Origin of the sequence: Scandinavium sp. M-37 (assembly GCF_043558715.1) — a bacterium.
Classification (GTDB): domain Bacteria; phylum Pseudomonadota; class Gammaproteobacteria; order Enterobacterales; family Enterobacteriaceae; genus Scandinavium; species Scandinavium vulneris_A.
Window position 1 is genome coordinate 1 of record NZ_JBIGIN010000035.1, and the last position, 42,777, is coordinate 42,777.

General features: G+C 53.8%; 36 protein-coding genes and 1 pseudogene. 20 read left to right on the forward strand and 17 right to left on the reverse strand.

Features of this window, described 5'->3' with window-relative positions; translation table 11 throughout:
* Positions 1–73 precede the first annotated feature (73 nt).
* Together ACG0Z5_RS19750 and fdhD are read right to left on the reverse strand one after the other, a co-directional pair.
* Positions 74–547, reverse strand: coding sequence for a DUF6973 domain-containing protein (locus ACG0Z5_RS19750; RefSeq protein ID WP_394450423.1), 474 nt, complete (start codon positions 545–547; stop codon positions 74–76).
* A 199-nt stretch (positions 548–746) separates the two neighbouring features.
* Positions 747–1,577, reverse strand: a complete 831-nt coding sequence (gene fdhD / locus ACG0Z5_RS19755) for a formate dehydrogenase accessory sulfurtransferase FdhD (protein WP_394450426.1) — start codon at positions 1,575–1,577, stop codon at positions 747–749.
* A gap of 194 nt (positions 1,578–1,771) precedes the next feature.
* On the opposite strand from fdhD, the gene fdnG reads away from it, so the two are divergent.
* Genes fdnG through fdhE form a run of 4 tightly spaced genes read left to right on the forward strand, consistent with a single transcriptional unit; the run spans position 1,772 to position 7,295 of the window.
* Positions 1,772–4,822, forward strand: a complete 3,051-nt coding sequence (gene fdnG, locus ACG0Z5_RS19760; protein ID WP_394450428.1) for a formate dehydrogenase-N subunit alpha — start codon at positions 1,772–1,774, stop codon at positions 4,820–4,822.
* 12 nt (positions 4,823–4,834) lie between these two features.
* A complete protein-coding gene (gene fdxH / locus ACG0Z5_RS19765; RefSeq protein ID WP_394450430.1) occupies positions 4,835–5,737 on the forward strand; it encodes a formate dehydrogenase subunit beta in 903 nt (300 codons plus the stop codon).
* On the forward strand, positions 5,734–6,369 hold the full coding sequence (fdoI, locus tag ACG0Z5_RS19770) for a formate dehydrogenase cytochrome b556 subunit (RefSeq protein ID WP_394450432.1): 636 nt from the start codon (positions 5,734–5,736) through the stop codon (positions 6,367–6,369). Before fdxH ends, fdoI begins: the two co-directional genes overlap by 4 nt.
* Positions 6,366–7,295: a formate dehydrogenase accessory protein FdhE gene (fdhE, locus tag ACG0Z5_RS19775; protein ID WP_394450434.1), complete on the forward strand. Its 930-nt coding sequence runs from the start codon at positions 6,366–6,368 to the stop codon at positions 7,293–7,295. Before fdoI ends, fdhE begins: the two co-directional genes overlap by 4 nt.
* Positions 7,296–7,331: 36 nt before the next feature.
* Here fdhE and nadS read toward each other — a convergent pair whose 3' ends face one another.
* The 7 genes from nadS to ACG0Z5_RS19810 all read right to left on the reverse strand — a co-directional run bounded on the left by nadS (position 7,332) and on the right by ACG0Z5_RS19810 (position 12,489).
* Entirely contained in the window at positions 7,332–7,622 is a 291-nt protein-coding gene (gene nadS / locus ACG0Z5_RS19780; protein WP_394450494.1) for a NadS family protein, read from the reverse strand.
* 169 nt (positions 7,623–7,791) lie between these two features.
* Complete coding sequence (fabY, locus tag ACG0Z5_RS19785) at positions 7,792–8,733, reverse strand: fatty acid biosynthesis protein FabY (RefSeq protein ID WP_394450436.1); 942 nt, start codon at positions 8,731–8,733, stop codon at positions 7,792–7,794.
* A gap of 44 nt (positions 8,734–8,777) precedes the next feature.
* The gene (gene dtd, locus ACG0Z5_RS19790; protein WP_394450438.1) at positions 8,778–9,215 is read right to left on the reverse strand and encodes a D-aminoacyl-tRNA deacylase; all 438 of its coding nucleotides are present in this window, start codon (positions 9,213–9,215) and stop codon (positions 8,778–8,780) included.
* A complete protein-coding gene (locus tag ACG0Z5_RS19795) occupies positions 9,212–10,084 on the reverse strand; it encodes a virulence factor BrkB family protein (protein ID WP_394450440.1) in 873 nt (290 codons plus the stop codon). The genes dtd and ACG0Z5_RS19795 overlap by 4 nt, the downstream gene beginning before the upstream one ends.
* Before the next feature lie 2 nt (positions 10,085–10,086).
* Complete coding sequence (yihX, locus tag ACG0Z5_RS19800; RefSeq protein ID WP_394450442.1) at positions 10,087–10,677, reverse strand: glucose-1-phosphatase; 591 nt, start codon at positions 10,675–10,677, stop codon at positions 10,087–10,089.
* Positions 10,678–10,761: 84 nt separating this feature from the next.
* On the reverse strand, positions 10,762–11,559 hold the full coding sequence (locus tag ACG0Z5_RS19805; protein WP_319629617.1) for a DeoR/GlpR family DNA-binding transcription regulator: 798 nt from the start codon (positions 11,557–11,559) through the stop codon (positions 10,762–10,764).
* A 33-nt stretch (positions 11,560–11,592) separates the two neighbouring features.
* Positions 11,593–12,489, reverse strand: coding sequence for a sugar kinase (locus ACG0Z5_RS19810; RefSeq protein WP_394450444.1), 897 nt, complete (start codon positions 12,487–12,489; stop codon positions 11,593–11,595).
* A gap of 164 nt (positions 12,490–12,653) precedes the next feature.
* Between ACG0Z5_RS19810 and yihU the strand changes: the two genes are divergently transcribed.
* From yihU to ACG0Z5_RS19855, 9 genes are all read left to right on the forward strand, one after another.
* On the forward strand, positions 12,654–13,562 hold the full coding sequence (yihU, locus tag ACG0Z5_RS19815; protein WP_394450446.1) for a sulfolactaldehyde 3-reductase: 909 nt from the start codon (positions 12,654–12,656) through the stop codon (positions 13,560–13,562).
* 4 nt (positions 13,563–13,566) lie between these two features.
* A complete protein-coding gene (gene yihT, locus ACG0Z5_RS19820) occupies positions 13,567–14,442 on the forward strand; it encodes a sulfofructosephosphate aldolase (RefSeq protein WP_394450448.1) in 876 nt (291 codons plus the stop codon).
* Between the two features lie 15 nt (positions 14,443–14,457).
* Positions 14,458–15,699, forward strand: a complete 1,242-nt coding sequence (yihS, locus tag ACG0Z5_RS19825; protein WP_394450451.1) for a sulfoquinovose isomerase — start codon at positions 14,458–14,460, stop codon at positions 15,697–15,699.
* 29 nt (positions 15,700–15,728) lie between these two features.
* Positions 15,729–16,598: an aldose-1-epimerase gene (locus ACG0Z5_RS19830; RefSeq protein ID WP_394450453.1), complete on the forward strand. Its 870-nt coding sequence runs from the start codon at positions 15,729–15,731 to the stop codon at positions 16,596–16,598.
* 43 nt (positions 16,599–16,641) lie between these two features.
* Positions 16,642–18,681: an alpha-glucosidase gene (locus tag ACG0Z5_RS19835; protein ID WP_394450455.1), complete on the forward strand. Its 2,040-nt coding sequence runs from the start codon at positions 16,642–16,644 to the stop codon at positions 18,679–18,681.
* A 14-nt stretch (positions 18,682–18,695) separates the two neighbouring features.
* The gene (locus ACG0Z5_RS19840) at positions 18,696–19,568 is read left to right on the forward strand and encodes a sulfite exporter TauE/SafE family protein (RefSeq protein WP_394450457.1); all 873 of its coding nucleotides are present in this window, start codon (positions 18,696–18,698) and stop codon (positions 19,566–19,568) included.
* A 13-nt stretch (positions 19,569–19,581) separates the two neighbouring features.
* Positions 19,582–20,982 (forward strand): MFS transporter, encoded by a 1,401-nt coding sequence (locus tag ACG0Z5_RS19845; protein WP_394450459.1) that lies wholly within the window; start codon positions 19,582–19,584, stop codon positions 20,980–20,982.
* A complete protein-coding gene (locus ACG0Z5_RS19850; RefSeq protein WP_394450461.1) occupies positions 20,979–22,376 on the forward strand; it encodes an MFS transporter in 1,398 nt (465 codons plus the stop codon). The genes ACG0Z5_RS19845 and ACG0Z5_RS19850 overlap by 4 nt, the downstream gene beginning before the upstream one ends.
* Positions 22,377–22,639: 263 nt before the next feature.
* Complete coding sequence (locus tag ACG0Z5_RS19855) at positions 22,640–25,207, forward strand: PKD domain-containing protein (RefSeq protein WP_394450464.1); 2,568 nt, start codon at positions 22,640–22,642, stop codon at positions 25,205–25,207.
* Positions 25,208–25,282: 75 nt separating this feature from the next.
* Here the strand turns inward: ACG0Z5_RS19855 and typA are convergent, their stop codons facing one another.
* Positions 25,283–27,109 (reverse strand): ribosome-dependent GTPase TypA, encoded by a 1,827-nt coding sequence (typA, locus tag ACG0Z5_RS19860; protein WP_394450466.1) that lies wholly within the window; start codon positions 27,107–27,109, stop codon positions 25,283–25,285.
* A gap of 380 nt (positions 27,110–27,489) precedes the next feature.
* Here typA and glnA point away from each other — a divergent pair, with 380 nt between their 5' ends.
* The 3 genes from glnA to glnG all read left to right on the forward strand — a co-directional run bounded on the left by glnA (position 27,490) and on the right by glnG (position 31,636).
* Positions 27,490–28,899, forward strand: coding sequence for a glutamate--ammonia ligase (glnA, locus tag ACG0Z5_RS19865; RefSeq protein ID WP_319629629.1), 1,410 nt, complete (start codon positions 27,490–27,492; stop codon positions 28,897–28,899).
* A gap of 266 nt (positions 28,900–29,165) precedes the next feature.
* The gene (glnL, locus tag ACG0Z5_RS19870; protein ID WP_394450469.1) at positions 29,166–30,215 is read left to right on the forward strand and encodes a nitrogen regulation protein NR(II); all 1,050 of its coding nucleotides are present in this window, start codon (positions 29,166–29,168) and stop codon (positions 30,213–30,215) included.
* An 11-nt stretch (positions 30,216–30,226) separates the two neighbouring features.
* Positions 30,227–31,636, forward strand: coding sequence for a nitrogen regulation protein NR(I) (gene glnG / locus ACG0Z5_RS19875; RefSeq protein WP_394450471.1), 1,410 nt, complete (start codon positions 30,227–30,229; stop codon positions 31,634–31,636).
* A gap of 43 nt (positions 31,637–31,679) precedes the next feature.
* On the opposite strand, the gene hemN is transcribed toward glnG, so the two are convergent.
* From hemN to ACG0Z5_RS19890, 3 genes and pseudogenes are all read right to left on the reverse strand, one after another.
* Positions 31,680–33,053: an oxygen-independent coproporphyrinogen III oxidase gene (gene hemN / locus ACG0Z5_RS19880; RefSeq protein WP_394450473.1), complete on the reverse strand. Its 1,374-nt coding sequence runs from the start codon at positions 33,051–33,053 to the stop codon at positions 31,680–31,682.
* A 188-nt stretch (positions 33,054–33,241) separates the two neighbouring features.
* Entirely contained in the window at positions 33,242–33,757 is a 516-nt protein-coding gene (yihI, locus tag ACG0Z5_RS19885; RefSeq protein ID WP_394450475.1) for a Der GTPase-activating protein YihI, read from the reverse strand.
* A gap of 111 nt (positions 33,758–33,868) precedes the next feature.
* Positions 33,869–34,096, reverse strand: a pseudogene (locus tag ACG0Z5_RS19890) (hypothetical protein).
* A gap of 246 nt (positions 34,097–34,342) precedes the next feature.
* On the opposite strand from ACG0Z5_RS19890, the gene yihA reads away from it, so the two are divergent.
* A complete protein-coding gene (gene yihA, locus ACG0Z5_RS19895) occupies positions 34,343–34,975 on the forward strand; it encodes a ribosome biogenesis GTP-binding protein YihA/YsxC (protein WP_394450477.1) in 633 nt (210 codons plus the stop codon).
* 349 nt (positions 34,976–35,324) lie between these two features.
* Here yihA and polA read toward each other — a convergent pair whose 3' ends face one another.
* Positions 35,325–38,117, reverse strand: a complete 2,793-nt coding sequence (gene polA / locus ACG0Z5_RS19900) for a DNA polymerase I (protein ID WP_394450479.1) — start codon at positions 38,115–38,117, stop codon at positions 35,325–35,327.
* 396 nt (positions 38,118–38,513) lie between these two features.
* On the opposite strand from polA, the gene ACG0Z5_RS19905 reads away from it, so the two are divergent.
* Positions 38,514–39,425, forward strand: a complete 912-nt coding sequence (locus ACG0Z5_RS19905; protein WP_394450482.1) for an acyltransferase — start codon at positions 38,514–38,516, stop codon at positions 39,423–39,425.
* A 48-nt stretch (positions 39,426–39,473) separates the two neighbouring features.
* Here the strand turns inward: ACG0Z5_RS19905 and dsbA are convergent, their stop codons facing one another.
* From dsbA to ACG0Z5_RS19920, 3 genes are all read right to left on the reverse strand, one after another.
* Entirely contained in the window at positions 39,474–40,097 is a 624-nt protein-coding gene (gene dsbA, locus ACG0Z5_RS19910; RefSeq protein WP_394450484.1) for a thiol:disulfide interchange protein DsbA, read from the reverse strand.
* 26 nt (positions 40,098–40,123) lie between these two features.
* Complete coding sequence (locus tag ACG0Z5_RS19915) at positions 40,124–41,110, reverse strand: serine/threonine protein kinase (RefSeq protein ID WP_394450486.1); 987 nt, start codon at positions 41,108–41,110, stop codon at positions 40,124–40,126.
* An 84-nt stretch (positions 41,111–41,194) separates the two neighbouring features.
* A complete protein-coding gene (locus ACG0Z5_RS19920) occupies positions 41,195–41,464 on the reverse strand; it encodes a YihD family protein (protein WP_319629639.1) in 270 nt (89 codons plus the stop codon).
* Positions 41,465–41,533: 69 nt separating this feature from the next.
* Here ACG0Z5_RS19920 and mobA point away from each other — a divergent pair, with 69 nt between their 5' ends.
* Both mobA and mobB read left to right on the forward strand, forming a co-directional pair.
* Positions 41,534–42,118, forward strand: coding sequence for a molybdenum cofactor guanylyltransferase MobA (gene mobA / locus ACG0Z5_RS19925; protein ID WP_394450489.1), 585 nt, complete (start codon positions 41,534–41,536; stop codon positions 42,116–42,118).
* A complete protein-coding gene (gene mobB / locus ACG0Z5_RS19930; protein WP_394450492.1) occupies positions 42,115–42,630 on the forward strand; it encodes a molybdopterin-guanine dinucleotide biosynthesis protein MobB in 516 nt (171 codons plus the stop codon). The genes mobA and mobB overlap by 4 nt, the downstream gene beginning before the upstream one ends.
* Positions 42,631–42,777 lie beyond the last annotated feature (147 nt).

Below are 42,777 nucleotides of genomic sequence, written 5' to 3' on the forward strand. Positions count from 1 at the left end.
AAGTTCGTCATTTTATGGAAACCGCCAGCCCGTTCCCCGGAAGAAAGCATGGGCTGGCAAAAGTGTAGCGGTATTAGGCGCAGCTATTTAGCGTATAAAGTCCGTCTCTATAGAAAGCTCTCAGCAAAAGCTTAGCTAACTCACTATTACTTTTCCCGGGGTTATTTAAACCAACATATCGACCAATGATATTGTTCTTCAAATCTATAATTTCGTCTGCTTCATCCGTCGTTAATAATCTGCAAACCACCAGACCTCCCTTTTGGCATGCTTCAATCTGTCTAAGCAGGAGCGGGCTCTCTTCATGCGCACTTCCAACTTGGGTAGCAGAATCGTTACCATACTCATTACTGATCATAGCCTGCCAAATGGTATGCCGAAACGCATTGGTTAATGTACCTCCGGTGAGTTTATCCTGTTTCCAGCCCATTCCATTGGCAAATAAAACCGCAATGGTAGATAGGTTGTTACTCCCTGGTGAGTGTGCCCCAATATTCCATGCCACTATCGGATGTCGCACAGCAAAACCTACCTCATATTGCGTCATCTACTACATATTCTTTAAAAGGTCCATGTGACATGTCAGTTCCTTGACAAGGAAAGATCCCACACTAGCCTGGATTTTAATTAGAAATGGTGAGATAAGGTCCATAATTTAACCTGCCGGTAAAAAATTACGTGGATATAACTATCATCAATATTTCCACGTAATACATATTATAATTTGTCTCATTATTGGGAAAAAACTAAACAAGCCTCTGCGGATGCGTATAAATCGTCGCTCTGCCTGGTTTGCAAAAACCCACCAGCGTCAGATTGCAGCGTTCAGCCACTTCCACGGCCAGCGTGGTGGCGGCCGAGACGGCAAACAGAATTTCGACGCCGCACATTGCGGCTTTTTGCACCATTTCATAGCTTGCCCGGCTGGAAACCAGCACCGCGCCCTGATGCCACGCTCTGCTTTCACCTGCGCGGTGCCCCAGCAGTTTGTCGAGCGCCACATGGCGGCCAACGTCTTCATGTCCACCCGCCAGACGACCGTCCGGCATGACCCAGGCCGCCGCGTGCGTACAGCCTGTCAGGCGACCCACCGGTTGCACATCGTTCAGGTGTTCGAGAGCGAGATCGAGATATTTCAGGCTGAATGTTTGGCTGAACGGCAGGGGCGAGATCGGTTTGCCGACATCGTTTAACTGCTCCACCCCGCAAACGCCGCACCCGGTGCGTCCGGCCAGCGCCCGACGCCGCGCTTTCAGGGCCATAAAACGGCGACTGGAAAGCTCAATCTGCACTTCAAGACCATTACAGACGGACACCACATCCATGCCGTAGATTTCTCCCGGGTTTTCAATAATCCCTTCGGACAGGGAAAAACCAATGGCAAACAGGCGCAAATCTTTGGGGGATGCCATCATCACCACGTGGGATATGCCGTTGTATACCAGCGCCACGGGCACTTCTTCAGCCAGGTCATCCTGCTGGGCATGCTGCAAGTCCTGGCGTTTCCAAAGACTCACCTGACGCATTCCAGTGATATCACTCACATTACCAATCTGTTCTGATGTTTTTTCGTTCACTTTGCATTAACCGTATTGGAACAAACGTACACACAATGTGGTATTCTGAAGGCATATCCCTCCGGGAAAGAGGGAGATTACCCTAATTCTGAACCTTTGCGGCATTGACCGCAAAGTTAAATAACAATCCATTCCCTGAGCGGTTTAGGTATTGAATGGCGACGGGAAAGCAATGTCGAAACAAGGAGTGACCCATGCAGGTCAGCAGAAGGCAGTTCTTTAAGATCTGCGCTGGCGGTATGGCAGGCACTACGGCAGCGGCGTTGGGGTTTGCCCCAAGCGTAGCGCTGGCGGAAACACGGCAGTACAAACTGCTGCGTACCCGCGAAACCCGTAACACCTGCACATATTGTTCTGTCGGTTGTGGGCTGTTGATGTACAGCCTCGGTGACGGCGCAAAGAACGCCAAAGCATCCATCTTCCATATCGAAGGGGACCCGGATCATCCGGTAAACCGCGGTGCATTGTGCCCGAAAGGCGCCGGTCTGGTGGATTTCATCCACTCCGAAAGCCGCCTGAAATACCCTGAATACCGCGCGCCAGGCTCCGATAAATGGCAGCAAATCAGCTGGGATGAGGCATTCGACCGCATTGCCAGGCTGATGAAAGCTGACCGTGACGCCAACTTCATCGCGCAAAATGCTGAAGGCACCACCGTTAACCGCTGGCTCTCCACCGGTATGCTGTGTGCGTCCGCTTCCAGTAACGAAACCGGCTATTTAACGCAGAAATTCACCCGTGCGCTCGGTATGCTCGCGGTAGACAACCAGGCACGCGTCTGACACGGACCAACGGTAGCAAGTCTTGCTCCAACATTTGGTCGCGGTGCGATGACCAACCACTGGGTGGATATTAAGAACGCCAACCTGGTCGTGGTGATGGGCGGTAACGCCGCTGAAGCGCATCCGGTAGGGTTCCGCTGGGCGATGGAAGCCAAAATCCACAACGGCGCCAAACTTATCGTTATCGATCCGCGCTTTACGCGTACGGCATCGGTCGCGGATTTCTATACCCCGATTCGTTCCGGCACGGACATTACCTTCCTGTCCGGGGTTATCCTGTACCTGCTGAACAACGAAAAAATTAACCGCGAATATACCGAGGCGTATACCAACGCCAGCCTTATCGTACGTGAAGATTACGCGTTCGATGACGGCCTGTTCTCGGGCTATGACGCGGATAAGCGCAAGTACGATAAAACCAGCTGGAACTACGAGCTGGACGAAAACGGTCACGCCAAACGCGATACGACCCTGACCCATCCGCGCTGCGTGTGGAACCTGCTGAAAGAGCACGTTTCCCGCTATACGCCGGAGATGGTCGAAAATATCTGTGGTACGCCAAAAGCCGACTTCCTGAAAGTCTGCGAGTACATCGCAGAAACCAGCGCGCACGATAAAACCGCCTCGTTCCTGTATGCCCTGGGCTGGACCCAGCACTCGGTTGGCGCGCAGAACATTCGTACCATGGCGATGATCCAGCTGCTGCTCGGCAACATGGGCATGGCGGGTGGCGGCGTGAACGCCCTGCGCGGACACTCCAACATTCAGGGTCTGACCGATCTCGGCCTGCTGTCACAGAGCCTGCCAGGCTATATGACGCTGCCAAGCGAGAAACAAACCGACCTGCAAACCTATCTGACCGCCAACACGCCAAAACCGCTGCTGGAAGGCCAGGTGAACTACTGGGGCAACTATCCGAAGTTCTTCGTCTCGATGATGAAGTCCTTCTATGGCGACAAAGCCACAGCGGAAAACAGCTGGGGCTTTGACTGGCTGCCGAAGTGGGACAAAGGTTACGACGTTCTGCAGTATTTCGAGATGATGTCCAAAGGCCAGGTGAACGGCTATCTCTGCCAGGGCTTTAACCCGGTGGCGTCGTTCCCGAACAAAAATAAAATTGTGGCCTCGCTGTCGAAGCTGAAGTTCCTCGTCACCATCGACCCGTTGAATACCGAAACCTCGACTTTCTGGCAGAACCACGGCGAACAGAACGACGTTGACCCGTCAAAAATTCAGACCGAAGTGTTCCGTCTGCCGTCGACCTGCTTTGCCGAAGAGAACGGTTCTATCGTTAACTCCGGTCGCTGGTTGCAGTGGCACTGGAAAGGCGCAGACGCCCCTGGGATCGCCAAAACGGACGGGGAAATTCTCGCCGGTATTTTCATGCGGATGCGTGAAATGTACGCCAAAGACGGCGGCCCAGTACCGGAGCCGGTGTTGAACATGACGTGGAACTACTCCACGCCGGACGAGCCTGCTTCGGAAGAAGTGGCAATGGAAAGCAACGGCAAAGCGCTGGCAGACATAACCGACCCGGCAACCGGCGCGGTTATCGTCAAGAAAGGCCAACAGCTCACCTCGTTTGCCCAACTGCGCGATGACGGCACCACCGCCAGCGGCTGCTGGATTTTCGCCGGGAGCTGGACGCCGGATGGCAACCAGATGGCGCGACGTGATAACGCTGACCCGTCAGGCCTGGGCAATACGCTCGGCTGGGCGTGGGCGTGGCCGCTTAACCGCCGCATTCTGTATAACCGTGCATCCGCAGACCCGCAGGGCAAACCATGGGATCCGAAGCGTCAGCTGTTGAAGTGGGACGGCGCGAAATGGGGCGGCGTGGATATTCCGGATTACAGCACGGCTGCACCGGGCACCGACGTTGGCCCATTCATCATGCAGCCGGAAGGGATGGGACGCCTGTTTGCCCTCGATAAGATGGCAGAAGGGCCGTTCCCGGAACACTACGAGCCGTTTGAGACGCCGCTCGGCACCAACCCATTGCACCCGAACGTTATTTCGAATCCGGCCGCACGCGTGTTCAAAGACGATATGGCCGCGATGGGTAAAGCCGATAAGTTCCCGTACGTCGGGACCACGTATCGTCTTACCGAGCACTTCCACTACTGGACTAAGCACGCGCTGCTGAACGCTATCGCGCAGCCGGAACAGTTCATTGAAATCGGTGAGAAGCTGGCGGGTAAACTCGGTATCGGCCATGGCGACACGGTAAAAGTCTCCTCCAATCGCGGCTACATCAAAGCCAAGGCGGTGGTGACCAAACGTATTCGCACGCTGAAAGTGGACGGTAAAGAGGTAGACACCATCGGTATTCCGATTCACTGGGGCTTCCAGGGCGTGGCGAAGAAAGGCTTTATCGCCAATACCCTGACGCCATACGTTGGCGATGCCAACACCCAGACGCCGGAGTTCAAATCCTTCCTTGTGAACGTGGAAAAGGTATAGCGGAGACGACTTATGGCTTATCAATCGCAAGATATTATCCGTCGTTCCGCGACTAACGGTTTCACTCCCGCGCCTCAGGCGCGGGATCACCAACAGGAAGTGGCGAAGCTCATCGACGTGACCACCTGTATCGGCTGTAAAGCCTGTCAGGTGGCGTGTTCTGAGTGGAACGACATCCGTGATGAAATCGGTCACAACGTCGGGGTGTACGACAACCCGGCCGATTTGACCGCCAAATCATGGACGGTGATGCGTTTTTCGGAAGTGGAACAGAACGACAAACTGGAGTGGCTGATCCGTAAGGACGGCTGTATGCACTGCGCCGATCCGGGCTGCCTGAAAGCATGTCCTGCAGAAGGGGCTATCATTCAGTATGCCAACGGCATAGTCGACTTCCAGTCTGAGCAGTGCATCGGCTGCGGTTACTGCATCGCGGGCTGCCCGTTCGATGTACCGCGCATGAACCCGGAAGACAACCGCGTCTACAAATGTACGCTGTGCGTCGACCGTGTCACCGTGGGTCAGGAACCGGCCTGTGTGAAAACGTGCCCAACCGGTGCTATCCACTTTGGCTCTAAAGAGGATATGAAAGTGCTGGCGGGCGAGCGTGTCACCGAGCTGAAAACACGCGGCTATGACAATGCGGGTCTGTACGATCCGGCAGGTGTCGGCGGGACGCACGTGATGTACGTCCTGCACCATGCCGACAAGCCGAATCTGTATCACGGCCTGCCAGAGAATCCGGAAATCAGTCAGACCGTTAAGTTCTGGAAAGGCATCTGGAAACCGCTCGCGGCGGTCGGCTTTGCGGCAACCTTCGCGGCCAGTATCTTCCACTATGTGGGCGTCGGTCCAAACCGCGCTGACGAGGAAGAGGACAATCTGCATGAAGAGAAAGACGAGGTGCGCAAATGAAACGTCGTGACACCATCGTGCGCTACACCGCACCGGAACGCATCAACCACTGGGTCACCGCCTTCTGCTTCATTCTGGCGGCGGTGAGCGGGCTGGGCTTTTTCTTCCCGTCCTTTAACTGGCTGATGCACATCCTCGGCACGCCGCAGCTGGCGCGCATTCTGCATCCGTTCGTCGGGGTGGTGATGTTCGCGTCGTTCATCATCATGTTCTTCCGCTACTGGCACCATAACCTCATCAATCGGGACGATATCTTCTGGGCGAAGAATATTCGTAAGATTGTCGTTAACGAGGAAGTGGGCGATACCGGGCGCTATAATTTCGGGCAGAAGTGCGTGTTCTGGGCGGCAATTATCTTCCTGGTACTGCTGCTCGTGAGCGGGGTCATCATCTGGCGGCCATACTTTGCCCCCGCTTTCCCAATCCCGATTATCCGCATCGCGCTGATGCTGCATTCATTTGCCGCAGTGGCGTTAATTGTGGTTATTATGGTGCATATCTACGCCGCCCTTTGGGTTAAAGGCACCATTACCGCGATGGTGGAAGGCTGGGTCACCAGCGCATGGGCGAAAAAACATCACCCGCGCTGGTACCGAGAAGTCCGCCAGAAACAGGAAAAATCGACTGAATGAGTATTCGCATAATCCCACAAGATGAACTGGGGAGTAGCGAGAAACGCACGGCGGAAAGCATTCCGCCGTTATTATTCCCGCGACTGAAAAACCTCTATCACCGCAGAGCGGAACGCCTGCTACAACTGGCGCAGGAAAACCCGCTCGGCGATTACCTGCGCTTTGCGGCGCTGATAGCCCATGCGCAGGAAGTGGTGCTGTACGACCATCCGCTGCAAATGGACCTCACCGCGCGCATTAAAGAAGCCGCAGAGCAGGGCAAACCGCCGCTGGATATCCACGCCCTGCCGCGCGATAAACACTGGCAGACGCTGCTGCAATCGATGATTGCCGAGTTGAAACCGGAAATGAGCGGCCCGGCGCTGGCCGTTATTGAGAATCTCGAAAAGGCTTCCGATCTGGAGCTGGAAGAGATGGCCAGCGCGCTGTTCGCGTCAGATTTTGCCTCCGTCAGCAGCGATAAAGCCCCGTTCATCTGGGCCGCGTTGTCGCTGTACTGGGCGCAAATGGCTAACCTGATCCCCGGCAAAGCGCGGGCGGAATACGGCGAGCATCGCCAGTTCTGCCCGGTGTGCGGTTCGATGCCGGTATCCAGCGTGGTACAGATTGGCACCACGCAAGGGCTGCGTTATCTGCACTGCAATCTGTGTGAATCCGAGTGGCACGTGGTGCGCGTGAAGTGCAGCAACTGCGAGCAGAGTCGTGATTTGCACTACTGGTCGCTGGATAACGAGCAGGCCTCAGTGAAAGCCGAAAGCTGTGGCGACTGCGGGACCTACCTCAAAATCCTGTATCAGGAAAAGGACCCGAACGTCGAGCCGGTGGCCGATGACCTCGCCTCGCTGGTGCTGGATGCACGCATGGAACAAGAGGGCTTTGCCCGCAGCTCCATCAATCCGTTCCTGTTCCCGGGCGAAGGGGAGTAATCCCTGTTCTGATGACCGGGTGCGAGAGCGCCCGGTTTATTGCGCCAGCGCCGAAATGACGTTGAGCGGATCGTTGGCTATTGCGCGTAGCAGCGCCTTTGCCGGGCCTGTTGGCGAACGCTGCCCTTGCTCCCAGTTACGCAGCGTATCCACGCTGACAGAAATCAAATTCGCAAACCGCCTCTGAGAGAGTCCAGACGACTGGCGTATTTCTTTGATTTTCATTGTGTCTATTTCAAAGACGCGGGAAGGTTCCCGTTCACCTTTCGCTATCTCATTCATCTCTGACATGCGTTGCGTTAAGCGTTCAAAGAGAGCCTTGTCCAAAGGAAACATTTTACATCAACGGCTTACCAGACAAGGCGCCCAGTCGACCTGTACCTGTTATCCAGGGACAATTCACGGTTTCTTTCAGTTAAGCGGTGTAAGCCAATCGGCAAGGGACGTCATACAGGATGTGGCCCGACGTATAAGCAAGCCGGGCCAGAAGTGAGGACTACTCCTCCTCGTTACCGCCCTCTTCCAGCGCTCCGAAGGGTTTAGCGGGGAGAACAATGTAGATACCTTCAAAAATCGCGCCGGAGGTGTCGTCGCCGAACAGTTCAACCTGCATCTGCACACGGGCTTTACGTCCGCGCGCCAGACGGTCGAGATCGCCGCTGAGAGAACCCAGGTCAGCAATCGCGCTCGGTTTGCCGCTGATGGGCTTGCTGTAACGAATATGGGCATCGGCCAGAATGATGGTGCCGCCAAGATGGCGTTCGCGCAGCATCAGCCAGATCAGGCCCCAGCCGGTCAAGGTGGCGAGAGAAAACAGACTCCCGGCAAATAACGTATTGTGCGGATTCTGGTTGCCGATTTCCGGCATGGTAGTGATGAATTTCTGCCCAGTATACTGCTGAATGCGCACCCCCATTTTCTCGCTCAGCGGGATGTGCTCGTACCATGCCCGCTGTAGCTGTCCGCACCAGTCGCCGCGATGCAGAATATCATCCAGCGTCGCCACCGGTTTAATCATCAGGAAATGCCGCACCGGCGTGGTCTGCGGGGTGGTGATTTCGCCCTGGTTCACAAAGCCGAGCTTGGCAAAGAACTCGACGGCATCTTCCCGGGCGCTACAGGTGACGCGCTTGACGCCTTCCTGACGGGCCACGGATTCCAGCGTCATTGCCATCAGCGTGCCGAGTCCTTTGTCCTGTACCGCAGGGTCAACCGCCATGAAGCGAATCGACGCTTCGTAATCGCCGTTAATATACAGGCGCCCCACGGCCACCAGATTACCCGCTTCATCGACGACCATCTGATGATGCGCCATCGCATCCCAGGCGTCTCGCTCAGAGCCTTGTGGCTGATGCAGCGGTTTACGCAGCATCTCCCAGCGAAACTGGTAATAACGCGCTAATTCTTCTTCCGTTTGCGGTACTCGAAGGTGATACATAGAGGAGCTCTCTTTTGTAGACCGTGCCAAACCCGCTTGCAGACTCATACCTGCAACCAGAATGTCACGGGACCGTCATTGACCAATGAAACCTGCATATCGGCGGCAAAACGCCCGGTCTGGGTGTTGATTTCCTGCTGGCGGCAGCGCTCAACAAAATACTCGTATAATGCTTCTGCCCGGTCGGGAGCCGCGCCTCGGGAGAATCCCGGACGCATGCCGCGCTCGGTATCGGCCGCCAGCGTAAACTGCGACACCACCAGCAGGCTGCCACCGGCCTGCTGAACGTTGAGGTTCATTTTGCCATCGGCATCGCTAAAAATTCGGTAACCCAAAACGCGTTCGCACAGGCGATTCGCTTTCTGCTCGTCATCTTCCTTTTCGACACCTAATAAAACCAAAAGTCCCGGACCAATTTCACCCGTCACTTCGCTCTCCACGGTGACGCTGGCACGGGTTACGCGCTGAATTAATGCAATCATGGTTGTTCGTCTTCTTCCTGGCTTGCCGCGATTTTGAGTTTTCGGTATTCCCCGAGAGTGACAGTTATTTCCGCGCCAAGCAAGACGATGCACCAGGTCCAGTAGACCCAGACAAACAGAATCGGGATAACTGAAAGTACACCATAAATCAGCTGATAAGACGGGAAGGTGGTGATGTAGAGCGCAAACGCTTTTTTGCCAAGCTCATACAGCAGCGCCGCCACCAGCGCGCCAACAATCGCATCACGATTCATCACCCGGGTAGTGGGCACGATGCTGTAGAGCATCCAGAAGGAGATCCAGGAAAGCAGCAACGGAAAGAGGCGCAACCCGTTATCTATCACGCCGTTAAGTTCACTCGCCCAGCGCAGCGAAAGCAGGTAGGAACTGATGACCAGACTCGCCCCGGCCAGCAGCGGCCCGAGGGTCAATATCATCCAGTACACTGCGAATGAGTAGATTTTTGGCCTAACGCGCTTGCTGCGCCAGATGGTATTCAGCGCACTGTCGATGGCATACATCAGTAGCAGCGCGGTCACGATAAGCCCGCAGGCACCGACCGCCGTCATTTTGCTGGAGTTCGCGACAAACTGCTCGATATAACGCTGGATAACATCTCCCGTTGCCGGCAGGAAATTGGCAAAGACAAATTGTCGCAGCGTGACGCTGACGTCGGAAAACATCGGGAAAGCGGCGAAAAGAGCAAAAATGACCGCAACCAGCGGCACCAGGGAGAGCAACGACACATAGGCCAGGTTCCCGGCCAGTGTCGTCATATTGTCTTCATCAATACGTCGCCAGAGTAACTTAAGCCAGGCCACCAGCGACCGGCTGTGATGGGAGACTTTTTGATGAACGTTTTTTAGCATAGTTATTTCGCAAAATACTCAGGGATGGTCTCTTTGCCGGTCACCAGAATACTGGTGATCCCCAGCCGATGGGCACCCTCTATATTATCGACGTTATCGTCGAAAAAGACGGTATCTGCGGCGGAAAAACCTTCCGCTTCGAGTACCCGCTGGTAGATACGCGCTTCGGGTTTACGCATCCCCATCTCCTGAGAGAGATAGATGTTGTCCGCCGCGTCACGGACTTCAGGATATTCATCCGGCCAGAAGGTGGTGTGCAGCCGGTTGGTATTTGACAGGACCACCACCCGATGACCTTGCTCGCGCAACTGACGCATGATGGCAATCAATTCCGGGCGCAGGCCAACGAATATCGCCTGCCAACCGTGGGAAAACTGCTCATAGCTTAGGGACAAATCCATTTCATGGCATAGCGCCTCAGCAAAAGCTTCATCGCTGATTTCGCCGCGCTCATGCTGATGGAATGCTTCCCCCATGACGAATTTTTGCTTCAGCGTAGCCAGCGGGACACGGCTGAAATCACTCCACGCGCCGAACACCCGGTTGAAGTCAATGTCGACAATCACATTACCTAAATCAAAGATATAGAGCATGATCCTCTCCTTTTGCGTCATGGAAAAATAACTGTAGCGGGAAAGGAGGGGTTTGACTATAGCGCTCACGGGCAGGACGAGAAATCAGGGGCTATCATTTCCACCCGCACAGGCTTTAACCACTTCGACCTGATGGGTTTTGAGGATTTGACGCAGTGAGGCACCCGGTTCTTCGTCGGTGAACAGCGCCGTCATCTGAGCAAGATTGCCTATCTCAACGGCAGCGGAGGCATGGTATTTCGTGTGGTCAGCGGCCAGAAGTAGATGACGGGCGTGAGCCATCATCGTCTGCGCGATACTGGCTTCGTTGACGTCGAACTCCAATAGCGTGCCATCATTTTCAATAGCGCCGACGCTTGTCACCAGATAATCGGCACGGAATCCAGAGACAAACGCATTGGCGGCCGGGCCGATTATCCCACCATTATGTGCCCGCAACGTGCCGCCGGGCACCATCACTTCAAAGCGTGGATTTTTGTAGAGAATGTGCGCCACCCGCAGACTGTTAGTGATAATCCGCAAATGGTTGTGATTCAGCAGCGCCCTGGCGACCTGTTCGACCGTGGTGCCGATGGTGATAAACACCGTTGAACCATCCGGGATATAGTCGGCAATCGCTTCAGCGATCGCCTTTTTCTCTTCGGTCCATGAGACTTCACGTTGCTCAAAGGCGGTATTCACCACGCTTGACGCGCGTCCGGCACCACCGTGATGGCGGGTGATCAGCCCTTGCTCACTCAGCTTGCGGATATCACGACGAACCGTTTGGGTTGAGACATCCAGCAGCTGCGCCAACTCATCAATGTTCATGTAGCCGCGATCGGCAATCAATGTCAGTAACTGGTCGTGGCGTGGGTTACCGGTAAGTTCAGTCAGGCTCATGGGCTGTCCTCTTAATCCCTTCTTTCCGACATTTTAACCATAAAGCGACAGAAAAGAGCAGGTTTGATCACGATCGGGGATTCCCGCCCGACCACCTGGTCGGGTGCACTTCAATGCGGCAACCGCACTGGCAAAACGTATACCTTCTCTGCCTGCCTCGCCATGCCCCAGACTGAAGGCATAAGCGCCATGGAAAACATCTCCCGCACCGGTTGTGTCGACAACGTTCACCGTAAATCCAGGCTGATGCATCAGGTTTTGATTTTCCAGCCAAAAGCAGCCTTCCGAGCCGTCGGTGACGTATACCTGTCCGTTTGTGAGCATTTTTGATTTTTCTAAGGCAAGCGGGAGACTCTGTTCGCCCGTCATACGTCGTAATCCTGGAGCCGAAAAGACAGCGTGATCGCTCAACGTCACCAGCTCAGCAATGTCCTGAGGCGTGATATCACCATCCAATATTGTCGTCACGCCAGCCTGACGCGCGAGGGTAAACGCCTTTTTCGTCCCCTCATGCCAGCGAACATCAGCCAGAACAACATCCCATTGGCTGAAGTCGATGGCATCCAGCCAGCTGGCATCGGCCATCAGGTCCGGACTCGGATAGTTCACAATAATGCGCTCACCCTGTGCATCCACCACGATGGCAGACTGCGACGAGCGGGCCTGAGTAAAACGTTGGGTATAACGCGTACTTACGCCAAATGACTCCAGTTCGTGCAGCAGGCTGATACCGATGTCATCATCCCCTACCCGACCAATAAAATCGACCTGCGCACCTAGCCTCGCCGCAGCCACTGCCGCTGTAGCCGCAGGCCCACCACCCACTTCACGGTAATTATTCGCCACATATTTTCCCCCTTCGGTGGGTAAATCGCCCACGTAGTAGATCCTGTCCATCACGGTTATTCCGACACAAGCAATGCGAATCATGGTTATTCCTCAGCGTTAAAAACCTGCCGCCATTTTAATTTCACCAATTGTTTAAAAAGTGACGGCTGTCAATTTTTTGACCATAAATTACAAATACGATCAAAAACAGACAACACAAACGCGCAAACTTTGACAAAAAATGACACCAGCAGCAGGAGAACAGTATGTCGGTCATCGCATTTATCGGGTTGGGACAAATGGGCGCGCCAATGGCGAGCAATCTGCTTAAACAGGGACATTCGCTACGTATTTACGATCTGGATCCGCAAGCCGTAAACGCGCTGGAGAAGAAAGGCGCCGTCGCGACATCATCGCCTGCACACGCCGCTACGGATGCCGAATTTGTCATCACCATGCTGCCAAACGGCGAGGTGGTTAACGCCGTGCTATTCGGCAGCAACGGCGTTTGTGAAACGCTCTCGTCGGATGCGCTGGTCATTGATATGTCCACCATCCATCCACTGCAAACGGACCGCCTGATAACTCAAATGCACGAACGCGGTTTTAGCATGATGGATGTGCCGGTCGGCCGCACCTCCGATAACGCCATTTCCGGCACGCTGCTTTTGCTGGCGGGGGGAAGCGAACTACAGGTGAAACGCGCCACGCCAGTACTCATGGCGATGGGCAGCGAGCTGATTAACGCTGGCGGTCCCGGGATGGGCATCCGCGTGAAGCTGATTAACAACTACATGAGCATCGCGCTCAATGCGCTATCCGCCGAGGCCGCAACGCTGTGCGAAGCCCTTGGGCTTGACCTCCAGGTGGCGTTGAACGTGATGAGCGGCACCGCAGCCGGTAAAGGCCATTTCACTACCACCTGGCCCAACAAGGTGCTGAAAGGCGACCTTTCTCCTGCCTTCATGATCGATCTTGCCCACAAAGACCTGGGTATCGCCCTCGATGTTGCCAGCCAGCTGCATGTTCCGATGCCGCTCGGGGCCGCTTCACGAGAAGTCTATAGCCAGGCCCGCGCCGCCGGACGCGGACGCGAAGACTGGTCAGCCATTCTCGAGCAGGTGCGCACCAGCGCCGGGCTTCGCAAAACACTTTCACGTATCAACAAGGAATGACGCTATGACGCAGTACACCCTGAAAGATCTCACCCGACCTTCCGGCGGCTTTGCCATGCTGGCGGTCGATCAACGTGAAGCCATGCGCTTTATGTTCTCTGCCGCAGGCGTTGAAGGGCCAGTGACCGACCAACAGCTTACGGATTTCAAAGTAAGCGCCGCTAAAACGCTGTCGCCGTTTGCCTCTGCAATTCTGGTCGATCAGCAATTTTGCTATCGCCAGGTTGTCGAGCAGCAAGCCGTGGATAAACGCTGCGCGATGATCGTCGCCGCCGACAAGTTTATCCCCGGGAACGGTATTCCCGTCGATAGCGTGATTATCGATAAAAGCATCGACCCCCAGGCCGTCAAACGAGACGGCGCGAAAGCCCTGAAATTGTTGGTGCTGTGGCGCAGCGATGAAGACCCGCAGCAGCGCCTGCAAATGGTCGATGAGTTTAACCGGCTCTGCCATCAAAACGGTCTGCTGAGCATTATCGAACCGGTGGTTCGTCCGCCACGCTGCGGCGATAAATTCGACCGTGAACAGGCCATTCTTGATGCCGCCAAAGAGCTCGGTAACAGCGGGGCAGACCTCTACAAAGTGGAGATGCCGCTGTACGGCAAAGGTTCGCAGCAGGCGTTGCTGGTAGCCGCCCAGAAGCTGAATGAGCAGATACATATGCCGTGGGTGATCCTCTCTTCCGGCGTTGATGAAAAACTGTTCCCGCGCGCCGTGCGCATTGCCATGCAGGCTGGCGCGTCTGGCTTCCTGGCAGGCCGCGCGGTCTGGGCCTCGGTAGTGGGTTTGCCAGATACCGGCCTGATGCTGAGCGATGTCTGCGCCCCGAAACTGCAACGTTTAGGCGAAATCGTCGATGAGATGATGGCTCGCCGCTAATAAAAGGACTCTCCGATGAAATGGTTTAACACCCTGAGCCACAACCGGTGGCTTGAGCAGGAAACGGATCGCATTTTTGATTTTGGCAAGAACGCCGCGGTGCCTACGGGTTTTGGCTGGTTGGGCAATAACGGCCAGGTCAGAACGGATATGGGCACCCATCTGTGGATTACCGCCCGGATGCTGCACACCTATTCTGTTGCCGCAGGTATGGGCCGACCGGGGGCGTACGCGTTGGTCGAGCACGGTATTAACGCCCTGAACGGTGCTTTGCGGGATAAAAAATACGGTGGCTGGTATGCCTGCGTGAACGACGAAGGCGTGGTTGATGCATCCAAACAAGGTTATCAGCATTTCTTCGTACTGTTAGGTGCAGCCAGCGCGGTCACCACCGGCCACCCTGCCGCTCGCCCGCTACTTGATGAAGCTATCGACGTCATTGAGAAATATTTCTGGAGCGAAGAAGAACAGATGTGTCTGGAATCCTGGGACGAAGCCTTCAGCCAAACCGAGGATTACCGTGGCGGCAATGCCAATATGCATGCGGTTGAAGCCTTCCTGATTGTTTATGACGTGACCCACGACCGCAAATGGCTCGACCGCGCGCTGCGTGTGGCGTCGGTGATCATTCACGACGTCGCGCGCAAAGGCGAGTACCGCGTCAATGAACACTTCGACGCCAACTGGAACCCTATCCGCGATTACAACCAGGACAACCCGGCGCACCGCTTCCGCGCTTACGGCGGAACACCAGGACACTGGATTGAGTGGGGTCGCCTGATGCTGCATCTGCGTGCAGCGCTGGAAGCGCGTTTTGAAACCCCGCCAACGTGGTTGCTGGAAGATGCAAAAGGATTATTCCACGCCACTATTCGCGACGCCTGGGCACCGGATGGCGCTGACGGCATTGTTTACACCGTCGACTGGAACGGTAATCCGATCGTACGGGAACGCGTGCGCTGGCCGATCGTGGAAGCCATGGGCACTGCGTATGCGCTTTATACCGTCACTGGCGATCCGCAATACGAAGCCTGGTATCAGACCTGGTGGGAGTACTGCATTAAATACCTGATGGATTACGAAAACGGTTCCTGGTGGCAAGAGCTGGATACCAACAATGAAGTCACCACCAAAGTCTGGGACGGTAAGCAGGATATCTATCATCTGCTGCACTGCCTGGTAATCCCGCGCCTGCCGCTGGCTCCGGGACTTGCGCCTGCGGTCGCGGCCGGGTTGCTCGACAGCCTCGCGAAATAACCCCCTACACACTGCGCGAGGGAAAAAGCATGCATAAAAGCGGCAGTACCATAGAGCTGAAGGCCGGTGATTACCGGGCGCAAATCGTCACCGTGGGGGCAGGACTTGCCTCCCTGACGCACCGCGGTCGTCACATTGTGATTCCTCATCCTCCGGAAGAGATGCCTCTGGCGCATCTGGGGAAAGTGCTTATCCCCTGGCCGAATCGTATCGCGAACGGCCGCTATCGATTCAACGGGGAAATGTTCAGCCCCGCCGTGAACGATAGCGTCGGGAACGCGGCTATTCATGGGCTACTGGCATGGCAAAACTGGCAAATAGTCGAACAGTCCGACATCCAGGTTACGCTGTCGGCTTTTTTACCACCGACCTATGGTTACCCTTTTATGCTTGCCGCCGAGATGACGTATCGGCTGGACGACGTTAGTGGCCTGAGCGCCTGTATCCTCAGTGAAAATATCGGTGACGTTACTGCGCCATATGGCGCGGGCGTTCACCCTTACCTGACCTGCAATCTGCAACGGATCGATGAGTGCGAACTGGAATTGCCAACCAATACGATTTTTAGCGTTGCGGAATTAACACAAGGTGTAGATCCACACCTCGATTTTCTGACCCGGCGGTCAATCGGCACCACGCAAATCGACCACACTTTTCGCCTGCCTGAACACGATGCCCCGTGGACAGTCAGATTAACCCATTCCCCATCGGCAATGTCCGTCTGGCTCTGCGCCAGTCAACCCTGGGTACAGATCTATACGGGCGAAAAGCTGGCGCGTAAAGGTCTGGCCACAGAACCCATGAGCTGTCCACCGGACGCCTTTAATTCGGGCATCGACCTTGTGCTGCTCAACCCCGGCGACACCCACCAGCTGCGCTTTAGCCTTGGTGGCGAATAACAAAAAAACAATAACCAACACTTACCCTACAACGGAGATAATCATGGCTTCGCAATACCCTGAACTTAAGATGATTACGCTCGACGACGGCTTTGAGCTGTCGTTCCAGGAACGCCTGATCCTGCGCCATACCCGCCACGCCCCGTGTCTGTGGATTGGTACCGGCACGGCCGATATTGAGATGTTCCGCGGCAACTTCAGTATTAAAGACAGACTCAACGAGAAGATTGCCCTCACCGATGTGACCGTGATGCCACAGCCATCCGGCTGGACTCTTCGCTTTTCGCGCGGCGATACCGCACACGCTGCCCTGGATATCAGCCGTGATGACGGCGGCTGCCTGTCATTGAAACTCCATAATGAACATCCCGGCCATAACCGTATCTGGCTGCGGCTCGCGGCCATGCCTGCCGATCATATCTACGGCTGCGGCGAGCAATTTTCTTATTTCGATCTGCGCGGCAAACCGTTCCCACTGTGGACCAGCGAACAGGGCGTCGGGCGCAATAAGAGCAGCTATGTCACCTGGCAGGCGGACTGCAAAGAAAATGCCGGGGGAGACTACTACTGGACTTTTTTCCCGCAACCGACCTTTGTCAGCACCCAGAAGTACTACTGCCACGTTGAGAACAGCGGCTACATGAATTTTGATTTCAGCGACCCCGATTTTCACGAGCTGGCATTCTGGGAAGATAACGCAACCCTTCGCATCGAATGCGCCGCCACCTACATCGGTCTGCTGGAAAAACTGACAGCCCGGCTCGGACGACAGCCGGAACTGCCAGATTGGGTATATGACGGCGTGACGCTCGGCGTTCAGGGCGGAACGGACGTTTGCCAGCACAAGCTGGATACTCTGCGCCAGGGCGGGGTGAAGGTGAACGGCCTCTGGACGCAGGACTGGTCGGGTATACGGATGACCTCCTTTGGCAAGCGTGTGATGTGGAACTGGGAATGGAACAGCGAGCTTTATCCTCAGCTTGATGAACGTATCGCCCAATGGAAGCAGGAAGGCGTGCAGTTTCTCAGCTACATCAACCCTTATCTCGCCAGTGACAGAGCGTTATGCGAAGAGGCAGCCAGACACGGCTATCTGACCAAAGATGCGCAAGGAAAGGATTATCACGTTGAGTTCGGCGAGTTCTACGCCGGGGTTATCGACCTGACCAACCCGGAAGCCTACGACTGGTATAAGGCGCTCATTAAAAAGAATCTTATCGATCTTGGGTGCAGCGGCTGGATGGCTGACTTTGGTGAGTACTTGCCGACCGATACCTTCCTGCATAACGGCGTCAGCGCAGAAATTATGCACAACGCCTGGCCTGCACTGTGGGCGAAGTGCAATTACGAGGCGCTGGAAGAAACCGGCCAGCTGGGCGAAACCCTGTTCTTTATGCGCGCCGGTTATACCGGGAGCCAGAAGCATTCATTAATGATGTGGGCAGGCGATCAGAACGTTGACTGGAGCCTGGACGATGGTCTCGCCTCGGTGATCCCCGCCGCGCTTTCTCTGGCGATGAGCGGGCATGGCCTGCATCACAGCGATATCGGCGGTTATACCACCCTGTTTGAGATGAAACGCAGTAAAGAACTGTTGCTGCGCTGGTGTGATTTCAGCGCCTTTACGCCGATGATGCGCACCCATGAGGGCAACCGCCCGGGTGACAACTGGCAGTTTGACAGCGACGCCGAAACTATCGCCCACTTCGCGCGCATGACCACCGTCTTCACCACCCTGAAACCCTATATCAAACAGGCCGTTGCCCAGAATGCCCGTAGCGGCCTGCCGGTGATGCGGCCTTTGTTCCTGCATTACGAAAACGACGCCCATACCTACGACCTGAAGTATCAGTATCTGTTTGGTCGCGATTTGCTGGTAGCGCCCGTGTACGAACAGGGTCGCAGCGACTGGACGCTGTATCTGCCGCAGGACGCGTGGATCAATGCCTGGACGGGTGAATGCCACAGTGGCGGCGAGAACGTTACCGTGGCGGCTCCGCTCGGTCAGCCCCCGGTCTTTTATCGGGCGAACAGTGAATGGCAGCCGTTGTTTGCCTCACTGCGCCAGATTGCCGCGCAGTGACACAAGGAGACATCATGGACTTCTTCCTGCTATTGACCCCGGATGGCATCCCTCTGGATAACGGCACGGTCGCTGTCGTTATCGCGATCATGTTTATGTATACCTTCGTGGGTATCTGCGCCGGTTTTGGCGGGGCGCTTACCACGATGCCGCTGATAACGCTGTTGTTGCCGCTCAAAATGGCGGCCCCGATGTCGGTCATTGTCGGCACAGCGACGGCGTTGTATGCCACCTGGCTTTCGCGGAAAGAAACCCAATGGAAATCGGCCCTGGTGCTGATTCTGTTTTCCTTCGCAGGCATCCCGGTAGGCATTTATGCGCTTTCCTATTTGCCCGATCACATCATGAAAGTTGGCCTCGGCGCGTTTCTCATTCTCTACTCCTTTTACAGCCTGTTTATTCCCCGCCTGCCGGTTTATGACAAAAACTGGATAGCCATACCGATCGGGGCGATCGCCGGGGCCTTAGGCTCGGCGTTTTCCACCAACGGTCCACCGGTAGTGATTTACGGCATGCTGCGCAATCTGGCTCCGGCCGCATTTCGTGGCACCCTGAATGCGTTTTTCACCGCCAATAACCTCGCCATTATCGGCGGACTCACCACCAGCGGCATTCTGACTATTTCGACCCTCAAACTGGTGCTGTTCTGCGTTCCCACCATGATCCTCGGCTCGCTGGTGGGTCAGTACGTGCATAAACGCATTTCCGTGAACGTCTTCCGACTGATGGTCTTTTTGCTGCTGATTGCCTCCGGGGCGATGCTGATCAAAGGCGCAATGGGCATCTCTGCACTGAGTGCGCTGCTGCCGCCATTCGCTCTGCTACTGGCGCTGCACCTCCTCTTTGGCAAAAAAGTCGCGGCGATTCGCGCCATCAATCAGGCTTAATGGAGAAAAGACTATGCGTCAGACAGCGACCGAAAATGTCAGCGACCCGGCCCGTTTACGTTTACCGTTCCGTGAAAAACTCGCTTATGGGATGGGCGATTTGGGCTCAAACATCCTGCTGGATATTGGCACGCTCTATCTGCTGAAGTTCTACACCGACGTGCTGGGTCTGCCCGGAACCTACGGCGGCATCATCTTTCTGGTGGCAAAGTTTTTTACCGCGTTTACCGATATGGGCACCGGCATCATGCTCGATTCGCGCAAAAAGATTGGCCCAGCGGGAAAATTCCGCCCGTTCGTGATTTATGCGGCGTTTCCGGTGACGCTGCTGGCGATTGCCAACTTTGTCGGTACACCGTTTGAGATGACGGGCAAAACGGTCATGGCCACGGGGCTGTTTATGCTGTACGGCCTGTTCTTTAGCATGATGAACTGTTCCTATGGCGCGATGGTGCCTGCTATCACCAAAAACCCTGACGAACGCGCTTCGCTGGCGGCCTGGCGTCAGGGCGGGGCCACTCTCGGCCTGCTGCTGTGCACCGTGGGCTTTGTGCCGGTCATGAACCTGATTGAAGACAATACCCAACTGAGTTATCTGTTTGCTGCCACGCTGTTTTCGCTGGTCGGTCTGTTCTTTATGTGGTGCTGCTACGTCGGCGTTAAAGAGCGTTACGTCGCTTCCCCATCGGCAACTCCGGCTCAAAAACCTGGCTTACTGCAGTCCTTTCGCGCGATTGCGGGCAACCGGCCACTGTTTATCCTTTGCATCGCCAACCTGTGCACCCTCGGTGCCTTTAACATCAAGCTCGCGATTCAGGTTTATTACACCCAGTACGTGCTGAACGATCCCATTCTTCTCTCCTGGATGGGCTTTTTCAGCATGGGCTGCATTTTCATCGGCGTGTTCCTGATGCCCGGTGCCGTTCGCCGTTTTGGAAAGAAAAAGGTCTACATCGGCGGGCTATTGACCTGGGTAGCAGGCGATCTGCTCAACTACTTCTTTGGCGGAGGTTCGGTCAGTTTTGTTGCCTTCTCGTGTCTGGCCTTTTTCGGCTCGGCGTTTGTAAACAGCCTGAACTGGGCTCTGGTTTCCGACACCGTGGAATACGGCGAGTGGCGTACCGGTGTGCGATCGGAAGGGACGGTTTATACCGGCTTTACGTTCTTTCGTAAGGTTTCACAGGCGTTAGCGGGATTCTTCCCGGGCTGGATGCTGACGCAAATTGGTTACGTGCCAAACGTAGTGCAGTCCACCAGCACGGTAGAAGGTCTGCGTGAGCTGATTTTCATCTGGCCCTGCGTGTTGGCCGTGATTACGATTCTGGCGATGAGTTGCTTCTACAACCTCAACGAGAAGATGTATGTCCGCATCGTGGCAGAGATTGAGGCGCGTCGTCTTGAGGGCACAACATGAGCCGCCATGATCCGTTAACCCTGAAGCTAAGCCTGCGTGAGAAATGCGCCTACGGCATGGGCGATTTGGGGTCAAATCTGATGCTGAGTATCGGTACGTTATATCTGCTGAAGTTCTACACCGACCAATTGGGGATGCCCGCTTTTTACGGTGGCATTATCTTTCTGGTCGCGAAGTTTTTTACCGCCTTCACCGATATGCTGACCGGGGTTCTGCTGGATTCGCGACGCCATTTTGGCCCGAAAGGAAAATTCAGACCCTTTATTCTCTATGCCGCCGTCCCGGTGGCCCTTGCCGCCTCGGCGCAGTTTATCGCTAACGATTTCAGCCTGACGATGAAAACGGCGATCGCCATCCTGCTGTTTATGCTGTTCGGCTTATTCTACAGCCTGATGAATTGTTCCTATGGCGCGATGGTTCCGGCGATCACAAAAAATCCGCATGAACGGGCACATCTGGCGGCGTGGCGTCAGGGGGGAGCCACCCTCGGACTTTTGTTGTGTACGGTTGGGTTTATGCCTGTTCAGGCGATGTTCCACGCCAACCCATCGACGGGGTATCTGGTGGCAGCACTGCTTTTTGTTACCGCCGGGCTGTTATGCATGGGATGGTGCTATCGCGGCGTCAAGGAACGCTATGTCGAGGCCACGCCCGATCATCACAAACCCAGCATAATGAAATCGTTCTGCGCCATCTTCCGTAACCCGCCGCTGCTGGTGCTGTGTATCGCCAATCTCTGTACCCTGGCGGCATTCAACATCAAGCTCGCCATTCAGGTCTATTACACTCAGTACGTGCTCAATGACGTTCATTTGCTGTCGTGGATGGGATTTTTCAGCATGGGCTGCATTCTGCTGGGCGTACTGCTGGTGCCTGCCGCCGTAAAACGATTCGGTAAGAAACAGGTTTATCTCGGCGGCCTGATGCTGTGGGCGGTGGGCGACATACTGAACTATTTCTGCGGTAATTCCTCTCTACTGTTTGTGTCCTTCTCGTGTATGGCGTTTTTTGGCACCGCATTTGTGAACAGTCTTAACTGGGCGCTGGTCCCTGATACCGTCGATTACGGTGAATGGAAAACGGGCATTCGGGCGGAAGGCTCTGTCTATACCGGTTATACCTTCTCCCGCAAGATATCGGCTGCGCTCGCCGGTTTCCTGCCAGGTATTATGCTCACTCAAATTGGCTATGTTCCCAATGCCGTACAAAGTGCCGACGCGTTGCTCGGACTGCGCCAGTTGATTTTCCTCTGGCCCTGCGGGCTGGCTATCCTGGCCGCAATCACGATGGGTTTCTTTTACCAACTTAACGAAGCACGATTTACGGCAATCATTGCAGAGATAGCACAACGGAAAAATCTGAGGAGTCTGGCACAAGAAAGCGGCGGAGTTTAACTTCTCCGCCTTTTCCAGATAGAGGGGCAAGTACATTGAATCATTAAAATAAACTCAAAAAATAACACCTAAGAAAACCATATAATTAATTAAACTTAATAATACATTAATCTTGTTTATTAACTTGCCGTGCGGATTATCCTTAAAAATCTTTATTTAGCTATAACATTGGATTAGTATCTCCACGATTAATTCGTGGTTTTTTATATATCATTCACATCACGAATTTAAATCCTTCATACATAACTAATGGAAATATTATTATGCGGATTAATAAACTAACCCAAGCCTTATTTGGCATGGGTGCCCTTTGTGTTGCTGGGCAAGCCTTCGCATTAGAAGCATGGAACGGCCAGGAAGGCAGCGAACAATTCAACGTTATTTTCAATAATAGCGTCTACCAGAATGCATGGTGGGTTGGTGCAGATCAGTGCCCAGGTAATGCACAGCAGGATCAGGCCACCAACCCATGGCGTTTAAGCCGCGGAGCGACGGCACAAGAAATCTCGCAATACGGCAACCCGACTAATTGTGAAATTGCTGGCGGTAACGATTCGGTTAACCTGTCTGAATTCAGCCAGGATCAGTCTTATTCCAAAGACGAAAAAGTGCAGTACAACGGTGCAACATATAAAACAAATGAATTAGTTTCTGCCCATTCATATATTCCAGGTAAAGAAAACCCGTGGAAAATCTGGCAGGCGACGCCAGAATGGGAAAATGGAAAAGTCTATAACGCTGGCGATATTGTTACCCGCAACGGTCAGTCTTATGAAGCGCTGTTTTATACCAATGCCAACGATCCGGCATTAGCTGAAAACCAAAACCCAACCAAAAATAACGGCAAACCGTGGTATCCGTTAGGCGCCTCAAGCACGGTGACTCAGGCACAAGCAAACGCCGCTCCGGCGCTGAACCTGAATACGCTTTACGATGCAGGGGCATTGATGACCTGGAACGGCACGCCGTATATTGCACAGTGGCAGGTCAAAGACGTGACGCCAGAAGGCGTGTCGCCATGGCGTGCCTATGTGGAATGGGGCAATACCAAAGAGCGCGTAGGCACCCCGAAATCCGCGTGGCCTAAACAGTTTTACGCCCCGTACGTTGATTTCACCCTCAACAGCATCCCGGATCTCGCCTCTGTTGCTCAAAGCAATAACGTAACCCACTACACGCTGGCCTTCGTCGTTTCAAAAGACGCTGACACCTGTATGCCAACCTGGGGTACCGCTTACAGCATGGGCGATTACGCTCAGTACAGCAAAATCAAAGCGCTGCGTGAAGCAGGCGGCGATGTGATGGTGTCTATTGGCGGGGCGAACAATAGCCCGCTGGCGGCAAGCTGTAAAAATGTGGCCGATCTCCAGCAGCACTATTACGACATCGTCGATAACCTGAATCTCAAAGTCCTGGATTTTGATATTGAAGGTACCTGGGTTGCCGACCACGAGTCTATCGGACGTCGTAACCAGGCCGTTAAAGCCGTACAGGATCAGTGGAAGAAAGAAGGCCGTCAGGTGGCAATTTGGTACACCCTGCCGATTCTGCCGACCGGTCTGACCCCTGAAGGCATCTATGTGTTGCAAGACGCGAAGGCCAAAGGCGTTGAGCTGGATGGCGTGAACGTAATGACGATGGATTACGGCAATATCCAGTGCCAGTCTGACGGTACAGAAGGTCAGAATATCCACGGTAAATGCGCCACCGATGCGGTGGATAACCTCTTTAAACAGGTTAAAGCTATCTGGCCTGAGAAGAGCGACAACGCCGTATATGCCATGCTCGGCACCACGCCGATGATTGGCTATAACGACGTGCAGGGCGAAGTGTTCTATATGTCTGACGCTCACCACGTTTATCAGCATGCCAAAGATCACGGTATTGGCATGATTGGTGCCTGGTCCATGATGCGGGATCGTCCGGGTATCGAGAAACAGGTTTCGCCAGAACATAGCGGTATGACCGAGCAGCAGGCACCGCTGTATGCCTACAGCAATGTGTTTGCACCGTTTACCCAAAACTCAGCGAACCCGAACCAGAATCATCCACCAGTGGCGTATGCCGGTATCAGCCAGCAGATTGATAAAGCGGGCGTGGTTACCCTGGATGCCTCCGGTTCTTCCGATCAGGACGGGGATAGCCTGACCTGGCAGTGGGAACAACTCAGCGGCCCAGCGGTAAAACTGTCGAACGCCAATGCGGCAAAAGCCACCTTTACCGTTGCCTCACCTCTGGTACAGGCGAGCTACAGCTTCCGCGTGACGGTTAATGACGGCAAACAGTCTTCCCATGCAGACACCACCGTCACGGTGACCGATCCGAATCAGCCTGTTAAACCGGCTCTGTCAGTAGCGACAATGCAGCAGGTCAACGCGGGCAGTCAGGTGACGATTGTGGCCACCGCGACCGACCCGGACAGCACCGCTCAGCAGTTGAAGTGGCACTGGACGTTACCGGCAGGCGTTGGCCAGGTCAGCGGTCAGGATACCAATACGCTGACCATTATCGAACCGGCGGATGCGAAAGAAGCCAGCTATGCGCTGCAGGTGAAAGTCACCGATCAGAGCGGTCTGAGCGCGAATGGTGAGGTGACGTTGCAGGTTCACGCCGCGGCGCAGCCTGATCCGACCCCAGCGCCAGCCGGAGATTATGACTATGTGTACCCTGATGGTCTTGCCAGCTACACCGACGGAACCAAAGTCCTGGCCGCGGATGGCAGCATTTATCAGTGTAAACCGTTCCCGTACTCAGGATGGTGTGCAGGTGCAGCCTGGGCATACGCGCCAGCAACCGGTAGCAACTGGCAGGACGCATGGGATAAACGCTAAGCGTTGATGACCTGACGTAAGCCATAAAAAAAGCCGCTGAAATTCAGCGGCTTTTTTACATGCAGAAGACGTTAATTACGCTTCTTTTGGCCCACGGCCAGCACGTTTACGGTCGTTCTCGGTCAGGTGACGTTTACGGATACGGACAGAAGTCGGAGTAACTTCTACCAGTTCGTCGTCATCGATGAACTCAAGAGCCTGTTCCAGCGTCATTTTGATCGGTGGAACCAGAACCGTTGCTTCGTCTGTACCAGACGCACGCATGTTGGTCAGTTTCTTACCGGTCAGGCAGTTCACAGTCAGGTCGTTAGAACGGCTGTGAATACCGATGATCTGGCCTTCGTAAACTTCTGCACCGTGACCCAGGAACAGCTTACCACGGTCCTGCAGGCTGAACAGAGCAAACGCAACCGCTTTACCCTGACCGTTGGAGATCAGTACGCCGTTGTTACGCTGGCCGATTTCGCCTGGCTTAACGTCGTCGTAGTGGCTGAAGGTGGAGTAAAGCAGACCGGTACCGGACGTCATGGTCATGAACTCGGTACGGAAGCCGATCAGGCCACGTGCCGGGATCAGGTAATCCAGACGAATACGGCCTTTGCCGTCAGGGATCATGTCTTTGACATCGCCCTTACGCTCGCCCATAGCCTGCATGACCGCACCCTGGTGCTGTTCTTCGATATCCAGAGTTACGTTCTCGAACGGCTCTTGCATACGACCATCGATCATACGGTTGATAACTTTCGGACGGGACACAGCCAGTTCGAAGCCTTCACGACGCATGTTTTCGATAAGAACGGACAGGTGCAGTTCACCACGACCGGAAACACGGAACGCATCCGCATCTTCAGTTTCTTCAACGCGCAGTGCCACGTTGTGCACCAGCTCTTTGTTCAGGCGGTCGAGGATCTGACGTGAAGTCACGTACTTACCTTCTTTACCACAGAACGGAGAGGTGTTGACGTTGAAGAACATGGTAACGGTTGGTTCATCAACGGACAGCGCTGGCAGCGCTTCAACCGCCTGCACATCGCAGAGGGTGTCGGAGATGTTCAGCTCGCCCAGACCGGTGATAGCGATGATATCGCCCGCTTCCGCTTCGGTGGATTCAATACGCTCCAGGCCGAGGTGGGTCAGGACTTTACCGACTTTACCGTTACGGGTTTTACCTTCGCTGTCGATGATGGTGATTTGCTGGTTAGGCTTCACTTTACCGCGCTTGATGCGACCAATACCGATGACACCAACGTAGTTGTTGTAATCGAGCTGGGAGATTTGCATCTGGAACGGACCATCAAGGTCAACGCTTGGTGCTTTAACGTGGTCAACAATCGCCTGGTACAGCGGAGTCATGTCTTCCGCCATATCGGTGTGATCGTTACCGGCAATCCCCATCAGTGCAGATGCATAGATGATTGGGAAGTCGAGCTGCTCGTCAGAAGCATCGAGGTTAACGAACAGGTCAAAGACCTGATCCACAACCCAGTCAGGACGCGCGCCAGGACGGTCAACTTTGTTGATAACCACGATCGGACGTAAACCATGGGCAAATGCCTTCTTGGTTACGAAGCGCGTCTGCGGCATTGGGCCATCCATTGCGTCAACGACCAGCAGCACGGAGTCTACCATGGACATTACACGTTCAACTTCACCACCGAAGTCGGCGTGGCCTGGGGTATCAACGATGTTGATACGGTAGTCATTCCATTTGATAGCGGTGTTTTTAGCGAGGATGGTAATCCCACGCTCTTTCTCCAAGTCATTGGAGTCCATCACGCGTTCGGTGGCTTCAGCACGTTCGTTACTGAAAGTACCAGATTGCTGCAGCAGCTTATCGACCAGGGTAGTTTTACCATGGTCAACGTGCGCGATGATGGCGATGTTACGCAGATTTTCGATCACAACTTTGCCTCAGGCATTAGAAATAGCGCGTTATTGTACACGGATTAATCGCACTACAAAACAGGATCACAAACATCCTCTGCAAACAAGTATCGCAGAGTTGGCCTGTGATCGCTTTCACGAAGAGTAAAAAGGGCCTAATTACACAAATTGCACCAAAACAGTGCCCGTATTTCACACATGAGCACTATTTTGGTGCAAGATATCCATCATGGTGCAGCCCTTTTGCACTATGGTGCGCATCATAACGCCTTTTGGGGGGCATTTAAAAGTTGGCACAGATTTCGCTTTATCTTTTTCAAGGCAACAACGCCACATAACGTAGTGCCAAGAATAGTTCGTTACCACGACGACAATGACAAATCCGGGAGAGTTTAAGTATGTCCGCTGAACACGTTTTGACGATGCTGAACGAGCATGAAGTGAAGTTTGTTGATCTGCGCTTCACCGATACTAAAGGTAAAGAACAGCACGTCACTATCCCTGCTCACCAGGTGAATGCTGACTTCTTCGAAGAAGGCAAAATGTTTGATGGCTCCTCGATTGGTGGCTGGAAAGGCATTAACGAATCCGACATGGTTCTGATGCCAGACCCAACCACTGCTGTCATTGACCCGTTCTTCGAAGAATCTACCCTGATTATTCGTTGCGATATTCTCGAGCCAGGCACCATGCAGGGCTACGACCGTGACCCGCGTTCTATCGCGAAGCGCGCTGAAGAATACCTGCGCTCCACTGGCATCGCCGACACCGTCCTGTTCGGACCAGAGCCAGAATTCTTCCTGTTCGACGATGTGCGCTTCGGTAGCTCCATCTCCGGCTCACACGTTGCTATCGACGACATCGAAGGCGCATGGAACACCGCAACCAAATACGAAGGCGGTAACAAAGGTCACCGTCCAGCAGTGAAAGGCGGTTACTTCCCGGTTCCACCGGTAGATTCTTCACAGGATCTGCGTTCTACCATGTGTCTGGTGATGGAAGAGATGGGCCTGGTAGTTGAAGCTCACCACCACGAAGTGGCGACTGCGGGTCAGAACGAAGTGGCTACCCGCTTCAACACCATGACCAAAAAAGCGGACGAAATTCAGATCTACAAATACGTTGTGCACAACGTGGCGCACCGTTTCGGTAAAACCGCGACCTTCATGCCAAAACCAATGTTCGGTGATAACGGTTCCGGTATGCACTGCCACATGTCTCTGGTGAAGAACGGGACTAACACCTTCTCTGGCGACAAATACGCAGGTCTGTCCGAGCAGGCACTGTATTACATCGGCGGTGTCATCAAACACGCTAAAGCCATCAACGCCCTGGCGAACCCAACCACCAACTCCTACAAGCGTCTGGTCCCGGGTTATGAAGCACCGGTTATGCTGGCTTACTCTGCCCGTAACCGTTCTGCATCTATCCGTATTCCAGTGGTTGCGTCCCCGAAAGCACGTCGTATCGAAGTGCGCTTCCCGGACCCAGCGGCTAACCCATACCTGTGCTTCGCAGCACTGCTGATGGCTGGCCTGGACGGTATTAAGAACAAGATCCACCCAGGCGAAGCAATGGACAAAAACCTGTATGACCTGCCGCCGGAAGAAGCGAAAGAGATCCCACAGGTTGCGGGTTCTCTGGAAGAAGCACTGAACTGCCTGAACGAAGACCGCGAGTTCCTGACAGCGGGCGGCGTGTTCACTGACGAAGCTATCGATGCATACATCGCGCTGCGCATTGAAGAAAACGACCGCGTTCGCATGACTCCGCATCCGGTTGAATTCGAGCTGTACTACAGCGTTTAAGAAAAATAATACTCAGCGGATTTCTTGCCGCAGCAAGGCGGCAACTGAGCGAATCCCAGGAGCATAGATAACTATGTGACTGGGGTGAGCAAAGGCAGCCAACACAGCTGCGGTAAGAAAGACGTAGAGGATTTTGTTGCCGTGGAACTTTTGGCCCATCTTCGGATGGGCTTTTTTCTCCACCAACTAACTGATTTCAGACGCTTAGCGACCAAAAACCGCTATAATGCACTAAATTGGTGCACACTTTTTCAGGAGACTGCTGGATGGCAACAGGCGTGCTGCCCGATGCTGGGCAGATCCTCAATTCTTTAATCAACAGTATCTTACTGGTCGATGACGAGCTGGCGGTGCATTACGCCAACCCGGCAGCGCAGCAGCTGCTCGCCCAGAGTTCGCGTAAATTATTCGGTACACCGCTGCCGGAACTGTTGAGTTATTTTTCCCTGAACATCGGCCTGATGCATGAAAGCCTGCAGGCGGGTCAGGGCTTCACTGACAACGAAGTGACGCTGGTGATTGATGGTCGCTCGCATATTCTTTCCTTAACCGCCCAGCGGCTGCCTGATGGCCTGATTCTGCTGGAGATGGCACCGATGGATAACCAGCGTCGACTCAGCCAGGAGCAGTTGCAACACGCCCAGCAGGTGGCGGCACGAGACCTGGTGCGCGGCCTGGCGCATGAAATCAAAAACCCGCTCGGTGGCCTGCGCGGCGCGGCACAGCTCTTGAGCAAAGCGCTGCCCGACCCGTCGCTGACGGAGTACACCAAAGTCATCATTGAGCAGGCCGATCGTCTGCGCAACCTGGTGGACCGTTTACTCGGCCCACAGCAACCGGGTATGCACGTCACAGAAAGTATTCATAAAGTGGCGGAGCGGGTGGTGAAACTGGTGTCGATGGAGCTGCCGGACAACGTACGTCTGACACGCGATTACGATCCAAGCCTGCCAGAATTGCCGCACGATCCCGACCAGATAGAGCAGGTTTTATTAAATGTCGTGCGTAATGCGCTCCAGGCGTTAGGCCCGGAAGGCGGCGAAATCGTGCTACGGACCCGCACCGCATTCCAGCTGACGTTACACGGTGTGCGTTACCGTCTGGCGGCTCGCATTGATGTGGAAGACAACGGGCCGGGTATTCCCTCGCATCTGCAGGATACGTTGTTCTATCCGATGGTGAGTGGACGCGAAGGCGGCACCGGACTGGGCTTGTCCATCGCCCGCAATCTGATCGATCAACACTCCGGTAAAATTGAGTTCACCAGTTGGCCGGGCCATACCGAATTCTCGGTTTATCTGCCCATTCGGAAATAGAGGTGCATTTTATGCAACGCGGGATAGCCTGGATCGTTGATGACGATAGTTCCATCCGTTGGGTGCTTGAACGTGCGCTCACGGGCGCAGGATTGACCTGTACCACCTTTGAAAGCGGTAGCGAAGTGCTTGATGCGCTGGCCAGCAAAACGCCTGACGTGCTGCTGTCTGATATCCGTATGCCGGGCATGGATGGACTGGCACTGCTGAAACAAATTAAACAACGCCATCCGATGCTGCCGGTCATCATAATGACGGCCCATTCCGATCTGGATGCTGCCGTCAGCGCGTATCAACAGGGCGCTTTCGACTATCTGCCTAAGCCGTTTGATATTGATGAAGCGGTAGCGCTGGTCGAGCGCGCCATCAGCCATTATCAGGAACAGCAACAGCCGCGTAACGCGCCGGTTTTTGGCCCGACGACGGATATTATCGGCGAAGCCCCGGCGATGCAGGACGTATTCCGCATCATTGGTCGTCTGTCGCGTTCATCAATAAGCGTGCTGATCAACGGGGAATCCGGGACCGGTAAAGAGCTGGTCGCCCATGCGCTGCATCGTCACAGCCCACGCGCCAAAGCGCCGTTTATTGCGCTGAATATGGCCGCTATTCCTAAAGACCTGATTGAATCCGAACTGTTTGGCCATGAAAAAGGCGCATTCACCGGGGCGAATACCATTCGTCAGGGGCGCTTTGAGCAGGCCGACGGCGGGACGCTGTTCCTTGATGAAATCGGCGATATGCCGTTGGATGTGCAAACACGTTTGCTGCGCGTGCTGGCCGATGGACAGTTTTATCGCGTGGGCGGCTATGCGCCAGTGAAAGTGGACGTCCGAATCATTGCGGCGACCCACCAGAACCTTGAACTGCGTGTGCAGGAAGGTAAATTCCGTGAGGATTTATTCCACCGCCTGAACGTGATCCGCGTCCATCTGCCGCCGCTGCGCGAACGCCGGGAAGATATTCCCCGCCTGGCGCGTCATTTCTTGCAGGTTGCCGCCCGTGAACTTGGAGTGGAAGCCAAGCTGCTTCATGCCGAAACCGAAGCGGCGTTAACGCGCCTCGCGTGGCCAGGCAACGTGCGCCAGCTGGAAAATACCTGCCGCTGGCTGACGGTGATGGCTGCCGGTCAGGAAGTGCTGATTCAGGATTTACCGCCTGAACTGTTTGAAAGCACCGTTCCGGAAAGTACGTCGCATTCCCTGCCGGACAGCTGGGCAACGCTGCTGGCGCAGTGGGCTGACCGGGCGTTGCGTTGCGGTCATCAAAACCTGCTGTCGGAAGCCCAGCCTGAGATGGAGCGCACGCTGCTGACCACCGCGCTGCGTCACACGCAGGGGCACAAACAGGAAGCCGCCCGCCTGCTGGGATGGGGACGAAACACCCTCACCCGCAAGCTGAAAGAGTTAGGAATGGAGTAAGCACAGGTTTAACCCGGCGGCACAGGTCGCCGGGACGGATGATTTAAATCACGCGAGAGAACTGCTGCATCCGCGCTTTCTGGCGCAGATAGGTATCAAAGCACATGCAGATATTGCGGATCAGCAAACGTCCTTTTGGCGTCACCTGAATGCCCTGTGCCGTCACGTCCACCAGCCCGTCTTTCGCCAATGGGGCCAGCAGTTTTAAATCCTCTGCAAAGTAATCTTCAAAATCCAACGCCCACTGTTTTTCTACCACCGTGAAGTCGAGACGGAAATTACAGATCAGCGACTTGATCACATCGCGGCGAATACAGTCATCAGTGGTCAACGCAATTCCCCGCCACAGCGCGTTGCCGCTTTCATCCACCTGCTGATAGTAGCGTTTGAGCTCTTTCTGGTTCTGCGCATAGCAGTCGCCAATCATGCTGATAGCAGACACGCCGAGACCCAGCAGGTCACTGTCGCCCTGTGTGGTGTAGCCCTGGAAATTACGGTGCAGCACGCCTTCACGCTGAGCGATAGCCAGTTCGTCATCAGGACGGGCAAAGTGATCCATGCCGATAAACTGATAGCCAGCGTCGGTCAACGAGGCGATGGTTTCCTGCAAAATATCGAGTTTTTGCTGGGCTGACGGCAAGTCTTCATCTTTGATTTTGCGCTGGGCCGCGAACAGGTTCGGCATATGCGCGTAGTTAAACACGCTCAGACGGTCTGGGTTGAGTTCAGCCACCCGCTTGAGGGTGAAGGCAAAGCTTTCCGGGGTTTGCTTCGGCAGGCCATAGATGAGGTCGATATTGGTCGAGGAGAAGCCAATCTCACGGGCATGATGAAGCAATGCAAAGATAAACGCTTCGTCCTGCTCGCGGTTCACCAGACGCTGGACTTCTTTGTTGAAGTCCTGCACGCCCATACTCAGACGGTTAAAGCCCTCGCCCCGTAAATGATCTAGCACATCCAGCTCAATTTCGCGTGGGTCAACTTCGATAGAGATCTCAGCATCCGTACGGAAATCAAAATTTCCACGCAGCAGCTGCATCAGACGACTGATTTGGGCTTTATTCAGATAGGTTGGCGTTCCGCCGCCCCAGTGCAGCTGGCTCACCTGCCGACCGGCAAACAGCGGCGCACGGTGCAAAATTTCCTGTTCCAGCGCATCGAGATACTGATCGGCTTTGTGCTGCTGGCGAGTCACAATCTTATTGCAGCCGCAGAAATAGCAGAGCTTATGGCAAAACGGAATGTGGACATACAGCGACAGCGGGCGCTCAGGATAACGGGCAACCGCGTTGAGAAAATCGGGTTCGCCGAACGCGTCAGAAAACTCCAGCGCGGTGGGGTATGAGGTATAACGTGGCCCGGAATAGTTGTACTTCTGGATCAGGGCCAAATCCCAGTCGATTAACTGCTCAGACATGCTTACTCCTTCCGGTGGTATCGCGAACGACGACGGCGTGCCGGCGGGCCCAATGGTCGGGAACCCAGCCGGTTGCGCAGCCAATGTTGACGCCGCGACAACCGTCGTAGTTTAACGAATAACCACCCCAGATAACACATAACCAGAAGGGTTATAAGCAGGACGGGCAGTCCGAGGGGGTGCAAACGTTAGTTTCCGCCCTTCAGCAGACGCATCATGTCTTCTTTGCCTTCGTCTTCTTCTTCGTCTTCATCGTCGTCGTAAGAAAGACCCAGTTGCTGCATCAGCGCATCAATACGATCGAGCTGCGCATCAACCCAGGTTTGTTCTTCGGCGTTCAGGCTTCCGCCCTCTTCCAGACGTTCCAGCAGCGCATCCAGGCGCTCATCATTCTCCAGTAGATCCAGCTCGGCCTGCGGTGAAAGCATAGGTTTCTCGCTCTTCGGTTTTTGCTGCCTGGTTACCGGACGCTCTACCGCGCCCAGAGGAATGGGGGTTTTGCTGCCAATACGGGGATCTTTCTGCTGGCCCTGTTTTTTGCCACCAGCGCCTGCCTCACCGCCAGTCGCGCGGCTACCTGCTGCGTGACCCCGGTGCTTTTTGTCGCGTTTACGGTCACGCGCTTCCTGATTCAGCTCTTCACGCGTCTTACGACGGGCTTTGCCAGGGGCTTTAGTGCGCGGTGCGGATGTTGGTTTTTTCATGATGATGGGTGTCTTTACGTTGTTTACTTCAGTATAGAATTGAGCCGGAATCTAGCAGAAAGCAGACAAAGAAAAAAGGCGACAGAGTAATCTGTCGCCTTTTTTCCTGACTCATAACCCATTACAGGTCTCACATTCCCTGTTTGCCACCAACACACCCTGTTTTTCCTTTGGCGAAGAACACTCCGTGTCTTGGTCCTTGTCCCTTTAAAACGTCTCCGGACGTTTGCCTCCTGGCAATTCCTTCGTCTTCGCCTCCTGGCGTTCCTGACCCTCGTCCTGAGTTCTTTTCCTTTCGGCATCCTCGCCTGATGAGAAGTACTTTACCGTGTTCTGCAGAGCGTACAAGCCACCCTCAGGCACAATAATGGACTTTCAGAATAATACTGAAAGCTAACTTTTTGATTTATTTATAATGTCATAAAAAGTGACCTGCAACTTTTCCTAAATATCGCATAGGGAGAAGGGCAAATCTCCTACATACTGTAGGGATAACACTGACAGCAGCAACGCGCGACAAACGCCGCCTTTTGCCATTGTTCAGGTATACTCCCCGCCATAGCCCGATTTTATGGAGATGCACCTTTGACTACCCTGAACTATCAACAGACGCATTTTATTCTTAGTGCGCCAGATATTCGCCACTTACCGTCCGATACCGGAATTGAAGTGGCGTTTGCCGGTCGCTCCAATGCAGGTAAATCGAGCGCACTAAACACCCTGACCAACCAGAAAGGCTTGGCGCGTACCTCAAAAACCCCGGGCCGTACGCAGCTCATCAACCTGTTTGAAGTGGTTGAAGGTAAGCGCGTAGTCGATTTACCCGGCTACGGCTATGCCGAAGTACCGGAAGAGATGAAGCTGAAATGGCAGCGTGCGCTGGGCGAATACCTGGAAAAGCGCCTCTGCCTGAAAGGCCTGGTCGTCCTGATGGATATTCGCCATCCGCTGAAAGACCTTGATAAGCAGATGATCGAATGGGCCGTGGACAGCAATATCGAAATATTAGTGCTGCTGACGAAAGCAGACAAGCTGGCGAGCGGCGCACGTAAAGCGCAGCTGAATACGGTGCGAGAAGCCGTGCAGGCGTTTAATGGCGATATTCAGGTCGAAGCGTTTTCTTCACTGAAGAAAATCGGTGTGGATAAACTGCGACAGAAGCTCGATATCTGGTACAGCGAAATCGCCCCGCAGGAAGAAGAAAGCGAAGCGGAATAACCCTTCAGGCGCGGTGCTCTCCGCGCTTTTTTATTTTCTTTCACGCAATAAAAAACGCCCCAGTCATTACTGACTGGGGCGGCTAAAATATTCAGCCAAATCCGATTACGTGAAGTAAAAGGTCTGAAAGATAGAACATCTTACCTCTGTACCCTACGCGAATAACTTTACTCTTTTTTGCTGGGGCCAGAAAGCACTTTTTGTAGTTTTTTTTCACTCTTTACATAGCGAATTCCGATGATCATCACAAAACGCTATAAGTTATGTTGCTTACTTACAAAAAGCCCCACTGTCATTTCTGAACTCAAAACGGGTCCAGGCGGCGAATATTTCGCCACCTGACAGTCACTTAGTGCGCCAGATCCCAGTTCACGCCGCTACCCACTTCCACCAGCAGCGGGACGTCGAGCGTAGTACTGTTTTCCATTAATTCGTGGACTTTCTTCGTGACCGCGTCGAGGTCGTCTTTATGCACTTCGAACACCAGTTCATCGTGCACCTGCATGATCATTCGCACCCGCGGCTGCTCTTTCTGCAACCAGGCATCGACCGCAATCATGGCACGCTTGATGATGTCCGCAGCTGTACCCTGCATTGGGGCGTTAATCGCTGCGCGCTCGGCACCGGCGCGACGTGCCGCATTGCTGGATTTGATGTCCGGCAGATACAGACGACGGCCTTCCAGGGTTTCAACATACCCCTGCTCTTTTGCCTGTTCGCGGGTACGCTCCATGTATTCACGCACGCCCGGATAGCGCTCAAAGTACAGATCCATGTATTTCTGCGACTCTTTCCGCGGAATGTTCAGCTGACGGGAAAGCCCGAATGCGCTCATGCCGTAAATCAGACCGAAGTTAATCGCTTTCGCGCTGCGGCGCTGTTCGTTGCTGACGCTATCCAACGGCAGGCCAAACACTTCCGCAGCGGTAGCACGGTGAATATCTTTGCCTTCCGCGAAGGCTGACAACAGACCTTTATCGCGTGAAAGGTGCGCCATAATACGCAACTCAATTTGCGAGTAGTCCGCAGAGACAATCAGATAATCTTCTGGCGCGATAAACGCCTGACGAATACGACGCCCTTCTTCGTTACGCACCGGAATGTTTTGCAGGTTCGGGTCTGTGGACGATAAGCGTCCTGTGGCCGCAACGGCTTGATGATACGAGGTGTGTACCCGGCCCGTTTTCGGGTTAATCATCAGCGGCAGCTTGTCGGTATAGGTCGATTTCAGCTTCGCCAGGCCGCGATACTCAAGGATGACTTTAGGCAGCGGGTAATCCAGCGCCAGCTCTTCCAGCACTTCTTCCGACGTCGACGGGGCGCCACCAGGGGTTTTCTTCAACGGCTTAATGCCCTGCTTTTCAAACAGGATAGTCTGCAACTGTTTCGGGGAAGAGAGATTAAAGGCTTCACCAGCAATTTCATGCGCTTTTTGCTCAAGCTCAACCAGACGCGTGGCCAGTTCGGCGGAATGGTTGTGCAGCACGTCAGGATCGATGTTAACCCCGTTACGTTCCACACGAGAAAGTACCGGCACTAGCGGCATTTCGATAGTCTGGAAGACATTCAGCGGACCCGAGTGCTTCTGCAATTTTGGCCACATCTTCAGATGTAGCTGCAGGGTGACGTCCGCATCTTCTGCAGCATAGCGTCCCGCTTCTTCCAGCGCAATCTGATTAAAGGTCAGCTGGTTTTTGCCTTTACCGGCAATCTCTTCGAAGGTGATGGTTTTATGTTTGAGCCAGCGGTCGGACAGGCTGTCCATATCATGGCGCCCGGCCACGCTGTCGAGCGTGTAAGATTCCAGCATGGTGTCGAAAGCGATACCGCGCAATTCAATCCCGTAATTCGCCAGGATGCCACGATCGTATTTAAGGTTCTGCCCGACTTTGAGGCACTTTTCATCTTCCAGCAGCGGTTTTAAAAGCTCCAGAACGCGCTCACGAGAGAGCTGTTCCGGCGCATCCATGTAATCATGGGCGACAGGCACATACGCGGCTTCACCCGGCTCTGCAGCGAATGACAGGCCTACCATATTGGCAGAGATGTTATCGAGGCTGTCGGTTTCGGTATCAAAGGCAAAAACAGGGGCGCTCTTCAGTTTCTCAATCCATTGTAAGAGCGTCGCTTCATCAAAAATAGTGACATAGTTGTCAGAGGAAAGCGCCACGGCAGGCTCTTCCGCTTCTTCTTCAACAGCCGCTGAAGCCGCTGCCGTTGGTTTCGCCGCCGGTTTTCCACCTTTTGCCTGTAACCAGGTCCCGGCTTCAACGTCGGTTATCCAGCGCTTGAATTCATACTGTTTGAACTGGCTCAGAAGCTCATCAGCTGAAGGTGGCTGTACTTCGAGCTGCTCACAGGTCAGCTCAAGTTCAACATCGGTTTTAATGGTCGCGAGCTTGTATGAGAGATACGCCATCTCTCTGTTCTGCTCGAGCTTCGCGGCCATGGTTTTTGCCCCACGGAACGTCAGCCCGGCGATTTTTTCCGGCTCGGCATACAAGGTATCCAGTCCACCCAATCCTTGCAGCAGCGCCTGTGCCGTTTTTTCACCCACGCCAGGCACGCCCGGAATGTTATCGGAGGAGTCGCCCATCAGCGCCAGGAAATCGATAATCAGCTCCGGCGGCACACCGTACTTAGTGACTACTTCTTCCGGGCCGAGCACGGTATTGGTCATGGTGTTGATAAGCGTGATGTTTGGCGTCACCAGCTGAGCCATGTCCTTATCACCGGTGCTGATCAACACTGGACGGCCCGCTTTTTCCGCCTCGCGCGCCAGGGTGCCGATCACGTCATCGGCCTCAACGCCGGATACCGCCAGCAGTGGCAGGCCCATCGATTTCACCATCGCGTGCAGCGGTTCAATCTGCGCACGGAGATCGTCAGGCATCGGCGGGCGGTGAGATTTGTAATGTTCAAACAGTTCATCACGGAAAGTCTTGCCCTTGGCATCAAAGACTACCGCCGCATGAGTTGGTTGATACTGCATGATCAGGCTGCGCAGCATGTTCAGCACGCCGTACATGGCGCCCGTCGGCTCGCCCGCGCTGTTAGTCAGCGGGGGGAACGCATGATATGCGCGGTAGAGATAAGAGGAGCCATCAACCAGGATGAGGGGGTTTTCTTGGATCTGAACCATAATTTCCGTGCCTGTTTATCAGATTAGGGGTAAAGGATGCCACAGACAGAGGTAAAACTTGAGTTTTTCGCCGTTATTGCCGCAAAAGTTTTATAGATCCTCGGGATCGCTCGCAAACTCATTCTGTGGATAAGTTTGTGCATAAATTTATTCCGTCGAGTAAATCCTGCTTCCCTCTGATTAAATGTAACAATATTAATTATATTTTTCATTGAGTTAGTTAAGATCCACGTCGTTAAATACATCATTGGTGACTATTTGTACCGTGTGGATATAACTTATCGTTATTTTTCTGTCCTGGTAGTCCCGATGTTTAGGTGTGATTTCTGGTAACATCAGTCCCTTGCGCCTGCGTAAGCTGCACTTTATACAATTAACTATCTGAATAAATTAATTATGTCGAGATTACTCGCTGCGGTAACGCTTGTGCTGAGTGTCGCCCTGACCGTTGTCGTGACCATTGCTTTTGCCGTGCCGATCATTTTTGCCGGACTCATCAAGCTCCTTCTGCCAATTCCCGTGGTGTGGCGTTCCATTTCGGCATTCTGCAACTTTATGATGTATTGCTGGTGCTCCGGCCTGGCGCTCCTCCTGCACCTGAACCCGTGGCTGAAATGGGATGTTGAGGGTCTGGAAGGCCTTAATAAAAAAAATTGGTATCTGCTTATTTGTAATCATCGCAGTTGGGCGGATATCGTGGTGCTATGTGTTCTGTTCCGCAAACACATTCCGATGAATAAATACTTTCTCAAACAGCAGCTGGCATGGGTCCCGTTTATCGGACTGGCCTGTTGGGCGCTGGATATGCCTTTTATGCGTCGTTACTCGAGAAGCTATTTGCTTCGTCACCCGGAGCGCCGCGGGAAAGATGTCGACACGACCCGCCGCTCTTGTGAGAAATTCCGTAACCATCCGACCACCATTGTGAATTTTGTCGAAGGTTCTCGCTTTACAGATGAGAAACATCAGCAAACCCGTTCGCCTTATCAGCATTTACTCCCGCCGAAAGCAGCCGGTATCGCGATGGCCTTAAACGTGCTTGGTAGTCAGTTCGATAAGTTAATGAACGTTACGCTTTGCTACCCTGAAAACGATCGGACGCCCTTTGTCGATATGCTGAGCGGCAAATTAACCCGCATTGTCGTTCGTGTCGACCTGGTGCCTATTGCCGATGAGCTGCACGGCGACTACGTGAATGATAAGAACTTTAAGCGTGGTTTTCAGCAATGGCTAAATGCGTTATGGGCCGAAAAAGATACCCGGATCGAAGAGATTAAAGCGGGGGCGGGTGTTAAATCAGGTTATTGAATCCTGCGAGCCATAAAATAGTAACGCCGGTCAAAGACCGGCGTTTTTTTATTTCTTCTCAACCAGCTGCTTCACCGTGTCGGCATATTGCTGTACGAACACGTCCATGTTGCTGGTATCCATACCCTGTGGATTCACCTGGTATTTGCCGTTCACGTACATCGCCGGAACGCCCTGCAGCTGCATGTCAGCGGCCGCTTTCTCCTGCTGAGCAACCAGGGATTTCACCACGAAGCTGTTCCAGGCAGCATCGTAATCTTCGCCTTTAACACCCGCATTAACGAAGACCTGACGAATATCAGCCACAGTCTGCACGGTCTGGGTTTTTTGTACTGCTTCAAACATTGGAGCCGTGATTTTATCTTCTACGCCCAGAGCCTGCGCGACCGCCCACGCCTGAGTCAGCTCTTTACCCAATGGGCCGAGGAACTCAACGTGATACTTGGTCATTTTGGTGCCTTCTGGCAGCTTTTTCTTCACGGTATCAGACACGTGAAGCACTTCTTCAAACTGATAGCAGTGTGGGCAATAGAATGAGAAGAACTCCAGAACCTGTGGCTCGCCAGCAACGGGCTTTTCAAGCGTCGTGTACTGCTTTCCATCAGTGATTTGCGCAGCGGAAGCGCTGAATGCCAGAACCATTCCTGCCAGCGCCAGAAAAATCTTTTTCATTGTTAACTCTCTCCTGAAAATGTCGGTTAATACATTGGCGTTAATTGTAATGGAGGTTCCTGAAGAACTCGGACTTGTTCCAGGAACATTTGGGTTTGCCTGCGCCAGTTATCTTCCTCTGTAAGCCAGGGAAAATTAACCGGAAAAGCAGGATCGCCCCAGCGGCGGATTATCCACGCCAGGTAATAAACCATACGCATAGCGCGTAAAGGTTCAATGAAGGAAAGCTCAGCCGTATCGAATGAACTGAACTCTTCATAGGCTTCAAGGACGATATCGAGCTGCATAAGACGTTCAGCACGATCGCCGTGCAACAGCATCCACAAATCCTGTACCGCAGGGCCATTACGGGCGTCATCAAGGTCGACGAACAAAGGCCCATCACGCCAGAGAATGTTGCCTGCATGGCAATCGCCGTGAAGTCTCAATGAGGTAAAACGGGTGTGCCATTGCTGCATGACTGCGTCGATCAGTTTGTCTGTTGCAGCCAGGAAATCAGCCTTTAAGGATGAAGGGATCAGCGGAGTGGCGTCGAATATCTGACGGGGTTCCAGTAAATATTCCTGAATCCCAATATCAGGCCGGGCACTAAAGCGCTTCTTACGGCCAGTCTGATGCAGGCGACCGAGGTATCGGCCGACCCATTCAATCTGATCCAGATTATCCGGTTCGAACTGACGCCCGCCCACGCTTGGGAAGACAGCAAAAGAGAATCCCTGCTGGCTAAGCAGCGTTTCGCCATCGAATGCGATAGGTGCGGCGACAGGAACATCGTCGGCTTGCAACTCAAGCGCAAACTGGTGTTCTTCACGAATTTGCTCCGCCGACCAACGCTGTGGACGATAGAATTTGACGACGAAACGACGCCGGTCTTCATCCTGAAATTGCCAGACGCGGTTCTCATAACTATTGAGCGCGGTCAGCCCCGAATCCACCCGGATACCCTGATCGAAAAGAGCATCTACGATGGTATCCGGGTGAAGAGTCTGGAAAGTAAAAGCCTTATCGTTCATCCGATTATTTGATCATCCGGAAATTACTGCGAATAATTCAGGATATCATTTCACAGGCTTTTCGGTTGCGCCGCTTACAAGCTTTTACTCTTTAATTACGCCACGAGCACGGAGCAGCGCGGTTTTAAAATCTTCTTCATAATCTTTCTTAATACCTGGGATCACCGCATCTTTCTCAGAATCGCGCATTTTCAGGTGGTAAATCAGAATATCATCGGAAAGATCCGTCAGCTCTCCGTCAAAACCTGACTCTTTCGCCAGTTTCTGCAAGAATTGCATCAAATTCAGCTCTGGCTCTTTTTGCCAGGCCGGCTGGAGGAGTTCAATCACCTCATTCAGACGTTTACATTTCATTCATTTGCTCCTTAGGCTTAACCGTCACACGTTAGCAGGGTCAAACCCACAATAAAAGAGGCGATATTCGTGAATCAGCATCATGGGATAACCGGCGTCGTACTGGCAGGCGGTAAGGCGAGTCGAATGGGGGGCGAAGATAAGGGCTTACAGCTGCTGAACGGCACCGCTCTATGGCAGCATGTCGCTCAGCGGCTCATCACACAAACCCAGTCGCTGGTGATTAGTGCTAATCGCTCGCTCGATGTATACCGAGCCAGTGGTTATCCTGTCATTCAGGATAAGCTTGCTGATTATCCTGGTCCGCTGGCAGGAGTGCTTTCGGTTATGCAGCAATCGCACGGTGAATGGTTTTTGTTTTCACCCTGCGATACTCCCTTTATTCCGCGCTTTCTTTCAGAACGCTTTTGGCAAATGAAAGCGAATGCACCTGCGGTGTGGGCCTATGACGGCGAGCGCGATCATCCCGCGATCTCGCTAATTCATCGCAGCGTTGTGTCATCGCTGGAGAATTATCTCCATGCCGGGGAGCGTCGGGTAATGGTGTTTCTACAGCAGGTGAAGGGGCATCGCGTCGACTTTAGCGACGTACAAGGCGCTTTTATTAACGTAAATACCCCAGACGATCTGCGCAATATGCAGGAGAAAGAATGATCCCTGTCCTGGCAATTTCCGCATGGAGTGGCACCGGAAAAACAACCTTATTGAAAGCACTCATCCCTGAGTTGTGCGCCCGAGGGTTACGCCCCGGTCTTATCAAGCACACCCACCATCGAATGGATGTTGATACACCCGGTAAAGACAGTTATGAGCTTCGCAAAGCCGGGGCTGCACAAACCATGGTGGCCAGCTCTCAGCGCTGGGCATTGATGACTGAAACACCCGATGAGGAAGAGCTCAACCTTGCCTATCTGGTCAGCCGGATGGATGCATCTACGCTCGATCTTGTGCTCGTCGAAGGGTTTAAGCATGAGTCTGTCGCTAAAATTCTGCTGTTCAGGCAAGGAACGGGGCATCCGCCTGAAGACCTGCTCATTGATGAACACGTCATTGCGGTGGCCAGCGATGCGCCTGTTGAGGCGTGTGTTCCTCTACTGGATATAAACAATACCACTCAAATAGCTGATTTTATTGAGTATTGGTGTGCAGATGAAATGAAGAAATAATACAGACCAGGCAATCATTGTATTGCCTGTTATCTGGTGACCGATCGTATAAACGTAAAAAAGCCTCATGCTTTCGCATGAGGCTCTGTTGCTTATTTGATGCCTGGCAGTTCCCTACTCTCGCATGGGGAGACCCCACACTACCAT

Bases quoted from the DNA above. Each gene is read 5' to 3' on its own strand.
- ACG0Z5_RS19840 (WP_394450457.1), top strand. From the start codon at position 18,696: ATGGACTTCTTCCTGCTATTGACCCCGGATGGCATCCCTCTGGATAAC.
- glnA (WP_319629629.1), top strand. From the start codon at position 27,490: ATGTCCGCTGAACACGTTTTGACGATGCTGAACGAGCATGAAGTGAAG.
- hemN (WP_394450473.1), bottom strand. From the start codon at position 33,053: ATGTCTGAGCAGTTAATCGACTGGGATTTGGCCCTGATCCAGAAGTAC.
- ACG0Z5_RS19915 (WP_394450486.1), bottom strand. From the start codon at position 41,110: ATGAACGATAAGGCTTTTACTTTCCAGACTCTTCACCCGGATACCATC.
- ACG0Z5_RS19795 (WP_394450440.1), bottom strand. From the start codon at position 10,084: ATGCTAAAAAACGTTCATCAAAAAGTCTCCCATCACAGCCGGTCGCTG.
- polA (WP_394450479.1), bottom strand. From the start codon at position 38,117: ATGGTTCAGATCCAAGAAAACCCCCTCATCCTGGTTGATGGCTCCTCT.
- ACG0Z5_RS19805 (WP_319629617.1), bottom strand. From the start codon at position 11,559: ATGAGCCTGACTGAACTTACCGGTAACCCACGCCACGACCAGTTACTG.
- yihX (WP_394450442.1), bottom strand. From the start codon at position 10,677: ATGCTCTATATCTTTGATTTAGGTAATGTGATTGTCGACATTGACTTC.
- ACG0Z5_RS19905 (WP_394450482.1), top strand. From the start codon at position 38,514: ATGTCGAGATTACTCGCTGCGGTAACGCTTGTGCTGAGTGTCGCCCTG.
- fdhE (WP_394450434.1), top strand. From the start codon at position 6,366: ATGAGTATTCGCATAATCCCACAAGATGAACTGGGGAGTAGCGAGAAA.
- fdxH (WP_394450430.1), top strand. From the start codon at position 4,835: ATGGCTTATCAATCGCAAGATATTATCCGTCGTTCCGCGACTAACGGT.
- mobB (WP_394450492.1), top strand. From the start codon at position 42,115: ATGATCCCTGTCCTGGCAATTTCCGCATGGAGTGGCACCGGAAAAACA.
- ACG0Z5_RS19750 (WP_394450423.1), bottom strand. From the start codon at position 547: ATGACGCAATATGAGGTAGGTTTTGCTGTGCGACATCCGATAGTGGCA.
- glnL (WP_394450469.1), top strand. From the start codon at position 29,166: ATGGCAACAGGCGTGCTGCCCGATGCTGGGCAGATCCTCAATTCTTTA.
- glnG (WP_394450471.1), top strand. From the start codon at position 30,227: ATGCAACGCGGGATAGCCTGGATCGTTGATGACGATAGTTCCATCCGT.
- ACG0Z5_RS19845 (WP_394450459.1), top strand. From the start codon at position 19,582: ATGCGTCAGACAGCGACCGAAAATGTCAGCGACCCGGCCCGTTTACGT.
- yihI (WP_394450475.1), bottom strand. From the start codon at position 33,757: ATGAAAAAACCAACATCCGCACCGCGCACTAAAGCCCCTGGCAAAGCC.
- yihU (WP_394450446.1), top strand. From the start codon at position 12,654: ATGTCGGTCATCGCATTTATCGGGTTGGGACAAATGGGCGCGCCAATG.
- ACG0Z5_RS19855 (WP_394450464.1), top strand. From the start codon at position 22,640: ATGCGGATTAATAAACTAACCCAAGCCTTATTTGGCATGGGTGCCCTT.
- dtd (WP_394450438.1), bottom strand. From the start codon at position 9,215: ATGATTGCATTAATTCAGCGCGTAACCCGTGCCAGCGTCACCGTGGAG.
- yihS (WP_394450451.1), top strand. From the start codon at position 14,458: ATGAAATGGTTTAACACCCTGAGCCACAACCGGTGGCTTGAGCAGGAA.
- ACG0Z5_RS19830 (WP_394450453.1), top strand. From the start codon at position 15,729: ATGCATAAAAGCGGCAGTACCATAGAGCTGAAGGCCGGTGATTACCGG.
- dsbA (WP_394450484.1), bottom strand. From the start codon at position 40,097: ATGAAAAAGATTTTTCTGGCGCTGGCAGGAATGGTTCTGGCATTCAGC.
- yihT (WP_394450448.1), top strand. From the start codon at position 13,567: ATGACGCAGTACACCCTGAAAGATCTCACCCGACCTTCCGGCGGCTTT.
- ACG0Z5_RS19835 (WP_394450455.1), top strand. From the start codon at position 16,642: ATGGCTTCGCAATACCCTGAACTTAAGATGATTACGCTCGACGACGGC.
- fabY (WP_394450436.1), bottom strand. From the start codon at position 8,733: ATGTATCACCTTCGAGTACCGCAAACGGAAGAAGAATTAGCGCGTTAT.
- ACG0Z5_RS19920 (WP_319629639.1), bottom strand. From the start codon at position 41,464: ATGAAATGTAAACGTCTGAATGAGGTGATTGAACTCCTCCAGCCGGCC.
- ACG0Z5_RS19810 (WP_394450444.1), bottom strand. From the start codon at position 12,489: ATGATTCGCATTGCTTGTGTCGGAATAACCGTGATGGACAGGATCTAC.
- ACG0Z5_RS19850 (WP_394450461.1), top strand. From the start codon at position 20,979: ATGAGCCGCCATGATCCGTTAACCCTGAAGCTAAGCCTGCGTGAGAAA.
- fdoI (WP_394450432.1), top strand. From the start codon at position 5,734: ATGAAACGTCGTGACACCATCGTGCGCTACACCGCACCGGAACGCATC.